Source organism: Novosphingobium mississippiense, from assembly GCF_044029535.1.
GTDB lineage: Bacteria > Pseudomonadota > Alphaproteobacteria > Sphingomonadales > Sphingomonadaceae > Novosphingobium.
This window is the reverse complement of sequence record NZ_CP147003.1, coordinates 1737228-1794898: the sequence shown is the minus strand read 5'-3', so window position 1 is coordinate 1794898 and position 57671 is coordinate 1737228. Positions and strand designations below refer to the sequence as shown.

46 protein-coding genes (2 of these 46 cut by a window edge) are annotated in these 57671 nt (G+C 65.8%); 24 read left to right on the top strand and 22 right to left on the bottom strand.

Features of this window, described 5'->3' with window-relative positions:
* From WBP06_RS26340 to WBP06_RS26330, 3 genes are all read left to right on the top strand, one after another.
* On the top strand, positions 1–171 hold the final stretch of the coding sequence (locus WBP06_RS26340) for an LLM class flavin-dependent oxidoreductase (RefSeq protein WP_395335511.1). The gene continues 900 nt to the left of window position 1, outside the view; 171 of the gene's 1071 nt are visible here — the last part of the coding sequence; its start codon lies beyond the left edge, outside the window; its stop codon occupies positions 169–171.
* A gap of 248 nt (positions 172–419) precedes the next feature.
* On the top strand, positions 420–1655 hold the full coding sequence (locus WBP06_RS26335) for an MFS transporter (RefSeq protein WP_395335509.1): 1236 nt from the start codon (positions 420–422) through the stop codon (positions 1653–1655).
* Between the two features lie 73 nt (positions 1656–1728).
* Positions 1729–4026, top strand: a complete 2298-nt coding sequence (locus WBP06_RS26330; RefSeq protein WP_395335506.1) for a TonB-dependent receptor — start codon at positions 1729–1731, stop codon at positions 4024–4026.
* Positions 4027–4155: 129 nt separating this feature from the next.
* Here WBP06_RS26330 and WBP06_RS26325 read toward each other — a convergent pair whose 3' ends face one another.
* Complete coding sequence (locus WBP06_RS26325; protein WP_395335503.1) at positions 4156–5559, bottom strand: FAD/NAD(P)-binding protein; 1404 nt, start codon at positions 5557–5559, stop codon at positions 4156–4158.
* 250 nt (positions 5560–5809) lie between these two features.
* Between WBP06_RS26325 and WBP06_RS26320 the strand changes: the two genes are divergently transcribed.
* Genes WBP06_RS26320 through WBP06_RS26310 form a run of 3 tightly spaced genes read left to right on the top strand, consistent with a single transcriptional unit; the run spans position 5810 to position 10088 of the window.
* Positions 5810–8110, top strand: a complete 2301-nt coding sequence (locus tag WBP06_RS26320; RefSeq protein WP_395335501.1) for a TonB-dependent receptor — start codon at positions 5810–5812, stop codon at positions 8108–8110.
* Complete coding sequence (locus WBP06_RS26315; RefSeq protein ID WP_395335498.1) at positions 8107–8694, top strand: hypothetical protein; 588 nt, start codon at positions 8107–8109, stop codon at positions 8692–8694. Before WBP06_RS26320 ends, WBP06_RS26315 begins: the two co-directional genes overlap by 4 nt.
* Positions 8691–10088, top strand: coding sequence for a PepSY-associated TM helix domain-containing protein (locus WBP06_RS26310; protein ID WP_395335495.1), 1398 nt, complete (start codon positions 8691–8693; stop codon positions 10086–10088). The genes WBP06_RS26315 and WBP06_RS26310 overlap by 4 nt, the downstream gene beginning before the upstream one ends.
* A 40-nt stretch (positions 10089–10128) precedes the next feature.
* Here the strand turns inward: WBP06_RS26310 and WBP06_RS26305 are convergent, their stop codons facing one another.
* Positions 10129–11814, bottom strand: a complete 1686-nt coding sequence (locus WBP06_RS26305; RefSeq protein WP_395335492.1) for a diguanylate cyclase — start codon at positions 11812–11814, stop codon at positions 10129–10131.
* 237 nt (positions 11815–12051) lie between these two features.
* The gene (locus WBP06_RS26300) at positions 12052–12462 is read right to left on the bottom strand and encodes a low affinity iron permease family protein (RefSeq protein WP_395335488.1); all 411 of its coding nucleotides are present in this window, start codon (positions 12460–12462) and stop codon (positions 12052–12054) included.
* Between the two features lie 184 nt (positions 12463–12646).
* Here WBP06_RS26300 and WBP06_RS26295 point away from each other — a divergent pair, with 184 nt between their 5' ends.
* The 4 genes from WBP06_RS26295 to WBP06_RS26280 all read left to right on the top strand — a co-directional run bounded on the left by WBP06_RS26295 (position 12647) and on the right by WBP06_RS26280 (position 15766).
* A complete protein-coding gene (locus tag WBP06_RS26295) occupies positions 12647–13063 on the top strand; it encodes a DUF1622 domain-containing protein (protein ID WP_395335485.1) in 417 nt (138 codons plus the stop codon).
* A gap of 40 nt (positions 13064–13103) precedes the next feature.
* Positions 13104–13499 (top strand): YidH family protein, encoded by a 396-nt coding sequence (locus WBP06_RS26290; RefSeq protein WP_395335482.1) that lies wholly within the window; start codon positions 13104–13106, stop codon positions 13497–13499.
* A gap of 129 nt (positions 13500–13628) precedes the next feature.
* Complete coding sequence (locus WBP06_RS26285; RefSeq protein ID WP_395335479.1) at positions 13629–14486, top strand: hypothetical protein; 858 nt, start codon at positions 13629–13631, stop codon at positions 14484–14486.
* Between the two features lie 374 nt (positions 14487–14860).
* Positions 14861–15766 carry a hypothetical protein gene (locus WBP06_RS26280; protein WP_395335476.1) on the top strand — a complete coding sequence of 302 codons (906 nt, stop codon included), beginning with the start codon at positions 14861–14863 and terminating at the stop codon, positions 15764–15766.
* A gap of 134 nt (positions 15767–15900) precedes the next feature.
* Here the strand turns inward: WBP06_RS26280 and WBP06_RS26275 are convergent, their stop codons facing one another.
* The 4 genes from WBP06_RS26275 to WBP06_RS26260 all read right to left on the bottom strand — a co-directional run bounded on the left by WBP06_RS26275 (position 15901) and on the right by WBP06_RS26260 (position 18657).
* Complete coding sequence (locus WBP06_RS26275) at positions 15901–16761, bottom strand: hypothetical protein (protein ID WP_395335473.1); 861 nt, start codon at positions 16759–16761, stop codon at positions 15901–15903.
* Positions 16762–16904: 143 nt separating this feature from the next.
* Positions 16905–17519 carry a hypothetical protein gene (locus tag WBP06_RS26270; RefSeq protein WP_395335471.1) on the bottom strand — a complete coding sequence of 205 codons (615 nt, stop codon included), beginning with the start codon at positions 17517–17519 and terminating at the stop codon, positions 16905–16907.
* Positions 17516–17767 carry a DUF2092 domain-containing protein gene (locus WBP06_RS26265; RefSeq protein ID WP_395335468.1) on the bottom strand — a complete coding sequence of 84 codons (252 nt, stop codon included), beginning with the start codon at positions 17765–17767 and terminating at the stop codon, positions 17516–17518. The genes WBP06_RS26270 and WBP06_RS26265 overlap by 4 nt, the downstream gene beginning before the upstream one ends.
* A gap of 32 nt (positions 17768–17799) precedes the next feature.
* A complete protein-coding gene (locus WBP06_RS26260; protein ID WP_395335465.1) occupies positions 17800–18657 on the bottom strand; it encodes a DUF2092 domain-containing protein in 858 nt (285 codons plus the stop codon).
* Between the two features lie 300 nt (positions 18658–18957).
* Between WBP06_RS26260 and WBP06_RS26255 the strand changes: the two genes are divergently transcribed.
* The 4 genes from WBP06_RS26255 (at position 18958) to WBP06_RS26240 (ending at position 22308) form a co-directional block, all read left to right on the top strand.
* A complete protein-coding gene (locus WBP06_RS26255; protein WP_395335463.1) occupies positions 18958–19494 on the top strand; it encodes a DUF4136 domain-containing protein in 537 nt (178 codons plus the stop codon).
* Positions 19494–20207, top strand: coding sequence for a YidH family protein (locus WBP06_RS26250; protein ID WP_395335461.1), 714 nt, complete (start codon positions 19494–19496; stop codon positions 20205–20207). The genes WBP06_RS26255 and WBP06_RS26250 overlap by 1 nt, the downstream gene beginning before the upstream one ends.
* A gap of 86 nt (positions 20208–20293) precedes the next feature.
* Entirely contained in the window at positions 20294–21202 is a 909-nt protein-coding gene (locus tag WBP06_RS26245; protein WP_395337588.1) for a formylglycine-generating enzyme family protein, read from the top strand.
* An 11-nt stretch (positions 21203–21213) separates the two neighbouring features.
* The gene (locus tag WBP06_RS26240) at positions 21214–22308 is read left to right on the top strand and encodes an AI-2E family transporter (protein ID WP_395335459.1); all 1095 of its coding nucleotides are present in this window, start codon (positions 21214–21216) and stop codon (positions 22306–22308) included.
* Here the strand turns inward: WBP06_RS26240 and WBP06_RS26235 are convergent.
* A complete protein-coding gene (locus tag WBP06_RS26235) occupies positions 22281–23543 on the bottom strand; it encodes a BamA/TamA family outer membrane protein (RefSeq protein ID WP_395335457.1) in 1263 nt (420 codons plus the stop codon). The two genes, WBP06_RS26240 and WBP06_RS26235, sit on opposite strands and share 28 nt — an antisense overlap.
* A gap of 22 nt (positions 23544–23565) precedes the next feature.
* Complete coding sequence (locus WBP06_RS26230) at positions 23566–24582, bottom strand: transporter (RefSeq protein ID WP_395335455.1); 1017 nt, start codon at positions 24580–24582, stop codon at positions 23566–23568.
* A gap of 194 nt (positions 24583–24776) precedes the next feature.
* Here WBP06_RS26230 and WBP06_RS26225 point away from each other — a divergent pair, with 194 nt between their 5' ends.
* The 3 genes from WBP06_RS26225 to WBP06_RS26215 all read left to right on the top strand — a co-directional run bounded on the left by WBP06_RS26225 (position 24777) and on the right by WBP06_RS26215 (position 28043).
* The gene (locus WBP06_RS26225) at positions 24777–25469 is read left to right on the top strand and encodes a DUF3313 family protein (protein WP_395335453.1); all 693 of its coding nucleotides are present in this window, start codon (positions 24777–24779) and stop codon (positions 25467–25469) included.
* A 145-nt stretch (positions 25470–25614) separates the two neighbouring features.
* A complete protein-coding gene (locus WBP06_RS26220) occupies positions 25615–27147 on the top strand; it encodes an arylsulfatase (RefSeq protein ID WP_395335451.1) in 1533 nt (510 codons plus the stop codon).
* Between the two features lie 17 nt (positions 27148–27164).
* Positions 27165–28043: a phosphatase PAP2 family protein gene (locus tag WBP06_RS26215; protein WP_395335449.1), complete on the top strand. Its 879-nt coding sequence runs from the start codon at positions 27165–27167 to the stop codon at positions 28041–28043.
* Between the two features lie 59 nt (positions 28044–28102).
* Here the strand turns inward: WBP06_RS26215 and WBP06_RS26210 are convergent, their stop codons facing one another.
* Genes WBP06_RS26210 through WBP06_RS26200 form a run of 3 tightly spaced genes read right to left on the bottom strand, consistent with a single transcriptional unit; the run spans position 28103 to position 32932 of the window.
* Positions 28103–30619 (bottom strand): Hsp70 family protein, encoded by a 2517-nt coding sequence (locus WBP06_RS26210; protein WP_395335446.1) that lies wholly within the window; start codon positions 30617–30619, stop codon positions 28103–28105.
* Position 30620: 1 nt separating this feature from the next.
* Positions 30621–30989, bottom strand: coding sequence for a hypothetical protein (locus tag WBP06_RS26205; protein WP_395335443.1), 369 nt, complete (start codon positions 30987–30989; stop codon positions 30621–30623).
* Entirely contained in the window at positions 30986–32932 is a 1947-nt protein-coding gene (locus tag WBP06_RS26200; RefSeq protein ID WP_395335441.1) for a hypothetical protein, read from the bottom strand. Before WBP06_RS26200 ends, WBP06_RS26205 begins: the two co-directional genes overlap by 4 nt.
* Before the next feature lie 394 nt (positions 32933–33326).
* On the opposite strand from WBP06_RS26200, the gene WBP06_RS26195 reads away from it, so the two are divergent.
* Together WBP06_RS26195 and WBP06_RS26190 are read left to right on the top strand one after the other, a co-directional pair.
* The gene (locus WBP06_RS26195; RefSeq protein ID WP_395335438.1) at positions 33327–34607 is read left to right on the top strand and encodes an amidohydrolase family protein; all 1281 of its coding nucleotides are present in this window, start codon (positions 33327–33329) and stop codon (positions 34605–34607) included.
* Positions 34608–34713: 106 nt separating this feature from the next.
* Positions 34714–36168, top strand: coding sequence for a CHAD domain-containing protein (locus tag WBP06_RS26190; protein WP_395335436.1), 1455 nt, complete (start codon positions 34714–34716; stop codon positions 36166–36168).
* Between the two features lie 60 nt (positions 36169–36228).
* On the opposite strand, the gene WBP06_RS26185 is transcribed toward WBP06_RS26190, so the two are convergent.
* Entirely contained in the window at positions 36229–37449 is a 1221-nt protein-coding gene (locus tag WBP06_RS26185) for an MFS transporter (protein WP_395335434.1), read from the bottom strand.
* A gap of 139 nt (positions 37450–37588) precedes the next feature.
* Between WBP06_RS26185 and WBP06_RS26180 the strand changes: the two genes are divergently transcribed.
* The 5 genes from WBP06_RS26180 (at position 37589) to WBP06_RS26160 (ending at position 45353) form a co-directional block, all read left to right on the top strand.
* Entirely contained in the window at positions 37589–38809 is a 1221-nt protein-coding gene (locus WBP06_RS26180) for a TetR family transcriptional regulator (protein ID WP_395335432.1), read from the top strand.
* 104 nt (positions 38810–38913) lie between these two features.
* A complete protein-coding gene (locus WBP06_RS26175; RefSeq protein ID WP_395335430.1) occupies positions 38914–41220 on the top strand; it encodes a TonB-dependent receptor in 2307 nt (768 codons plus the stop codon).
* Between the two features lie 17 nt (positions 41221–41237).
* Positions 41238–42443 (top strand): Ca2+-dependent phosphoinositide-specific phospholipase C, encoded by a 1206-nt coding sequence (locus tag WBP06_RS26170; RefSeq protein ID WP_395335428.1) that lies wholly within the window; start codon positions 41238–41240, stop codon positions 42441–42443.
* 114 nt (positions 42444–42557) lie between these two features.
* A complete protein-coding gene (locus WBP06_RS26165) occupies positions 42558–43220 on the top strand; it encodes a hypothetical protein (protein ID WP_395335426.1) in 663 nt (220 codons plus the stop codon).
* A 117-nt stretch (positions 43221–43337) separates the two neighbouring features.
* A complete protein-coding gene (locus WBP06_RS26160; protein ID WP_395335424.1) occupies positions 43338–45353 on the top strand; it encodes an SPFH domain-containing protein in 2016 nt (671 codons plus the stop codon).
* A 219-nt stretch (positions 45354–45572) separates the two neighbouring features.
* On the opposite strand, the gene WBP06_RS26155 is transcribed toward WBP06_RS26160, so the two are convergent.
* From WBP06_RS26155 to WBP06_RS26115, 9 genes are all read right to left on the bottom strand, one after another.
* Positions 45573–46826, bottom strand: coding sequence for a VacJ family lipoprotein (locus WBP06_RS26155; protein WP_395335422.1), 1254 nt, complete (start codon positions 46824–46826; stop codon positions 45573–45575).
* A 224-nt stretch (positions 46827–47050) separates the two neighbouring features.
* On the bottom strand, positions 47051–47875 hold the full coding sequence (locus tag WBP06_RS26150) for a 3-deoxy-manno-octulosonate cytidylyltransferase (protein WP_395337586.1): 825 nt from the start codon (positions 47873–47875) through the stop codon (positions 47051–47053).
* A gap of 11 nt (positions 47876–47886) precedes the next feature.
* Complete coding sequence (locus WBP06_RS26145; RefSeq protein WP_395335420.1) at positions 47887–48858, bottom strand: SIS domain-containing protein; 972 nt, start codon at positions 48856–48858, stop codon at positions 47887–47889.
* A gap of 1914 nt (positions 48859–50772) precedes the next feature.
* The gene (locus WBP06_RS26140) at positions 50773–52092 is read right to left on the bottom strand and encodes a replication initiator protein A (RefSeq protein ID WP_395335418.1); all 1320 of its coding nucleotides are present in this window, start codon (positions 52090–52092) and stop codon (positions 50773–50775) included.
* Positions 52093–52686: 594 nt separating this feature from the next.
* On the bottom strand, positions 52687–53751 hold the full coding sequence (locus WBP06_RS26135; RefSeq protein ID WP_395335416.1) for a ParB/RepB/Spo0J family partition protein: 1065 nt from the start codon (positions 53749–53751) through the stop codon (positions 52687–52689).
* A 133-nt stretch (positions 53752–53884) separates the two neighbouring features.
* Positions 53885–55030 carry an AAA family ATPase gene (locus tag WBP06_RS26130; RefSeq protein WP_395337585.1) on the bottom strand — a complete coding sequence of 382 codons (1146 nt, stop codon included), beginning with the start codon at positions 55028–55030 and terminating at the stop codon, positions 53885–53887.
* Between the two features lie 468 nt (positions 55031–55498).
* On the bottom strand, positions 55499–56179 hold the full coding sequence (locus WBP06_RS26125) for a GntR family transcriptional regulator (RefSeq protein ID WP_395335414.1): 681 nt from the start codon (positions 56177–56179) through the stop codon (positions 55499–55501).
* A complete protein-coding gene (locus tag WBP06_RS26120; protein WP_395335412.1) occupies positions 56176–57351 on the bottom strand; it encodes an alpha-hydroxy-acid oxidizing protein in 1176 nt (391 codons plus the stop codon). The genes WBP06_RS26125 and WBP06_RS26120 overlap by 4 nt, the downstream gene beginning before the upstream one ends.
* A protein-coding gene (locus tag WBP06_RS26115; protein ID WP_395335410.1) for an NtaA/DmoA family FMN-dependent monooxygenase crosses the window boundary here: on the bottom strand, positions 57351–57671 show its end. The gene runs 1002 nt beyond the window's last position; only the last 321 of its 1323 coding nucleotides appear in the window; its start codon lies off the right edge, out of view — the gene reads right to left on this strand; it ends in the stop codon at positions 57351–57353. Before WBP06_RS26115 ends, WBP06_RS26120 begins: the two co-directional genes overlap by 1 nt.

Here is a 57671-nt window from a genome sequence, read left to right as displayed (position 1 = left end):
TGCGGTGCTGCCATCGTCGGCGATCCGGATCAGGTGCTGGCGAAGCTTCAGGCCTATCGCGCGGCGGGAATCGATGCCTTCATCCTCTCCGGCTACCCTCATGCGCGCGAGGCCGACCTGTTCGCGCGGCATGTGCTGCCCCGGATCGATCACGGGCCGCTGGTTCTGTGATTTGAGCGGGTTGGGTGCAGGCAGCTCTCAACCCGCCAAGCAAGACTTCGTCGCCCCCGCGAAGGCGGGGGCCCCGCTTTTCCTGAGCCACAGCGCTGTGGATCGAAGAACAAGCGGGATCCCCGCCTACGCGGGGATGACGGGTTGAGCGAGGCGATTTCTCCACCCGCCTGAAGTCACCGCAGCCCACCCGCTCCGCATAGAAGGTCCATGATGCCCAACTCCTCCCAGACCGAAACGAGCCGCGCATGAACCTCTCGCCCCGCCGCCGCTGGCTGCTGTTCACACTGGCGCTGACCGCCGGCGTGCTCAATCTGGTGGACCGCCAGATCATCTCGGTGCTGAAACCGACGATCGCCGCCGATCTGGGCTGGAGCGACGACGATTACGGCACGCTGGCTGCTTGGTTTCAGGCCGGCGCCGCCTTCGGCTTTCTGGCGGCGGGCTGGCTGGTGGACCGGCTGGGCGCGAAGTGGGCCAATGCGGCCGGCGTCGCCGCGTGGTCACTGGCGGCAATGACCCACGGCTGGGCAAGCAGCTTCAGCCAGTTCGTGCTCTGCCGCATCGGTCTGGGCGCAACGGAATCGATGGGCACACCAGCGGGCGTGAAGACGATCGCCACGATCTTCCCGCCCAATCTGCGATCGCTGGGCTTCGGCCTGACCAACATGATGAACTCCATCGGCGCGATCCTGGCCCCACTGGCCATCCCCGTGGTGGCTGCCGTCTGGGGCTGGCGCGCGGCCTTCGTGCTGGCGGGCGTGGTGGGCCTGCTGTGGGTGCTGGCCTGGCTTACCGCATCGCGCGGGGTGGATTTCGACGATCGACAACCCGCCATTCCCGGCAATGTGGTCTCCGGCGACAAGCTGTTCCTGAAGGAAGGCCGCACCTGGACGATCGCGCTGGCCAAGGTCCTGTCGGACGCCACCTGGTGGCTGATGCTGTTCTGGATGCCGGACTATTTCCACCGGCAATTCGGCCTTTCCGGCACCGAACTCGGTCCCCCGCTGGCGCTGGCCTATTGCGGGTCCGCCATCGGTTCGCTGCTCTCCGGCTATGCCGCCAACCGCCTGCTGTCGAAGGGCTGGACCGCCAATCGCACGCGCAAGACGCTGATGCTGATTTCCGCGCTTTGCGTGGTACCCGTGCCGCTGGCGCTCCACGCCCACGAATACTGGGCGGCAGTGGGCCTGATGGCGCTGACCTTGGCCGGGCATCAAGGCTTTTCCACCAATCTGTTCGGCCTGATCGCGGATGTGACGCCGCGTCACAAGGTTGGCCGCGTGACCGGTTTCGGCGCATTCTGCGGCAATCTGGGCGGCACCGCGATCAGCAAGATCGCCGGCCTCGTACTCGCAGCCGGGCTCGGTTATGGCCCCCTCTTCGCCTTCGCCTCCGTCTCGTACCTGCTGGCGCTGGGCTGGATCCAGCTGACGATGCCCCGGATGGTCCCGGCCGAACCGCTCACTTCGGCTTCCGCATAGGGCGACTAAAGGAAAACTATCTTTCTCAACTAAAACGGTTGACTATGGTCCGCCCGGTTCAAGGGAGACCATAATGACCACGACCCCGATCCGCACCGCCCGCGCCCTGCTGCTGGCATCCGCGGTCCTTTTCCCGGCGGCCGCCTTTGCCGATGAGGCACCGGCCGCCGACACCGCGCCGGCGACCGGCGAGATCGTCGTCACCGCGCGATATCGCGATGAATCGCTGCAGCAGGTGCCGATCGCCATCACCGCCGTCAGCGGCCAGTCGCTCAACGACCGCGCGATCCATACGCTGCAGGATCTGAGCAACACCGTCCCCTCGATCGATTTCCGCAACGGCGCATCGAACAAGGATCGCACCGTGTTCATTCGCGGCGTCGGCACGATCAGCACTTCGCCGGGCGTCGAATCCTCAGTCTCCACCGTGCTCGACGGCGTCGTGCTGACCCGTCCGGGCCAGGCCACGCTGGACGTGGGCGAAGTGGAACGCATCGAAGTGCTGCGCGGCCCGCAGGGCACGCTGTTCGGCAAGAACGCCTCTGCCGGCGTCATCAGCGTCGTCACCGCCGCGCCTTCGGAACAGTTCCACGCCTATGCCGAAGGCACCGCGACCACCGATGAGGAATACCGCATCAAGGCGGGCGTCACCGGCGGCATCGCGCCCGACATTTCCGCCCGGATCGACGGCCTCTACGCCAACTATGACGGCAACGTGCACAACGTCTACACCGACAATCAGGTGAACGGCTACGAACGCTATGGCGTGCGCGGCAAGATCCAGGCGCAGCCCACCGATACGCTGAAGCTCACCCTCTCGGGCGACTATCTGCATTCGCACGACACCACGCCCAGCGGCGTCTATGCCCGCACCAGCCAGATCGCCTATCCCACCGGCGCGGTCACGCAGTCGCCGGCGCTCGCCTCGTTCCTGACGAGCCAGGGCATCGTCGCCGGGCCGGAAAACCGCGAAGTCAGCACCAATTTCGACACCGACGTGCGCGACAAGAACTACGGCGGATCGCTCACCGCCGAATGGGGCCTGGGCGACTACACCGTCACCTCGATCACCGCCTATCGCGAGTGGAAGAACGCCCAGCATCAGGACTACGACGCGCTGTCGCAGCTTTCTGCGACATTCCCGCAGGGCGACGACTATGGCACCGTAGACAACCACCAGTTCTCGCAGGAACTGCGCCTCACCTCACCCAAGGGCAAGTTCATCGACTATGTCGTGGGCGCCTACTACCTCCACGCCAAGACGGACGAAGTCTATACCCGCACGCTTACCCGCCTGATCTCGGGCGCGCAGAATGTGGTGACGGGCGTGGCGAACTACGGCGTCACCAGCGACAACTATGCCGTATTCGGTGAGGCGAACATCAACTTCACCTCGTGGCTGCGCGCGATCGCCGGCTATCGTTCCACCTGGGACGACCTCAGCTACTATCACGTCCGCACGTCGACCAACGATCCGACGAACTCGGGTTCCACCGCGCTCGATGTCGCGGGGATCCGCGCCTATCACAATTCGGCGGGCTCCACCTCCACGCGCGGCGATTCCTATCGCGGCGGCATCCAGGCGGATTTCCTGACCAACAACCAGGCCTATTTCACCTATTCGCGCGGCTACAAGGGCCCGGCCTACAACGCATACTTCAACATGCGTTCGCTGAATGCCACGACGCCGCTGGACGAGATCGCGCTGAAGCCGGAAACCTCGGACTCGTTCGAGGGCGGCATCAAGGGATCGGCGCTGAGCCACAAGATCACCTATGCGCTGGCGGTCTACTCCACCAAGTTCCACAACTATCAGGCCAATTACAACGACGTAGTCGGCGGCGCGCAGGTCACTCGCCTGATCAATGCCGGCACGGTGCAGACCAAGGGCGTGGAATTCGACTTCGGCCTGCGCCCGATCCCGGGCCTCTCGCTGGACACCTCGGTCGCCTATACCGATGCCAAGGTGATCCACTTCATCTGCCCGGCCGGCGCACCGGCCAGCTGCGACATCGACGGGCAAGTGCTGCCCTTCGCACCGAAGTGGAAGCTCTACAGCAACGCGGCCTATCGCTTCGCGCTGTCAAATGCGCTGGACCTTGAAGTGCAGTCGGACATCACGCTGAAGAGCCGCACGCAGTACCAGCTGACGGAGACGCCGGGCACGATCCAACCGGGCTATTACATCTGGAACGCCAGCGTGGCGCTGATCGGCACCACTGGCGACTGGCAGCTGCGCGGTTTCGTGAAGAACATCACGAACCAGAGCTATTCCAACTTCCTGGCCAACGGCACGCTGGCTGGCATCGTCCGCTACGTTCCGCGTGACGACAAGCGGTACGCGGGCATCCTGCTGCGCAAGGACTTCTGATGGCCGGGGCTGGTGGGTCATTCACGGCCCGCCAGCCTTGCGTCACTTACGCCTCAATCCGCCACTTCGTCGCCCCCGCGACGGCGAGGGCCCCGCTTTCTTTGCGCCACGCCCGTAACGACGCGGCGCTTAGAGCCCCTCGCCGCCAACCCAGTGCGCATCGGCCAGATAGCGCGCCAGGTTCCAGACCTGCCGTCGGATATCGGGCACGGCCACGATCTCCCACGCCTCTCCCTTGGTCACCGGGCCGACCGCGAACAGGCTATTCTGCGGCCGCCCTTCCGCATCGCGCACGCGGCCGAGGTGCTCGACGTCCAGCCCCAGCCGATGCGTGTCGGGCCGGATGCGCCCCTGGGTTAGCAGGTCCTGCACCAGCGGCACGCCACTGCGCAGCAGATCGCCCTCAGGCCCCGTACAATTGATCACGCGACAAACCTCCAGCCGCGCCACCCCATCCTCGCCACGCGGTCGGTAGTCCACGGCCACGCCGCGCGGCGTCGCCTCGGAACCGGCCAGCTTGCCGGCCACGAACTCCAACCGCCCTTCCGCCTCCAGTTCGGCCAGCCGCTTCGCCACGTCGGGCGCCAGACGATGGCGGTGAACATCCCAATAGGGACGCAGATGCCGCAGAAAACGGCGCTGCGCGGCGGCATTATGGCGGCGCCAGAGGTTCTGGGTATGGGGCCGCTGTTCGTCCACCGCCGCGCGCCAGCCAATCGCCTTCGCGCGCTCTCGAATCTGCCGGACCAATGCCGAGCCCCGCGCATCGGGAGCGGGCACATTCTCCACCGCCGGCCCCGTATCGGCGTGAGCATGCGGCTTCAACCCGCGCCGGGACAGCGCCGTGATCCGCCCCTTGAACCCTGCCTTGTCGAGCGAAAGGATCATGTCCGCCGCCGTCAGCCCGGTGCCGATCAGCAGCACATGGTCGAGCCTGCCCGCATCGGCCACCGCCTGTGGATTCCACGGATCAGCGAAGCAACGGTCCGCCGGCAAATCCGCCAACGCCGGATGCGGCGCCGGCGGGAAGTTGCCGAGCGCGAGGACCAGCGAACGCGCGACGATCTCGCCCCCGTCATCCAATACCACGGTGACCTGCCCATCCGCGAAACGCGCGGACAGCGCCTCCGCGCCGATGATCTGCGCCTTCGGGCCGGCATCGGCCAGCGCCTTGATCAGCAGTTCGCGCAAGTAGAGGCCGTAGCTGAGGCGCGGCACGAAGCGATTGGCCTGTTCCTCCCCGCTCTGGCCGATCCAGCGCAGGAAATTGGCCTGATCGTCGGGAAAGGCGCTCATGTTCGCGGCGCGCACGTTCAGCAGATGCTCGGGCCCCTTGGTGCCGAAGGCAAGGCCCTTGGCCAGCTGGGCCTGGTTACGTTCTATCAGTACCACCGGCACGCCCTGGCGGATCAGGTTGATCGTCAGCAGGGTTCCGCTGAAGCCGGCGCCGACAACGACGACCGGCAATTCCTGGGCCAGCATTTCGTGACGCAGCTGCTTGTCGGGTTCGATCGCGGGGGGGATTTGCTTCATGCCCGCAGCCTATCCGCATCGCCGGTCATTTATCAACCGTTTTAGTTGAGAATATCCGCCGTTCGGGCAACCACGACGACGAGCGGTGTGCCAGATACGACGATCCCCGAGCCCCTCCTCCGCAACTTTAGCGGTTGAGCAGCGCCAAATCACCCGTGCACTTCGCACAATGAATTTGACAAATTGATAATGCGATTGACTCGCATTATAGGCTTGGACATAGGAACGCCCTGAAGTTTCAGGGGGCTCCATGATCCGTTTTTCCGTTTTGCTGTCCGGCGTTGCGACCGCCGCGCTTACCGTTTCCGTACTGGCCATTCCCGCGCAGGCGCAGGACGTCGCGCCTTCCGCCGAGAATGCGCCGGCGCCCGGTGACATCATCGTCACCGGCGAAAAGGCCACCCGCACCCTGCAGGAAACGCCCACCAGCATCGCCGTCACCACGTCCGACCGGATCAGGAAGGAAACCCTGATCTCGATCCAGGACGTCTACAACCGCACCGCAAACCTTTCGGAAACCTACGGCGCATCGGGCTTCACCATTCGCGGCGTGAGCAACACCGGCGTCGGCGCCGGCGGGCAGGCCGACGCGGCCAGCGTCTATGTCGACGGCGCACCGATCCCCAAGTGGGCGCTCTACGGCGGCCCTACCGACATGTGGGACGTGCAGCAGGTGGAAGTGCTGCGCGGTCCCCAGTCCACGATCCAGGGCTTGAATGCGCTGGCGGGCGGCATCGTCATCACCACCAAGGACCCTTCGCTCACCCGCTGGACCGGCGATGCCCGCGTGCTCTGGACCGAGCATGACGACCGCACATTCTCCGCCGCCGTCGGCGGCCCGATCATCGCGGACGAACTGGGCGTGCGCCTCTCGGCAGAGCGCCGGAACGATCGGGGTATCATCAAGAACGTCACGCGCGGCGGCTATGACGATGCGTTGGAATCGCTGAACTTGCGCGGCAAGGTGATGTGGACGCCCCCCGCAATCCCCGGCCTGGAAGCGGTGGCCAGCTACAACCGCGTGCGGCGCGACGGCGGCTACCTCTACGAATATGCGCGGACGGACGTGCCCGACTTCTACGATCACCGCATCTCCACCGGCGACCAGCCCAGCCGCGGCAAGATCGACAGCGACATCGCGGTGTTCAACCTCAGCTATCCGCTGGCGGACAGTCTGAAGCTGTCCAGCGTCACCTCATGGAACCGGTCCAAGGTCCATTCGCAAGTCGATACCGACGGTACCCCGCAGGACATCCAGGCGATCGATAACCGCTACCTCTACAAGACGCTGACGCAGGAACTGCGCCTGAACTACGATGGGCCCACGCTCAGCGGGTTGCTGGGCGCCTGGTATTACCGCCGCACCGGCACCATCGACCAGAACAGCCGCGTCAACATCGCCACCCCCACCTCGACGATCGCGGCGCTGCTGCAGGCCAATGGCGCCTCTGCCGCACAGGCACAGGCGATCAGCACTGCCTATGCCGGGCAATTGCCGGTAATTCCGGTGCTCTACTCCGCTGAACAACCCGAAAAGGTGGAGACCATGGCCCTGTTCGGCGATGGCCGCCTGAAAGTGACCGACCGGCTGACGCTGATCGGCGGCTTCCGTTTCGACCATGAGCGCAACCGCTACGCGGCAGAGACCGTGGCGACCTTCAACGGTACATTGCCGGACCCTAACTTCATGGGCGCGGCCTATGCCGGCATCATCAACGTGATCAATCAGGGCGTGCTGGGTCTGGTGGACGATGCCTCCTCCCCGCTCGCCAGCAACAGCCGCACCTTCAACGCCTTCCTGCCGAAGATGGGCGTGAGCATGGACTGGACGCCGGACCTGACCACCGCCTTCACCGTGCAACGCGCCTATCGCTCCGGCGGGTCCAGCCAGAACCCGGCGCGCGCCGAACTGGTGCCCTACGATCCGGAATTCAGCTGGAACTACGAAGGATCGCTGCGGTCCAAGTGGCTGGACGGCAAGCTGGTGATCAATGCCAACGTCTTCTACATGAAGTGGCGCGACCAGCAGGTTACCGCCTACTTCGGGCTCAACGCCTATGACTACAACACGGTGAACGCGGCCGGTTCGCACCTTTACGGGTTCGAGCTGGACGCCAATGCCACCGTGGCACGCGGCATCAGCCTCTACGCCTCGGTCGGCCACGTGCGCACCAAGTTCGACGATTTCGACCTGCCCACCGGCGCCACCAGCACCGTGGACCTGACCGGCACGCAATTCCCCTATGCCCCGCGCTGGACGCTGGCCGGCGGCGTGAACGCCGATTTCGGCAGCGGCTTCACCGGCAACCTCAACGCCAATTACCGCAGTTCGGTGTTCACCGGCGTCGGCCAGGATCAGGCGCAGTACAAGGTTTCGGCCCGCACCGTGGTCAATGGGCAGGTCGGGTACGACAGCGGCACCTGGTCGGTCTTCGTCTTCGCGCGCAACCTCTTCAACGAGAAGTACAAGCAGTACGAATATGCCGCGATCCATCAGGCGATCCTGGGCGATCCGCAGACCTTCGGCGTCGGCGCCGGAGTGCACTGGTGAGCCTGCTGGCAAGTCCCTTGACCAACTGGCTGGCCGGCGCCCTGTTGCTGGCGGGCGGCGCGCTGGGTGCCGTCCTGCTGCGCCGGTCGTGGCTGCAACGCGCGGGCGCCGCGCCCGCCTATCTGGCGGGCGGCTGGGCCGTTCTGGTGGGCGTGGCGGTGCTGGCCGCCTGGCTGATCGGCCCTATCAAAGGGCTTGCGCTGGCGCTGGTGATGGAAGGGATCGGCGCACTGGGCATGATCTGGCAAGGCCGCGTGCGCCGCCAGGCAGGCCGCCTGCGCGAGATCGACGCCGCGCCGGAACCACTCGATGAACCCGGCCGCATCTGGCGCGGCGTGCTGCGCACCTTGCTGGCCGGCCCGCTGGGCATGACCGCCGCGATGGCGGTCGCCTTCTGCGTGACGGTCTACATGCCCGGCGACCCACGCACGCGCATCGTCGTCGGCGGGTTACTGATGCCGGTACTCTGGGGGCTGGCAATGACCTGGACGCTGGCCGACCGCCGCCTGCTGCGCGCCACCGCCGTTTTGGTTGGCACCAGCCTGATCGGCTTCGGAATCGCCGCTCTGGGAGGGGCAGCATGACCAAGACTGCAAGCGGCAATACCCGCAAGAAACAGTGGCGCTGGCCGATCCCGCCGGAAACCGTGCGCGCGGTGCTCAGCAGCCATTCGGTGCTGGGACTGGCCTTCGCGGCAGTCATCTACCTTGTCTGCCTGACCGGCACGATCGCCGTTTTCGCGCCCGATCTGCAGCGGCTGGAAGTGCCCGCCACGCCGGTCGTGCGGCACCTTTCCGATGTCGCCGCCGCGCGTGCCATCGCCGAAGGCGCGCGGCAGGTGCCGGCCGACGCCTCGCTCTATCTGACGATGCCCACCACCGGGAAGGAAGGCGCCACGCTGGTCGGCTACAAGCCCGATTTCGAGCGGAACTGGGCGATTGCCGAAGACGGCGCGCTGGCCCCGCTGGAGGCGGTCTGGACCGAATTCCTGATCGACCTGCACGTCCGCCTGCACCTGCCGCGCAGCTGGGGCGCCTTCATCGTCGGGCTGACCGGGGTTGCGTTGCTCTCCTCGCTGGTATCGGGCGTGCTCGCCCATCCGCGCGTGGTGCGCGATGCCTTCCACTTGCGGCTGGGCGGTTCGCGCCGGCTTCAGGAGGCTGACCTGCACAACCGGCTGGGCGTCTGGGCCCTGCCCTTCCACTTCACCTTGGCGCTGACCGGCGCCTTGCTGGGATTGAGCACGCTGATCGTCGCGGTCCTTTCCCTGCTGCTCTACCGGGGCGACATGGACCGGGTCTATGCGCTGTTCCTCGATCCGCCGCCGCCGGTCGATGCCCGCGCCGTGCCGATGCCCGACATCGCCGCGCTGATCGCCGAGGCCCGCGCCCGATCGCCGGGTGCGGAGCCGCAGAGCCTGGTGGTGGAACGTCCCGGCCGCGCCGACATGCGCATCACCATCCACGGCGGCCGGCCGAAGCTGCTGGTCCAGCAGGACGAATTGCAATTCGATGCCCACGGCAAGCCGATTCATGAGGAACACCCGCAGGACATGGTGGTGGGCACGCGGATGCTTACCGGCATCGGCCAGTTGCACTTCGGCTGGTACGGCGGGCTGCCGGTGCGGATCGCCTATGGCCTGCTGGGCCTGGCGCTCTGCGTCGTGACGTCAAGCGGGGTGACGATCTGGCTCGCCCGCCGCCGCGACCGGGGACGACCCGCGCCGCAGTGGGAACGGATCTGGGCCGGCGTCTGCTGGGGCCAGCCGGTGGTGCTGACGCTGACGGCGGTGCTTGCGCTGGTGGTGCCCGCCAGCCCGCTCGCCACCGTCTGGCTGGCGCTCACAGTCGTGGCGATTGCCGCATCGGCGCTGGCGCGGAACCTGTCCGGGCAGCGGATTGGCTGGCTATGGCGCCGCGCACTGGTGGCGTCGCTGGTGCTGGCAATCGCGGTCTGCCTGATCCGGCATCTGGGATAAGCAAGGCCACCGCTGGGTCGGGCCTTCTGGGTCGGGCCTTTCAGGCAGCCCGGCGCAGCCGGTTCCGGCCATCCTGCTTGGCGCGGTAAAGCGCGCCGTCGGCGCGGGCCAGAAGCTGGTCGCGGTCCATTTCCGGTGCATGGCAGGCAAGGCCGATGCTGGCGGTGACGCGGTCGATCTCCAGCGCCGTCCAGTCCTCGTTCTCGATCGCGCGGCGCATCCGTTCCGCCACGGCCACGGCCATGTCCGGCCCCATGCCGGACAGTACGATCACGAATTCTTCCCCGCCGATCCGGCCCACGAAGTCGCAAGTGCGGATCATCATCGCGCAGATCTGCGCGATGCGGCGGATGACCTGATCGCCCACGGCATGGCCGAAGCGATCGTTCACCTGCTTGAAGCGGTCGATGTCCAGCACGGCGATGGAAAGTTCGGTGCCTTGCGTTTCCGCGCGCTCCACTTCGGCCTCCAGCACGGAGAAGACCTTGCGCCGGTTGGCGATGCCGGTCAGCGGGTCGGTCTCCGCCAGCGCAATCGCCTCCACCGCGCGCGCTTCGGCATCGGCGCGGGCGCTGCTCAGCTCCATCGCCACCAGCACGCGCGCGGTCACGTCCTGAAAGATACCGAAGATGGCGACCGGGGTGCCGTCGTCCAGCCGTTCCAGCTCGCTGCGGCTGTAGATATGGCGGCATTCGCCGTCCGAGCGCAGGATCCGCGCCTCGAAGCTCATCGGCTCCTTGCGTTCAAGGCAATCCTCCAGCGAATTGCGAACGATCATGCGGTCGTCGGGGTGGTAGAAGTCGATGGCGCTTTCCACCGTCGGCGCGTCCCCGGGGACAAGCCCGTGGATGCGGAATATCTCGCTGGACCAGAACAGCCGCATCGACCCCAGTTCCAGCCGCCAATGACCGACCTTGGAAATGTTTTCGGACATTTCCAGCCAGCGTTTGCCCCGCTCCACTTCGGCAAAGCTGCGGTCGCGCATCGCGATCAGCGCCGCCAGCGGCAGCGACGATGCCAGCAGGACGAAGAGATAGAACTGGAAGAACAGCACCGTGCCGGTGGGATCGGCCGGGCCGGAGGTGATCGCGGCGCTGTTACGCCAGGCGGCATAGGATCCGATCACCGCGATGATCAGCGTGCTGCAGGTCGCCCCCGTCGGGCCCAGGAAATAGGTCGCCACCAGCACGCCCAGCAGCGGCAGGAACAGCAGGGGATAGGTCGTCTGCGCGAAGACGCCCACGGCGGTCACGGCGATCAGCGCCAGAACCACGGCGGTCCGCACCAGTTCGCGCAGGGTCATCCCCTTGTGTTCGCGCCGGGCGGCGGCCTGCATGAAGTTCATGATCAGCGGCACCACGATCATGATCCCCAGCGCGACCGTGAACTGCCATGACAGGAACATCAGCGCGAAACCGCGGCCCGAAAGCAGGCAGGCGATCGTCGCGCTGACGGTGGCGGCCACCACCACGGCCAGACAGAATCGGGCGATGGCGCCGATGGTGAACAGGCTTTCGGCCTGCCGCCCTTCCTGCCGCCCGATTCCGGCCATCAGCCGATAGGCGACCAGCGCCTCCACCACATTGGCGCAAGTAAAGGCGAAGGCGATGCGCAGTTCGCCCCCCCCACAGCATGTTGGCGACGAAGCTGCCCAGCGCGATCGCCAGGACGACCGCGATCCGCTGGCGGCGCGGCGCCAGCAGCAGGCCCGCCACCGCGACGCCACTGCACGGCCAGATCGTCGCCAGTCCATCCGCGCCCTGGGTCAGTTCCAGCGCGACGGCCGCCAGGCCGAAATAGAGAATGCCGACCGCAGGGGCCAAGAGGCCCGATCGACCAAAACCGATGCTACCCACCCTGCGACGTTACCCGCACAAGGCAAAGATTTCGACAGCAATTTGTGGCCACCCCGGCGATGAATGCGGCCCCTTCAGCGCCGCCTTCATCTGCAGCACGCCCGGATTCAATACCGGTCGAGCAACCGCCCCACGCTGGCCCGCGCTGCGCCGTGATCGTCGTCTTCCTGCCCGGTTTCCTTTTCCAACGCGGCGCGCAGCCGGTCGATCTCTTCCGCGCTGCGATGTTCTATGCCGATGAAGCTGTCCCGCGCATTGTCCAGCGCGCGCAGCAGTTCGTCCAGCTTGGCCTGGAAGGCGGCCGCATCGCGATTCTGGCTGTTCTGGATCAGGAACACCATCAGGAAGGTAACGATGGTGGTTCCCGTGTTGATCACCAGTTGCCAGGTGTCCGACCAGTGGAACACCGGGCCCGAAACCGCCCAGATCACGACGACGACCAGCGCGGCGATGAACGTCTGCGCCTTGCCCGCGGCCCCGGCGACGAAGTTGGCGAAGGCGGTGAAACTCTTGTGCATGGCATCTCACTCCGGTGCGAACGCATCGCAGGCGTGAAACGGCCGGCAAGGCGCCTCGTTCCTCCCGCTTCGCAGCCGCCTCCGGAAGCATGGCGGGCCTTTCCCGGGGATTCACCCGATGGGCAAAAGCGCCGCCAGGAACAAGACCTGTTGCGTCGGAACGCGCGCGCGAAGGAGCCGGACGATGAAGGAAATACTGCACGAATTTGCCGAATACGTGGCGCTCGGCGTCAACCTGCTGGCCATCCTGGCGATCGCGATGGGTTCGCTCCAGGGCGCGATCGGGCTCAGCCGCCTGCTGCTGTTCCATGCCAGCGAGGATGAATTGCGGCCCGTGTGGCTGTCGCTGGCGCGCTGGCTGGTCGCCGGCCTGTCCTTCCAGCTGGCGGCGGATATCGTGGAAACCACCATCGCACCGACCTGGGACGATATCGGCAAGCTGGCGACCATCGCCGTGCTGCGCACCTTCTTGAACTATTTCCTGGACAAGGATCTCGACGGGCTGCGCGAACGCGAAGGGCGGGAACGGGAGCAGGCGCTGGCTGCCAACGAGGCTGCCGTGCAGACCTCCGCACCGCCTTCACCCCGGACCGAAGCCTGATCCACCCCCAAGCCATTGGCCCGCTATTGGGAGTTTACCGATGACCGATACCGACCACAGTTCCGCCCGGCCGCCCGAACTGCCTGCCGATCTGGGCGCGGTGCGCACCGTGCTGGCGGCCGATCGCACGCTGATGGCGTGGATCCGCACATCGCTTTCGATGCTCAGCTTCGGCTTCACGATCTACAAGTTCCTGCAGGGACTGGCCGACAACAACCAGATCGCCAAGACCGACAGCCCCCAGCATGTCGGCATGTTCCTGGCGGCGGCCGGCACCGGGGCGATGGTGCTGGGCACGCTCAGCTACTGGGGCACGCTGCGCGACGTTGCCCGCGCCGGGAAATTCCGACTGGGCCGCTCGGTGCTGGCCATTGCGCTGCTGATGTCGCTGGCCGGCGTCGCGCTGTTCTGGGCCATCGCCAAGCGGCTGGTCTAGGTCGTGGACCCGCTTGCCGGGACATTCCTGCCGCACACTCGGGACTAGCCCCGATATCCAGTCCGTCCTTGCCGCGCGAGGACTATGCAAAGCCCCCAGGGGCCCGGACACAGTGAAGGAAACACGCCGATGATGGACCTGCCCCGCCCGCTGTTCGGACTTCCCATTCTACCCCTGGGCATCGCCCTGCTGCTGGTCGTGATCGGATTGACCTGGCTGGGAATGCACGTCGGCCGTCGGGTGGAAAGCCAGAAGGCCGCCAAGACCGACGATACGTCCGGCGACGACGACGTGAACAGCGCGATCGTGCCGGCAGTGCTGGGCCTGCTGGCGCTGCTGCTGGGCTTCACTTTCGCGCTGGCGGTGGACCGGTTCGAAACGCGGCGCGGGCTGGTGCTGGAAGAGGCCAATGCGATCGGCACCGCCTATCTGCAGACGCAAGTCCTGCCGCCGCCCAACCGCGAACGGCTGAGCCTGCTGCTGCTCGACTATACCGATAACCGGATCAGGCTGGCCGGAACCCCCAACCCGTCCGAACTGCGGACGGAACTGGCGAAGAACGATGCCCTTATCAACGATATCTGGGCCGCCTCGCTCGCCGGGTTCGACAGCATCAAGCATCTCGACATGTCGAGCACGTTCCTCTCCTCGATCAATTCGGTGATCGATCTGGACACCTCCCGCAAGACCGGGCGGATGGCGCACGTGCCGGATGAGGTGTTCTGGGTGCTGATCCTCTACGTGATGGTGGCCGCGGTGATCATCGGCTACATCATCCGCAACCGGGCCAGCTTCTACCTCGCCTGCGTGATGAACGTGCTGGTCGTCCTGTCGCTGATGCTGATCATGGACATCGACCGTCCGACCGGCGGCGGAATCCGCGAATCCCAGTTGCCGATGCAAATGCTGAGCAAGTCGCTGCATGAGGAACCGCGCGGAAACTATGACCGCTGGCGCACCCCGCAAGGCATTGCCGGGACCGATTGATCGCGGCCCCGGGCTTCACAGGGTCATCCCGCAGTTTCGCCATCGGGAAGCGGAGTAGGGGTTTCCCCCATCGAATCCGGGGAATGCCCTGATACGCGCCCCAGCCGCTGCGGCTTATCCTTCGATAATCCCATGACTTAGGCGGACTTCCCGGTGCGCAATCAGGCTCTGGAACAATACTGTGCAACGGCGGATCCCGGTTCGGTGGAACGCAGGCGCCGTGTTCCGGGTGATTGTGGGCTCCCGCCTGTTCATGGGTGGCTGACCAGCGATGTGGCGGTTCGTTCCGTAACGGGGCCGCGGCGTTCCCCATCGCATTCTCCCACGCGGCCTGCCGTCGCATCAGACAGACCGTTCCCAACAGGAGGTGACCCATGGAATCGAGAGCTTCTCGCGTGAATGCGATTTTCCGTCCCGGGCAGGACGAGCCGACGGGACGCCGGCGCCTTCCAGTTGCCACGCGTGCCCTGCCGCTGGCCCTGCCGCTGGTCCTGTGCGCAGCGACGATCGCGGGTGGCACCGCCCATGCCCAGTCGCTGGACAACAAGTACTGGATCAACGCCGCCGCCTATTTCCCGAAGATCGACACCAACGTGCGCGTCGCCACCAAGACGCAGACCGAAGTGGCCACGGACATCGACTTCGAAAAGGATCTGGGGCTGGACGATAACAAGGTGCTGCCCTCCGTCTCGGCCGGGGCGCGTTTCGGCAGGGTGATCGTTGGGGTGGACTACTTCAAGTTGAACCGCACCGGCAACGTCAACCTGGGGCGCGACATCAACTTCGATGGCGAGACCTATCCATTGAATGCGGCGGTCCGCAGCACGTTCGACAGCGACATCTACCGCGTGACCGTCGGCTACGCGATCGTGCGCAAGCCCGACCTGCAACTGGGCGCGGCCATCGGTCTGCACGCCACCAAGTTCGACATGGGCATCGCCGCACAGGGCAGAGGCAGCAACCAGGCCACGGCCGTGGCCGCCAGGCGCAAGGACGTGCTGGCACCGCTGCCGACGCTGGGCCTGTTCGGCACCTACCGGATCGCCCCGCGCGTGGACCTCAACGCCCGCGCCGACTATCTTTCGCTGAAGATAGACCAATACGACGGCCGCCTGCTGAACGCACAGGCCGGCGTGAACTATTCGATCGTCAAGAACATCGCCCTGGGCGTGATCTACCGCTACGTCGATTACCGGCTGGGCGTCGACAAGGACAATTGGGACGGCCGCGTCCGCTACAAGCTGCACGGCCCGGCGATCCTGGTGCAGGCCTCTTTCTAATCGGAATACCCGCAAGGGCATTTCCCAGGATTACGTAACGGCCGCGCTTTCCCCGGCATGACCATGGATCAAGGCGGGAAAGGCGCGGCCGCTGGATTCGACTTGCCCGAAGCCCTGCCGGTTCAGACCTCCGTTCAGGCCCCTGTTGCAGGGGCCTGATTCTTCATCATCCGCATGAAGGGAATGGAGATCAGCAGCGATACCAGCAGCGCCAGCACGATCGCGGCCGGGGCAAGCTGGGCATCGGGGAAATTCTGCAGCAGGATGGCCAATGCGATACCGGGATGCCGCGTGGCGGAGGCCAGCGCCAGCGTCGCCTTGTCCCCCCGGTTGCTGCCCGCCAGCAGGTAACCGGCGGCAAGCCCGGCAATGCTCATGGCCAGCAGCGCCACCAGCGTACCCTGCCCGATCACATCGATCATCGCCGGCCCCAGCCTGACCAGCAGCACCAGCGCAACGGCGACCAGCAGCACCGTCCCGATCTTGCTGATCACCTGGCTGGCCTTGTCGACCGCAGAGCCCAGAAAGGCCGCGGCGCCAAAACCGGCCAACAGCGGCAGCAGGATGGTGATGCCCAGCGTGGTGACGACCTTCTTGGCCGAGATGCCGATATCCACCCCGAAAACGTCCCCGGCCAGCATGATGCCCAGCGGCGTGACGATGACCGACAGCAGCGTCGATCCCACCAGCAGCCCGGTCACGTAACAGGCCCGCCCGCCCGCGCGCATCATCTTGCCCGGCAGGATCGGCGGCAGCGGCGAGAGCGAGACCGCCACCATCGCCGCCTTCACCACCGGGTGAAGATCGAGCACCTTGGCCATGGTGATCGCGATCAGCGGCACGACCACGAAGATCGATACGAAGGCCCGCAACCCCAATTGCCAGTGCGTGACAAAATAGAGGGCGTCAGCCGCCTTCGCGCGCAGCGCCAGCCCGAAAACCATCAGCACGACGCTGAGAACGAGCAGCAGCTTGAGAATTATCGCAAGAGTCATCGCGCGCTTCCTCGTAATGTCAGATGTAGTGTCCCGTCGTGCCGGGGCGGATGGCGGCGCCACGGCAGCGAGGGGGCGCCGGACATGGCCCGTCACCCCCCTGCTCCCCATGCGTCATTCGGCCCGTTCGTCGTCCGGGCGCCTCAGCGCGGCGGGTTCACCACCACGTATTGCACCGATGAGCCGGCATATTGCGGCTGGTACCAGGTGCTGCCGCACTGCGAATAGCTGATGCCGTTGACCACCACGGTGGAGCAGCTGGGCGGAATGCTGCGGACAATGGAGCCCACCACCACCGCCGTCGCGGTGACCGCCGCAGCGGTCGCCACCGGATGCCAGTGATCGTCCCAATCGTCATCCCAACCGCCGTGATAGCCGCCGCCATGATAGTCGTTGTGGACATCGACGTTGACGTTGCGGTTCACATTGCGATTGACGTTCCGGTTGACGTTCGCGTTGTGGTTGATGTTGCTCTGCGCCCCGCCGCGCACGGCGGGCCCGCCACCGGGATGGGCGCCACCGCCGGCCCGGGCTCCACCTTGCGGTCTCGCCCCGCCGCCTTGCGGTCTTGCGCCGCCACCACCGCCGCCGCGATGCGGGGGCGCACCATAGGAAAGGTCACCACCGTTCGCACCGGCCACGCTGACAACCCCGTTGGCAACCGGGGCCGCCGTCGTGGTCATCGGCGCCGGAAGCCCGTCGAGCCCCAGCACCAGCCCGGCCAATAACGCCACTGGCGCGCTGACGATTGCGCTCATTGTGCATCTCCCTTGCCCGCGGCGGTCTTGATTTCCGCCATGGTGATACGATGTGCGTCCGCCGGCGGATTGAAGGCCAGGTCGGCCGCGCTGGGCGGGGTCTGCGTGGTCCAGTGCAGCACCGCCGTATATTGCGGCATCGTCGGATCTTCCTTGCTGGTGATCACGATCTTGCAGGGCAACGGCATGGCGCCGTCTTCCACCCACAGCTGCCAATCCACCTTGTCCTGTCGGAAGGCGTAATGCATGCCCGGCGATCTTCAGCATCCTGTCGCGCATGTCACTGCCCTCCCGTCAGGCTGGCCATCTTGATCGCCGTGGACTTCGGATCCGGCGTGAAGGTGAAATCCTTTGCGCTGAACTTGGCCGAGGTGTTCCAGGTCAGTTCGGCGCTGTAGGACGGACGCAGCTTGTCGCTGCGATCGGTGATCACGATCTTCAGCGGCAGCGGCGCCGATCCGCGCGCGATCCACACCTGCCAGTCCAGATCCGGACCGCGATAGATGAACTGGTCGGTATCCTGGCCGTTCACCCGCGCAAAGCCCACCCGGACGGCCGAAGTGATGCCATCGGTCATCGGGCTTTCCGACCAGTAGAACAGGTCCGCCAACGGCAGGCTGATGCCGTAATCGGCATAGATCTTGTCCACCGTCTGCCGGATCGTGGCCGGGGCCGGGGCCGTCGCGTAGAAGTTCTGGCGCGGCACGTTCACGGTCATCGTCTTGCCGTCGTAGAAATATTCGCGGATCGCGCGGTCGGACTTCAGCTGGATGTAGAAGGCATTGGGCCGCTGGACGCGATAAGTGCCCTCGTACCCCAGATGGACCACCAGATCGGTGTCCTGCAGCGCGGCTTCCATCGTCGCCGTGCTGTGCAGTTCAAAGGTTTTCAGCGTCTTGAGATAGTTGCCCATTCCGGTCAGCGCCTGCAGCGCCACCGGATCCAGCGTGCCCGCTGCCGTCGGCTCGCTCGCCTGTCCGCCGGTGGCGGCCGAAGTGACGGGCGCCGCAGGGTCGGAAGTCTGGGCCGCGACCGGACCGGCCGTCACGCACAGCGCAAGCGCCGCAGCTGCCGTTCCGGCCAAGGCGCGGACCTTCCAGATCCGGGCTGTCACAGCCTGGTCCTTCAGAAGATGCATCGTGTCTCTCCTGTGGGGGATATCGGCCAGCACGTTCACAGGTTTGCGCATGGCGGCCCATCGGGAGAATCCCTTTGATGCCGGGGGAATTGTCTGAGCCCCTACCCCCGGGACCGCGCCGGGCGTCGGACCGGCAACCGGCAGGCAAGAGGGCAGGCTGGCCCGCGGTTTCCCCTTGTTCGCGGCCCATCCGCCAGGCGATGCAATCCGGGTTGGCAGGCGCGCCGGATCAGGGAGATTCCCGATAGATGCGCACGCTTTGCCCTCCGATAGTCCGGGTATTCCAGCAAGGAGGCAGCGATGAAAGCGCGCGCGGTAACCCTGGCTTTTTGCACGATGCTGGCCGCATCGTGCACCACGACACCACAGGTCAGCTTCGATGCCGATCCGAATGCCAATTTCTCCCACTTCAGGACGTATAGCTGGGCCTATACGTCGGCGCCGCAGGGCACCAATCCGCTGCTGAGCCAGCGGGTGAAAAGCTCGATCGACAGCGCGCTGGCGGCGCGCGGCTATACCCAGGCCGATCCGGGCGACTTCGCCATCGGCTTCACGCTGGGCGCGCGCAATCGCGTGGAAGTGTCCAGCCTGGGCGCCTATGGCCCCTATTACCGCCCGTGGGGTGGCTGGGGCGGTGGCTTCAACCAGGTCGATGTCCGCAACGTGACCGACGGCACGCTGACGATCGACATCTACGACACCGCCACCAAGGCGGCCGTCTGGAACGGGCAGGCCACCCAGCAGGTGACCACCGATCAGATCCCGCAGGAGAAGGTGGATATCGCCGTCAACGCCGTGCTCGCGAAATTCCCGCCGCCGCCTGCAGGAGCGAAGTAATGAGCAGCAGTCCGCAGACCAAGCCCACGAAACCCGGCCCGGTCAAGACCGTGCGGCCTGAACGCATTGCCCTGCCCGCCGTGCCGGACCTGCCGGATGTGGAGAATCTGGAGGCGGATCAGGCTTCCACCCAGTTCTCGCGCTTTCGCAGCAATCTCTCGCGCTTCCGCACCGGATTGTCGGAGCATCGGACCGATCTTTCGGAATTCCGCACCGATCTTTCCACGCACCGGACCGACCTCTCGGAATACCGGACCGATCTGTCGGTGCATCGCACCGACCTGTCGGACCACCGGACCGAGATGTCGATGCGACGCACCGGCATGTCTTTCCAGCGCACGCGGATGAGTGCCGATCGCACCCTGATGTCGGAAATCCGAACCGCGCTTTCGCTGATCGGCTTCGGCTTCACGATCTACCAGACGTTCAACAAGCTCTATCAGGCCCACGTCATCGAACAGGGGCAGGCCCCGCGCAATTTCGGCATGGCGCTGATCGTGCTGGGCGTGGCCCTGATGGTGGGCGGCATCGTCCGCCATCTGCAGTTCTCCACCGAACTGCGGGCCGAACGCAAGGCGATGACGGAGGAAGGGCTGATCCATGCGGAAAGCAAGTTCCCGGTTTCGGTAACCCTGATCATTGCGATATTCCTGTGCCTGCTGGGCGTGGCCGCATTCGCCGGTATCGCCTTCAACTTATCGGGCATGAACTGACACGGGAGCCGTCGATGGAAATCAGTACCGCGAGCGCCTACTCTGCCTCTGGCCCCACTTCTGGCGCCGCCACTACCGAACGCGACATGGTCTGGCTGCCCGGCGGCCGCTTCACCATGGGATCGAACCGGCATTACCCGGAAGAACGCCCGGAGCGCGGCGTTGAAGTGAAGGGGTTCTGGATCGATCGCACTCCGGTCACCAATGCCGAATTCGCCCGCTTCGTTGCCGCCACCGGCTATCGCACGGTGGCCGAGATCGCACCCGATGCGGCCGACTATCCCGGCGCGCTGCCGGAAATGCTGGTGCCGGCCTCGCTGGTGTTCCAGTCGCCCAGCCACGCCGTCGATCCGCGCGGACCGGCCAGCCAGTGGTGGGATCTGCGTCCCGGCGCCGACTGGTGCCATCCCACCGGCCCCGGCAGTTCGATCGAGGATATTCCGGATCACCCCGTCATCCACGTCGCGCTGACCGATGTGGAGGCCTATCTGGCCTGGGCGGGGCTGGACCTGCCGACCGAGGCGGAGTGGGAATATGCCGCCTGGGGCGGGCGCGAGGGGCAGGAATTCGCCTGGGGCGACGAACTGGAGCCCGATGGCGTGCATCACGCCAATGTCTGGCAGGGGCTGTTCCCTTACGCCAACCTGGCCGAAGATGGCTGGGTGCGGACATCGCCGGTGGGCCTCTACCCCGCCAACGGCTTCGGCCTGTACGACATGATCGGCAATACCTGGGAGTGGACGGCCGACTGGTGGGGGCTGGGCGCTCCTTCCGGCCCAAGCTGCTGCACCGTTGCCCGGCAGCGCGCGCAGGCGGGCAGCGTCGATCCGCAAGACCCCGCCCGCATCGCGCGGCGCGTGCTGAAGGGCGGATCGCACCTCTGCGCGCCGAACTACTGCCGGCGCTACCGCCCGGCCGCGCGGCATCCGCATCCGGTGGATACCTCCACATCGCACGTGGGCTTCCGCTGCGTTCGCCGGTCTCCCCAGGGGTGACCGGCTAGCCCATGACCCACAGCGCCGACGGAGCGGGCAGCCCAAGCCCCCAGCCGGTTGATACGCGCCAGATCATCCTGACCCTGCTGATCGTGGCGCTGGCGTTCTGGGTGGCGTTCACGTTCCTGATGCCGCTGACCTGGGCGGCGGTGCTCGCGATCGCGGAATGGCCGCTCTATCGCCGCGCGGTAGAGCGGTTCCCCAATCGGCCGATCACGCTGGCCACGGCCTTCGCGCTGTGCACCGCCCTGTTCATCCTCATTCCGCTTTCACTGGCCGCCGCCGCGCTAGTGCAGGAAAGCCGGGTGGCGATCGACTGGTTCAATCACGTGCAGCAGACCGGCATCGCCATGCCGCCATGGCTGCCCGACCTGCCGCTGATCGGCCGGAAAGCGGCGGCTTTCTGGCAGGCCCATATTGCCCGCCCCCGCATCGCGGACGACCTGCTGGGCGCGCTCAATACCGGATCCGTGCTGGGCTGGACGCAGGCGATCGGGCTGGAAATCCTGCGCAGGTCGGCAACCGCCATCATTACCGCCGTCGGCATTGCCGGGCTCCTGTGGCACGGGCACGCACTGGCGCATCAGAGCCGGCGGATCGCCGTTCGCATGTTCGGCAGCTTCGCCGGCGATTTCCTGACCCGGCTGGCCGAAGCGACGCGCGCCACGGTAACCGGCACGATCCTGGTCTCCTTCTTCGAAGGCGCGATCATCGGCGTGGGCTATGCAGTGACGGGCGTTCCCCAGCCGACGCTGTTCGCCACTTTCACGATCATGCTGGCGCTCATCCCGTTCGGAGCCTGGGCGGCGTTCGGCCTTGCCAGCCTGATCCTCGTCGCCTCCGGCTCTGCACTGAAGGGCGCGCTGCTCTTCGTGCTGGGCGCCTCGGTCATGACCATCGGCGACAATGTCGTGCAGCCTGCCGTCGTCGGCAGGGCCGTAAAGCTGCCCTTCCTGCTGGCAATGATCGGTGCTTTCGGCGGCCTGGCGCAAATGGGTCTGGTGGGGCTGTTCGTGGGCCCGGTGGTGATGGCGGCGCTGCTGCTGATCTGGCGGCAGTGGCTGCATCACACCCCCGTTCAATCCATCCCGAACGACCAGGCATGACCGAACTGTAGATAGAACACGCCGCCGCCGGGGCCGACCGCAACGTCGATGCCGGCATCGAGGCCCAGCTTGCGGGCGATGCGATAGCGGAAGCCCGCCCCGCCTGCGAAGATCGCCCCGGAATCGTCGAACAGGCGCCGGTCCCCCGCCGAAGCCGTCCCCACGCCGCCGAACGCCAGCAGCGCCCAGCGCGGGCTGAGCTGGCGCGTCAGTTCCACCTCGGTGCTGAACACGCTGCTGCCCTGATAGCGCTGGGCTTCCACGCCACGCAAGTTGATGGCGGGGCCGAAGTAGATCGGAAAGTCGCCCCGGATCGCCGAGTATTCGGCCTTGTAGCCCAGCCGCCACTTGGGGGACAGCGGGCGGAAGGCATAGAGATCCGCATCGTATGTCTGGAACGTGCGATCGCTGCCGAAAGCCTCGGAATTGAACCTGCCCTGGACATAGGCGTTCACGCCCTTGGTCGGCGTCATCTTGTTGTCGCGGCTGTCGAAATGCACGCCGAAACCCATCGCGCCGGTGGTCAGCGTGCGGCCGAAATCGCGGTCGATCGGCAGCGGATTGGCGAAGTCGACCGAGGATTGCAGCTTGCGGAAGTCGATCATCGGCCCCATCGAAAACCGTCGATCGGGTAAGTGCACCAGCATGGATCCCAGGATCCCGTACTTGTATTTGTTGGTGTACGACAGCGGTCCATCCAGGAAGCTGGGATGGGCATCCAGCGTGATCTTTCCGTGGCCGATGCCGAACTTGTAGCTGATCAGCCCGTCGATCGCGTTGCCGGACTGGAAATAGCCGAAACCATAGGATCCGTTGCCCGTCTTCACGCCACCCAGCATCCGCCGGGTCACATTGCGCGGATCGTCCTCAGGCATGGTGATGAACTGCGCGACGACGCCGAAACCGCCCTTCACCGCAGGCTCGGTGACGATGACCGGCATCGGGATGAAGCCGCCCTTGGCCAGGAAATTGGAAAAGTCGAACTTCCCATCCTCGTCATCGAAGAAGCGCTGGTGGAATTTCGATTCCTTCTTCGGCGGGGCAGCGTCGGCAGGGGTGCTGACTTGTCCGGTAACCTGATCGGCAGGCGCGGCCGCGTCCGCGTCAATCGCAGGCGGTTGCGCCTGCTCCTGCGCGCTGGCCGGCAGCGGCGCGGCGAAGAGCATGGTCAGCGCAATCGGCGAGGCACCACGCAACCGGCACGATGGACGTTTCCCTTGGGCAAGTTGGGTCATGGCGTTACCCCGCCTCCTTCCTCTACTGGGCCGGCTGTTCGGCTTGGGGGGGCAGGTTCATCTTGAGCGGCACGGTGACGCTGAACATGGCGACGGTGCCTTCCTGGCGGCGCTTGGCGTCGAATTCCTGCAGCACGCGCAGGCGGAAGGTCGTGGGGCTGCGGCCCAGCACGGTGTTGTAGGCAAGGGTTCCGCCCAGCGCCGCCACTTCGCCCTCGAACGATCCCAGCTTGGCGCCCGCGCCGGTGTCGGCGCTGATCTGCTTGTACCAGTAGCCCTGCACGCCGGCGGAGAACTTGGGCGAGAAGGTCTTCTCCACCGCGCCTTCCAGGTGGAAGTTGTTGCCGCTGTTGTAGTCGGTATAGTCGTTGTTGCCGTTGAACGTCACGCCGGCCTTGGCCGAAACGTCCCAGCCCGACTGGGTATCGTGCCAGCTGGCCGCCAGCGAGGCATCGCCCGCCCAGCGGTGGAACGAGATGTTGGCCAGCTGATCCTCGCGATAGTGGCCGACCGGGATGTTGACGAAGCCGCTGGCGGTCAGGTGCAGCTTGTCCCAGGTCCAGCCGAGCGAGGCGTTCATCAGCGGATCGCCCACCGTCAGCGTGCTGTCGCGCACCGTGCGGGAGATGCTGTTGCCCAACGGCCCGGTTACCGAGATGTCGGCATTGACCATGGGCGCTGCCACCGGCAGCGCCGGCCCCAGTGCCAGGGTGCCGCCCAGGAAATTGGTGGAGGGCACCCACAGCAGGGTGACGAACTGGGCGACGATCGTGCTCTTCAGCCCGGCGGCGACCTTGCCGCCGACCACCAGGTTCTTGTCCGCATCGACGCTGCCGTCATAGACGTAATAAGTGCTGTCGATGTAGACGCCCTCGACCGGCGGCTGCACCGCGGCATCGGCGCCGCCCGAACCCAGAAGATAGATGCTGGCCCCGCCCTCGGTCGCCTGTGCCGGCGTGCCGGCCATGCAGAACCCGGCCAGCGCCGCGACAGTGATGATGGGCGCCGCTGCCCGGCGATGCTTCAAACCCACGGCCATAGCCTGCTCCTGCCCTGATTCCTCACCCCGAATGTGCAGGACAGGACGCGCGGCCTGAATCGGGGTTTACCCCCGATTTCGACAACGCGCTTACGGGGGGGAGGGAATCTCCCGTCCAAAGCCGGGTTTGTACCCGATGGGCGAGCAACGCCGCGGCGCCTAGGTTTCGACCAGACCCTGGAGAGGAGGAACCTATGCAGCAAAGACTTTGCCGGTCACTCATCCTGCCGCTGGCTCTGGCGCTGGCCCTACCGGCGTCCGCCGCCGCGCCGCCGGCCACCTGGGATGGACTGTCCCATGTGAAGTCGAAGAAGGTGCAGGAAGTCTATCTGCTGCCCGGCGCCGACTTTCGCGTCTACACGAAAGTGATCATCGATCCGCCCGAGATCGCCTTCCGCAAGGACTGGCAACGGGAACACGGCCCCGCCAGCGATCCCGCGCAGAGCATATCCAACTCGCAGGTGCGCGACATTCTGGAACAGGCCAAGACCGGCTTTCACACGGTGTTCGTCGATGCCTACCAGAAGGCCGGCTATCAGGTGGTGACGCAGGCAGGGCCGGACGTGCTGCGGATTTCGACGGCGGTCGTCAATCTCGACGTCGTGGCCCCGGATACGATGAGCGCCGGCATGGAATGGACCTTCAGCAAGGACGCCGGCGGCGGCACCTTGGTGGTGGAGGCCCGCGATTCCGCCACGAATGCACTGTTGGGGCGGGCCGTGGACGCGCGCGTCATGGAGGATATGCGCCCCTATCTGCGCAACCGGGCCAGCAATTACGAAGACTTTCGCAACCTGTTCGAACGCTGGGCGAAGCTGAGCGCCGAAGGTCTGAACCAGTTGAAGCAATCGTCCCCGATCAACCCCGGTGCCGCGCCGCGCAAGTGAGTCTTTCCGGCAATCGCGCGCCAACGGACAAAGCGTTTCGCCTGCCTATCGAAGAAATCCCGGGCGAATGGATAGGGTAATCCCCGATAGATAATCGGGGGCCGAACTTCGACCATGCCGCATTCTTTCAGCAAAGGACGATGCCATGCCGAATGGAAAGCCGAACATTCTGGTCATCTGGGGTGACGATATCGGGATCAGCAACCTCAGCTGCTATACGCGCGGGCTGATGGGCTATGAGACGCCGAACATCGATCGCCTTGCCAAGGAAGGCATGATGTTCACCGACAGCTATGGCGAACAGAGCTGCACCGCCGGCCGGTCGTCCTTCATCACCGGGCAGAGCGTGCTGCGCACCGGCCTGTCCAAGGTGGGCATTCCCGCCGCACCGATCGGCATGAACGAGAAGATCGTCACCATCGCGGCGCTGCTGAAGGAACAGGGCTATGCCACCGGGCAGTTCGGCAAGAACCACCTGGGCGACCTGAACCACATGCTGCCCACCAATCACGGTTTCGACGAATTCTTCGGCAACCTCTACCACCTCAATGCCGAGGAGGAGCCGGAGATGGAGGACTATCCCCAGGACCCGAAGTTCAAGCAACGCTTCGGCCCGCGCGGCGTGATCCACAGCTGGGCGACCGACAAGGACGATCCCACCGAGATGGAGCGCTGGGGCCGCGTCGGCAAGCAGAAGATCGAGGATACCGGCCCGCTGACCAAGAAGCGCATGGAAACCTGCGACGATGAATTCGTCGCCGCCGCGCTCGCATTCATGAAAAAGCAGGAGGCCGAGGGGAAGCCCTGGTTCGTGTGGCTGAACACCACGCACATGCACCTGTTCACGCACCCCAAGCCAGAGAGCAAGGGGCAGGCGGGCCGCTGGCAGTCCGACTATCACGACACGATGATCGACCATGACAAGAACGTCGGCCAGATGCTGGACGCTCTCGATGAAATGGGCATCGCAGACGACACTTTCGTCATGTATTCGACCGACAACGGGCCGCACCGCAACACTTGGCCCGATGGCGGCATGACCCCGTTCCGCAGCGAAAAGAACACCAACTGGGAAGGCGCGTTCCGGATTCCGATGATCGTCCGCTGGCCGGGCAAGATCGAGCCGGGCTCCGTCTCCAACGGAATCGTGCAGCATCACGACTGGCTGCCCACCTTCCTGGAAATGGCCGGTGCGCCCGACGTGGTGGACAAGCTGAAGACCGGATATCCGGCGATCGGCAGAACCTACAAGAACCACATCGACGGGATGAGCCTGCTGGGCCACCTTACCGGCAAGGAAGAGAAGAGCCCGCGCAACTTCTTCTTCTACATCAGCGACGATGGCGACATCCTGGCGATGCGCTACGACAACTGGAAGATCACCTTCATGGAGCAGCGCTGCAAGGGCACAATGCAGGTCTGGGCGGAGCCGTTCACTCGCTTGCGAGTTCCCAAAATCTTCAACTTGCGCACCGACCCCTACGAGTTCGCGGACATCACTTCGAACACGTATTACGATTGGTTCCTGCACAACGGTTATTTCATCTACGCGGCACAAGCCGGTGCCGCGATGTTTGCGGACAGCTTCAAGGACTTTCCGCCGGTGCAGCGGCCGAACAGCTTCACCATCGACGACGCGGTCGCCAAGATGGCCGACGCCGCCGCCGGGTCCAGCTGACGGTGCGACGAGGCAGGTTGACGCTGCCGGTTACCCTGGGGGCGGCTGCGATCTTCACGATCGCCGCCGCGTCCGGCGCACCTGGGCAGTCCATTAATGGACAGGCCACCGACGGACAGGCCGCCAACGAGCAGACCAGGTCCACGGCGCCGACGCTGACGCCGTCCATCGCGGCCAAGCTGCCGGCCAACATGCCCAAGGGCTATCTACCGCCGGACCAGTTGCCCGACAGTCTTGCCCTGCTGCCGCCGCCGCCTGCGGCGGGATCGGCCGCCTTTGCGCGGGACGAGGAAGTCAGCAAAGCCACCGCCCGCGCCGCCGGCACGCCGCGCTTCGTCCAGGCGGCCAGCGATGCCGACCTGAAGCCTGCCCACGCACTGCAGACCTTTGCCTGCGCGGCCGGGGTCACGCCGGATCCGAAGCAGACGCCGGTGCTCTATCGCCTGCTGGGCAAGGCGATGATCGACATCGGCCTTTCGACCTACAAGGCCAAGACGCATTACCAGCGCGTCCGCCCCTTCGTGGCGCATGATAACGGCACCTGCCTGCCGGCCGACGAAGCGGCGCTGCGGCAGGATGGATCCTACCCTTCCGGCCATAGTGCCTTGGGCTGGGGCTGGGCGCTGATCCTGGTCGAACTGGTGCCCGATCGGACCGACGCGATCCTCCAGCGCGGTCGCGACTTCGGGGAAAGCCGTCTGGTCTGCAATGCGCACTGGGCCAGCGACGTCGATGCCGGGCGCGTGATCGCGGCGGCAGCCGTGGCGCGCCTTCATGCGGACCGCGCTTTCCAGGCCGATCTGGCGGCGGCGCGCGCCGAGCTGGCGCGGCAGAACCGGCCCGCACCGCCGGCGACCGAAACGTGCGCGACCGAGGCCGCGTCGCTGGCGATGTAGCCGGTGAAGCCGGATGCCGCTGCTGGTCACCCGGCTGCCCTGACGCGATTGGGCTGACCTTAGCGGCGCAGACCGGCCAGGGCCGACACGTCGCCGCTTTCCACGCGGGAGGGCAAAAGGCCGTAAAGCTCGCCAACCACCTGCCGCAAGGCCTGCGCGTCGTTTGCCGCCAGCGCCGCTTCGCCGCGCCGGGCGGTCAGTTCGAAGCGGGCCTGGTCCACCGCCGCGTGGCGCTGACCGCAGAGCCAGCGAAACTGACCGACGACGAATTCAGGCTGCGCAACCAGCGCACGCGCGCGCAGCTTTTCAATCGCTTCGATCGCGCGGCGCGCGATCTGGAAGCGGGCATCGGCGATCGCCTGAAGCGCGGTGGCGCGATGGCCGGCCACTTCCGCCATGTCCCCCGGCGAGAGGATGGCGGAAAGGGTGCGGACTGACCGATCCGCCTCATCCAGTTCGTGCCGCAGCACGGCCGCGCGCAGTTCGGGGCGGTGCAGCAGACGTGACAGATCCTGCCCGATCAGCCGCGCCTCTTCCGCGATGGAGCGGAAGCCATCGGCATCGGCAGTGATCTCCAGCCGATCGAACTGTTCGTGAATCCGGCCATAGAGGTCTTGCAGGGAATCCGGCGCATGGCGCGCCAACACGTCGCGCGCGCCGTCTATCCGCAGATTGACCGCGCCCATCGCCTCGGTGGCATAGCCCCGCCCGCGTGCGGCGAAATCGACCCGGCCAAGGTCTTCGATATAGAAGCTGTGATCGCGCAAGTGCAGCCCATGATCGGGCAATTCGATGGAGCAGCGGATCAGCTGGCTGTCGTCCACCGACCAGTGCAGCACCACTTGCTCGCCTGGTGCCAGAGCGCGGCTGTAGGCGGGCAGATCCTCGCCCGAAAGGCGGAAGGAGCCGACCAGCAGATTGGCCTCCGGCTCGGGCACGCCCTCTGCCTGTTCGAACAGTTCGATATCGATCCACTCGGCCGCGCCCGGATCGATCTTGCGCGCGGCGCGCAGGACTTTGGTGCCCTGGCGCGGCAGAGTCTCGCCCTTGGTCACCAGCGGTTCCAGCACGTTGATCGTGCGCACCCCGTCGCTGTCCTCCACTTTCACCGCGATGGTGCTGGTACACGGCGCGCCGGCTGCCACGGCCACCACGCGGGTGATCGTCAGTTCGCGGCAGGCATCGGCCACCGGCCGGCCGCCGGCATCGGTCACCGTCATGCGCACGCGGGTTTCGCCTTCACCCAGCTGGATCGAGAAGACCGGGCTTTCGCTCACCAGCCGCTCGCCATAGTCGCGCCCGTCGCTGGCCAGGGCGGAGACGCGCAGGCCCTCTGCCCCATCGGCTTGCGCGGTGACGCGGATGCGCCCGCGATCGCGCAAGGTGCGCGCTTCGTAGTCGTAGGAAACGCCGATGCCCGCCGCCTCCTGAAGGCGGCCCTGCTTCCCGGCGGAACCGCCGCCTTCGCTGCCCGACCAGTCGCGCCCTTCGGCATAGATCGCCGCGCCGCGCGCCACGGCGGTCATCGGATCGATCTCCAGATCGGCGGCAATGCCCAGCCCGGTCGGAACCAGCCGGCGCACGATCGGCATCCGCGACGGCCCGCCGATCAGCACCACGCGATCGATGTCCGAAGGCGCATAGCCATTGTCCGCCACGACCTTGCGGCAAAGCTCGACCGATCGCTCGATCCGTTCTGCCACCAGCGCTTCCAGTTCGGCGCGGGAAACCACGATCTCCAGATAGATCGGCCGCCCGTCCAGATCGTTGGTGCGCGCATCATGGTCGGACACGAAGACGATCGCCTGCTCGGCGAAGGACAGTTCGATCTTGGCAAGTTCCGCATTGGCGGTCGCCAGTGCCAGCAGGCGGCGGAATTCGGGGCGGCGGTGGAAATCTTCGGGCAGGGTGAAATTGGCCAAGAGCCACGGGCGCACCATGCGATCGATCAGCATCCGGTCGAAATCGCTACCGCCCAGCATGTTGATGCCCTCATGCGCCTCGATGGAAACAGAGCCCTCCACCGCGCGCACCAGCGCCACGTCGAAGGTGCCGCCGCCAAGATCGTAGATCAGGAACAGCCCGCTGCGCGTGCCCGGACGCTCCAGACAGGCAAGCGCGGCGGCGATCGGTTCCTGCAGCAGCCCTACCCGGTCCAGCCCGGCAGCCTGCGCAGCGCGAATCGTCGCTTCGGACTGCATCTGGTTGAACGCGGCGGGCACGGTGATCACGGTGCCCTCCACCGCCGCATCGCCCACGCGCATCCGCGCCTGTTTCAGCAGCTGGCGCAGGACTTCGGCGCTGGCATCCTCCGGCGTGATCGTCTCGTCTTCGGTGCCGAACGGCAGCGCGGTATCGGTACCCAGCAGGCGTTTGAAGCGCGCGGCGATCCCTTGCGGCGACACCTGAAGCTGATCGTAGGCGCGCTTGCCCACATAGCGGCTGCCGGTGCGATCGCGCATCACCACCGAAGGCAGCACATCCTCCCCGCTGACCGCCTTGAACAGCGTCAGTCGTCCCTCCTGATGGCCGACGATGGCCGAATTGGACGTGCCGAGATCGATACCCAGATACATGTCAGGCTTTCCTCAGGAGTATCCGGCCGGGCAACACGACGTCGGTCCCGCACAGGATGGTAGGTTCGACGGTGCGGTCCACGGCCACGGTTTCGCAGCCTTCCACTTCGTCGGGATTGATCGGATTGGCCGGGATCTGGGCACCCCAGTCCTGGCCGTCGAACGTCACCAGTCGCAGATCACCCTGCGCCAGCAGCGTATCCAGCCGACGCCCGGCGAAGCGCAGCATCGCCTGCCCGGCCTGCGTGCGCGAGGGCGGGGCCTGTTCCAGCTCCCCCGCCAGCGCATCGGCCAGTTTCCAGGCGAGGCTGGCCACCTCCGCCAGCGTACGGCGGCTATCCTGCGGCCGTTCGGCTGCCGCTTCGGTCATGGCTTTCCTCCCTGAGCGGTGCTGCTCGTCGAGATGGTACTTGTGGTGCTGGTCGCGCCGTTGGGCGGTCCGTAACCGCCGTCGCCGTAGCCATATCCCCTGCTCCATGTGGGCCGGGGCCGTGGCTCCTCCCACTCGCGGCGCATCCCTTTCGCGCGCGCCGCATCGTTGGCGGCGCGGACACGTTCGGCCTCCGCATTCGACTGGCGGATCTGCTCGCGCACGCGGGCAAGCTCCTCCGCCCGCGCATTCGCCTGCGCCTCCGCCGCGGAGCCCGATGCATCCGACGCCTGCTCGCGCGCCGAGCCGCCGGATGGCGCACCCCCCGTTGACGCAGCCCCGGTTGCCGCGCCCCCAAATGCCGCGCCAGACGAGGTTGGCGCCGCCGGTACCGTGCGCAGCGGCACATTGCGGTGTTCGCTGCAGCGCATCAGCAGCAGAACAATGCTGGCAATGCCGACTGCCCAGCCTGTCACCCCGGCAGTCAACCGATTCAGATCCTGCTTCAACAGGTCGCGGACCGTTTCAGGCGGATCCTGGTCCAGCAGCCATCTGAACAAGATCGTCGCGCACTGCCGGTCCCGCGTCGCGTTGTACGTCGCGATGATGATCGCACGGGCCAGTTGGAAAGGGGCTACCCGCTTCCCTTCGGCGGCCTCGAGCGTCGCGTCGAAGCATTCGACAAGCTCGGCCGCAAGGCCCTTGGCCTTTGGCCCCATCCGGCCGCTCTTCACTTGCGCAACGAAACGGCTGCGCTGCCGGGCAATGCGCTCACCCAGTTCGGTCAGGCGCTGGACTGCCACATTGCCCAGCAGCACGGGCATCTGCTGCTCCAGCCGCTTGCGCTGCTGCGGCAGGTGCGCAAACGCATCCAGCAACGCTTCCGCCAATCGCAGCGCCACCGCCTGCTGATCGTGGGTATTGGCGATCTTGATCGTCAGCCCCAGCAGGGAATCGAAGATCCGCGCCGACTCCCCATCATCCAGCGCGCGCGCCGCTTCCATCACCTGGATCGGCCGGCGATAGGCGGACCATTGGTTCAGCGCGGCGATCAGGCTGTTGATCTGCATCGCATTGGCGGGATCGGCATCGATCAGCGCGACGCTGGTCTGGATGCGCATCTCCAGCCGGCCCAGCGGTTCCTGGATCGCGGCGGCATAGGCGCTCTGCAATGCTTCCAGGAACGAGGCCAGCGTCGATCCCGGCTGCGCGGAACGGTGCACGGTGCCCGTCAGGCGCGCGCGGCCTTCGGGAGACGCGGCAATCAGCGGCCCCAGCCGCGCCGCCGCATCGCCCAGCCGCGCGGTCACGGCCCGTTCCCACTGATCGAGATCGATCGGCCGATAGCCACCCCGCCCGCGCGCCTCGTCCAGCACGTTCAGCGTGGTTTCCGGCTCCCACCGGGCAATCGTCTCGATAAGATCGAAGGCCGGCTGCACGTCGATGGAGCGCAAGTCCGCACCGGCTTCGAACAGGTTGATCGCGGCCAGGCCCGTGGTCCGGCCGGCCACGTGCAGCAGCGCCGCCGCATCCCCCCGGCCAAGCGCCGCGATCGCGGCCTGTTGTTGGTTCGCCGTGCATTCCGGCAGCCAGCCGATTTCCTGCCCCAGCCGGTCGCGCGCCGAAAACAGGCTGGCCCGCGCCGCCTGCAATGCTGCTTCGTCCTGCCCTTCCTCGAATGCCAGATCGTCCACCCGCTGCGTGATGCGATCCTGGTTGGCATCCAGCGGCAGCCCCAGCACCGCGAACGCATTGCCCGATAGCGGCCGGAACGCGGCATCGACGGTCGGGACCATGACGCGGCCTTGCGTGGCCGAAGCCGGTCCGCTGCTGCCGGCCGGACGGACCGCCTGCCGTTCCGACACGCCTGCCGGTTCGGGAACCGCCCCGGAAACCGGCGGCAGCCCCACCGTTCCAGGCAATCGCCTGCCAAATGTACGCATCCCTGCTTGCCCACCGCCAAATGTCGCCCCGGATGGTATGCGCAACAATTGGTAAATAAGGGCTTTCATCTCGCGCAATAGCGCCGGCCAAGGCGGAAACGATCACTTGCCCGCATCGCTTCGTACCGCGCAAACGATTGACGGCATCCGGTGGAATTACTGCCAAATCGGGCGCACGACTTGGACCGTATCTTGCCCTTCGCTTTGCAGATCCCCTCCCCGCAAACGCCCGACAAAGGGTCCGCACCGCGCGGGTCCGCAGCGACGATCGGCGCGCCTCTTGCCGGGGGCCGACGGTCTGTGCTCTATCGGCGGCGGGGGTATTGTTTCGGGGCGCAGGTCGCGCGCGCCGGGCGCTTCCATCCTTTGTGTTTTTCCCATTCTTCGGAGAACGATGATGCGCTTGCGTTTGTCTGTGGCTGCCCTGCTGGCCTCGGTTGCGATGTCCACGGCGGTTCATGCGGAAACGGTCGTGCTCACCGCCGCGCGCATGGTCGACGTGCTGGCCGGCAAGTCGGTGGACAAGCCGCAAGTCGTTGTCACCGATGGCCGCATCGTCAGCGTCGGCCGTCAGGGCGATACCGTTCCCCAGGATGCCAAGCGCATCGATCTGGGTGACCGCACCTTGGTGCCGGGCCTGATCGACATGCACGTCCACCTCACCTCCGACCCGACGATCTCCGGCTACAACGGCCTTGAATATACCGACAATTTCTGGACGGTGATCGGCGTCGCCAATGCCAAGCGCACGCTGGACGCGGGCTTCACCACCGTTCGCAACGTCGGTTCTTCCAACTATGACGACGTCGCGCTGAAGCAGGGCATCGAAAAGGGCTATGTCCCCGGCCCGCGCATCGTGCCCGCCACGTATGCCCTGGGCGTGACCGGCGGCCATTGCGACAGCACCGAATTCCCGCCCTCGGTCCAAGTCCCCTCCCCCCAGATCGCCAACACACCGGACGGTTTCCGCGCCGCCGTGCGCCGCAATCGCAAGTATGGCGCCGAAGTCATCAAGGTCTGCATGACCGGCGGCGTGCTGTCGAAGACGGACTCGGTGGGCGCGCAGCAGCTGAGCTATGAGGAGATCAAGGCGATCGTGGATGAGGCGCACATGCTGGGCATGCGCGTGGCCGTCCACGCCCACGGAACCGATGGCATCAACACCGCCCTGCGCGCCGGGGTGGATACCATCGAACATGCCAGCCTGGCGGACGATGCCAGCTTCAAGCTGGCCAAGGAGCACGGCGCCTGGTTCGACATGGACATCTATGACGATGACTACATCCTGGCCGAGGGCGCGAAGAACGGCGTCTTCGCCGAAAGCCTGGCCAAGGAAAAGGCCATCGGCCTGAAGCAGCGCCAGACCTTCCGCGCCGCCCACGCAGCCGGGGTGAAGATGCTGTTCGGCACCGATGGCGGCGTCTACCCGAACGGCGACAACGCGTTGCAATTCGCCAAGATGGTGGAATGGGGCATGACGCCGATGGAGGCGATTCAGGCCGCCACCCGCAACGCCGCCGAAGCGCTGGACCGTACCGCCGACCTCGGCGCGATCGCACCGGGCCGCTATGGAGACATCATCGCGGTAGACGGCGATCCGCTGCAGGACGTGCGCGTGCTGCAGCACGTGGCCTTCGTGATGAAGGCGGGCAAAGTGGAAAAGCCCGCCTCCTGACCGAGGGCATCCGGCCGTGACGAAGGGGTGGAGGCGCCTTCGTCACGGGACTGTCAACAAGCGACGGTTTCCCCTATGATTTCTGTCAAGAGGGCGGAGATCCAACATGGCTACGAACGCGGTCGACGAAGAGGAACTCAAGCTTGAGCTGACGCCGGACGGTGCCGATGCGCTGGAAGGCGCCGGGCTGTTCGCCTCCACACCCACGGCAGTGCGGCAGGAATCGGTCTATTTCGACACGCCGGGGCATGATCTTTCGCAGGCCGGGCTGGCCTTGCGCATCCGCCGCAGCGGCAAGCGCCGCGTGCAGACGGTGAAAGCCGATCGCTCGGCGGCGGGAATGCTGGTCCGCTCCGAATGGGAGCAGGAGGTTTCCGGCGATCGTCCGGTGATCGATGGCGATACGCCGGTCGCGGCCCTGCTGGGCGATCGGGCGGCCCTGCTCGCCCCCGTATTCACGGTGGAGAACGCCAGGCGCGTCTGGATGCAGGACGGCGTGGAAGTGGCGCTGGATCGCGGGCGGATCATCGCCGGGGATCGGTCCACGCCGATCTGCGAAGTGGAACTGGAACGCAAGGGTGGCGATCTGGCCGGGCTCTACGATCTGGCCCGCCGGATCGACGCGGTCACGCCGGTGCGGATCAACGTGCTGAGCAAGGGCGAACGCGGCTATCGGCTGCTGGGGCCGGTACCGCGCGCGGTGAAGGCGCCGCGGGTCGAACTCGGCGCGGAGATGACGGCGGGGCAGGCCTTCCAGGCGATCGCCGGCGCCTGCATCGACCAGTTCCATCGCAACCTGCCGGTCATCCTGGACCACGACGATGCGGCCGCGTTGCATCAGGCACGGGTGGCTATCCGGCGGCTGCGCTCGGCCCTGTCGATCTACAAGTCCATGCTGGCGCAGGATCGCACCGGGGCCCGAATCGGCCGCGAACTGCGCTGGCTGGCCACCAAGCTGGCCCCCGCCCGCGAGGTGGACGTGCTGATCGGCGAGGCGAAGGACGCGGCGCTGCTGGACCGTCTGATCGCCGCCAGAAGCCGCGCCTATGCCGGGGCGGGCATCACCCTGCGGTCGAAACGCTGCCGCGCGCTGATGATCGACCTGGCCGAATGGATCGCCGTGGGCGACTGGACAGCGCGGCCCGGCAATGCCGAGGCGCGCGACCAGCCGGTAGGCGAATTCGCCGCCGAGGCGCTGCGCCATCGCCGCAAAGTGTTGAAAAAGCGCGGCCACAATCTGGCGGAGCTGGATGACGAGGCGCGGCACAAGGCGCGCAAGGCGGCCAAGAAGATGCGCTATGCGGCGGATTTCTTCGCCACGCTCTACACCCGCAAGCAGGCCCGGCACCGCCGCGAACGCTTCGTGGACGCGCTGGAAAGCCTGCAGGATCGACTGGGCGCCCTGAACGACCTTGCCACCGCGCCCGCCGTGGTGGAACGACTGGACCTGTCGGACCTGCCGGAAGCCGCTGCCCTGATCGACGGCGGAGGCAAGCGCCGCCTCGTCAAATCCGCCGCCCGCGCGCTGGACGATTTCGAAGGAGCGAAGTGCTACTGGTAGGATTGTTTGAAAATGCGCTGAAGGCGAATTTGGCGGCGCCGATTCGCTCCCAAAGAATTTTCAACCAAGCGCTGTCGCAGACTGCCCCCCGATCTTCCGCACCGGCCTGCCCGCAACCAGCGAACAGGCCGCGCACAGCGCCGCCGTCGCCAGCGCCAGCGGCCAGAGCGCGGAACCGTCCGGCGCGATCCCATCGGACTGCGATTCCAGCCAGTTTCCGGCAATGCAGGCAGAAGCGCCCAGCCCGATCTTGGACGTCGCGGTGAACAGGCCATAGGCAAGGCTGGAATCGCCCGGCCCGCGAATGGCCGGCTCATGCGCGACCAGTTGCGAAAAGCCGGACCAGGCCAGCAGCGCGATGCCGCTGACCAGCGCACCGAACACGGCGAAGGCGATCAGTGCACCCACCGGTCCGCCCCCCACCGCCACCGGCAGCAGCAGGATCACCGCACCGATGCAGAAATAGGCGATCGACAGCCCCTGCGCGATGCCGCGCCGCCGGGCGATGGCGTTCCACGCCGGGATCGCCGCCAGCCGGGCCATGCCGATCGCCAGAGGCGCCGCCGCCAGCACCCATTGCGTGCGTATCTTCAGATGCAGCAGCCCCTTGCCGATGGCCCCCAGTGCCCCCGCCCCCAGCATCTGCGCCAGACAGAACGGCAGCACGCACAGCGCCACGCGCGCGATATCGGCAAATTGCGGGCGCACATGGAACGATGGCGACGCCCCACGCCAGAACCGCGCCAGCATCCACGGGATCGGCAGCAAGCCCACGAACGCCACCACCGCCATGCCCGCGAACAGCGCGGTCGGCAGCCACGGGGCGGTCACCAGCATCAGCGGCAGGGCCAGCGCCGCCACCACCAGCGCACCGGCTGCCGCCGCGATCGAGCGCAGGCGCATCAGCGTCAGGTGCCCGTACCGCTCCGCCAGCGGCATGTTCAGCGCATTGTGCGGCACGTCGAACAGCGCGAAACTGGTCCGGAACACCAGGATCAGCGCCATCGCCACGCCCACGCTGCCGCTAATCGGCAGCAGCGCGAAGCTGACGCAGGCGACGGGCACGGCGATGCCAGTGACGATCGGCAGCCAACGCCCCAGTTGCGGACGATGCGCCAGCACCGCCCCCCAGGCGAAATCGACCACCGCATTCCACGCCGAACCGGCCAGGAACAGCCCCCCGGCCAGCACCGGATCGAGCCGCAGCACCACCACCAGAATGTAGAAGGCGAAGGCATCCTCCCCCGACCACAGCAGGTTCTTGGCCAGATGCGATGCCATGAAGACTCGCAAGGACGCCTTGGGTAGGACATCGGTCACGAGTGCGCGCATAGGCACCGCGTATGACTCTTTCGCGTCGCTCAAGAGCGCGGACAGCAAGACTGGACGAGGGCCGAAACGCGCCTATGACTTCGCGGTGATGAGTACCAACCGATCCGCCGCCGGACGCCAGCCCACCGTCGATGCCGAGGCCATCGTCGATGCGGCGCGTGAACTCGTGGCCGAACGCGGCCTTGCCGAACTGAGCCTGCGCGCGCTTGCCGAACGTGCGGGGATATCGGTGGGCAGCATCAGCTATCGCATCGGCGACCGCGCCGCGCTGGTGGAGGCCATCGCCGCGCGCGAGGTGGCACTGGCGGAGCAGGAACGCAGCGTCTGGGAACGCAGCATGGCCGGGGTCGACGCGCTGGCCGCCGGATGCCTTGCCGATCTGGTGACGGCCTGGCTGGACGACTGTGCGCTGGGCGGGCGGACATCGGCGGTGGTCCGGGCTGAGCTGCTGCTGAAAGTACAGCGCGAACCGGCCGGCCATCCGCATGTCGACCGGCTTCACGCGCTGCTGCGCGAGCGTTGGCGCACAATCTTGGCCGAGCATCCGCAGGCCGATCAACTCGCCACCCGGATCGCCGGCTATTGCCTGGATGAACGGCCCTTCTCGATCCTGCTGGCGGACGAGACCGACTATCGCCTGCTCCGCCAATCGACGCTGCGCGCGCTTTTGCGAGACCTCCACGAGGCGCCGGCCAGCGGGGCAAGCTCATGGCACATGGCGCTGGTGGACCGTCTGGCCACGCCTGCCCGCGCCGCCATCGAGACCGGTGAACCGCCGCAAGGCAACAAGGCGGCGATTGCCGAGAAGATCGCTGACCTGATCCTGGCGCAAGGGATCGAGGGCCTGTCCCACCGCGCCGTCGCGCGGGAGGCGGCAACCGCGAACTCCAGCGTGGCGCACCATTTCCCGGCCCAGCGCGACCTGCTGCTGGGCGGCGTGGAAGCGCTCTACCGGCGGATGCGGCGCGAGATTGGAACGGACGAGGATGCCGAGGCCGGCTACGCAGTGATTGTGCTGACGCATGAAATGGCGCTGGCCGCGCTGCGCGACGAGCGCTTCCGCCCCTTCGCGATCGACATGCGCCGCCGCCGGGCGGAGAACGTGCACGCCGTCATTTCCGAACAGCTGATCGGCCGCCCGGACGGCGATCGGGCAATGAGCCAGGCCTATACCATGGCCATGATCGGCCACGGTTTTGCCATCGCGGCCGAGCCGACGACGACCCTGCGCAATGCCCCGCGCGGGTGGCGCGCCAAGGAAATCCTGACTGATCTCGCGAACCCTCCGAATGCGGTACATCCGTCTTGAAATGACTTTTTTTCCATAAATATATCCAGTACGTTTGTCTTAAATCTGCAATTGGACGCTCCTAGTCCCCCGCCCAGCATCAAGCTGGATTGGGGTAACGAGTCATGCATCAGGAATTTAGCAGGCGCGCCGCGCGCCGTCGGATCGCCATGCTGCTGGCGACGACCGCCGCCGCATCCCTGCTCGCTGCCGGCGCGCACGCCGAAGAGGCGGACACCGCCGCCGAGGCTGGCAGCGACCAGCTTTCGACCATCGTCGTCACCGCCCAGCGCCGCCAGGAAAGCAGCCAGGACGTGCCGATCTCCATCGCCAGCGTTTCCGGCGAGGCACTGAAGCAAAGCGGCTATACCGACGTTACCGACCTGCAGTACGTCGTGCCCGGCGTGCAGTACGATCCCACCCAGGGCGCGGCGTTCCAGATCCGCGGCGTGGGTTCGACCTCCTTCGACTTTTCCAATGCCAAGTCGGTGAACGTGATCGTCGACGGCGTGGTGATGGACGGCCAGCGCGCCAACGGCCTGATCGGCCTGAACGACATCGACCGGATCGACGTGCTGAAGGGCCCGCAGGGCACGCTGTTCGGCAAGAATTCCACCTCCGGCGTGATCTCCGTCTCCACCCATCGCCCCGAATTGGGCCAGTTCACCGGCCGCGCCAGCGCCAGCTATGGCGAGCATGACGAGCGCATCCTGAACGCCACGATCAACGTGCCGCTCACCTCCATCGCCGCGCTGCGCGTGTCGGGCTTCGATCAGGCGCAGGACGGTTTCGGCCGCAACGTCACGCTGGATCGCAAGGTGGGCTCCACCCACGATTACGGCGGTCGCGCCCGCCTGCTGATCGAGCCCAGCGACCGCTTCAACATGGTACTGTCCGCCGACTACGGCCATCACTGGGACAGCAGCGTGCGCACCCCGGTCTCGGGCCAGCCGGCCAACGTCACCGCCATGCTGAACGCGCTGGGCGTCTATCCCGGCCAGAACAGCGCCGACACGGCAGACGGCACCTTCGGCGAGATCCACACCCGCGAATGGGGCGCATCGCTGGACATGACCGCCAAGGTGGGTGACCACGAGTTGAAGTCGATCACCGCCTATCGTCGCACCGGCTATTGGAACTCCACCCCGGCCAACCTGCTGCCGCTGGACCAGTACGCCTATATCCCGGTGAACGTCGGCGATCTGAAGACCGACAAGTTCAGCGAAGAAGTGCATCTGGCCTCGCCCACCGGCGGCTTCGTCGAATATGTCGTGGGCGCGTTCTACAACCAGCTTCACGCCCGCCAGACGCAGGTGCAGTGGGCCACGCTGGGCGCCCCGCTCTATGACGCGAACGGCAAGGGCAAGGCGTTCCTCTACGCGCTGACCGGCGCCAGCGACGAGCCCGATGCCAATGCCTCGCTGTTCACCGCCAACAACGAGACGGCGGCGATGTTCGGCCAGCTGAAGTTCAACATCTCCCCCCGCCTCTCAGTCACCTTCGGCGGCCGCCAGACCTGGGACTGGAACGACCAGCGGCTCGATTTCATCTACGTCGATCCGCGCAAGTATCTGGATTACACGCCGCTGTTCTTCGGCACCAGCGCCTCGCCCATCTATTCCTACGGCAAGGTCAACGGCAGCAACTTCTCCTACCGCATCGCGCCGGAATGGCACTTTGCCGACAATGCGATGGTCTATGCCTCCTACTCCACCGGCTACAAGCCGGGCGGCGTCGCCTTCGTGGGCAACAAGTACGATCCCTATCGCAAGGAAACCGTGAAGGCCTGGGAAGCCGGCGTGAAGACCGAATGGTTCGACCATCGCCTGCGCCTGAACCTGGACGTGTTCCGTTCGGACTTCACCGATTTCCAGACCACCATCCTCACCGAAATCCCCGACGGCGCCGGCGGCACGCTGCAGGCCACCGCCATCGGCAACGCCGGCGGCCTGCGTTCGCAGGGCGTGGAAGGCACGATCGCGGTGATCCCGGTGCACGGCCTGACGCTGGGCGGCAGCTTCGGCTATACCGACGCCTGGTTCACCGACTACGTCTACAACGCGACGACCGACTATACTGGCAGCCGCCTCACCAACTCGCCCGACTGGATGGCCAGCGTCAGCGCCGATTACGCGCATGAGTTCGCCGGCGGCCTGGGTGCCCGCGCCCACGTGGAATACAATTACCGCAGCGAGGCATGGACCGTGGTGGGCCAGCCCGACTACTCGCACGTGCCGGCCTACGGCCTCACCAACGCGCGGCTTACGTTCACGCTGCCGAACCGCAACATCGAATTCGGCGTCTATGCCCGCAACCTGTTCGATGTGCATTTCTCGACCGGATACCAGGTCTACGGCGCGCTTGGCCTGCTCCACTACACCTCGCCCGCCGCGCGCCGCACCGCCGGCGGCTTCGTCAACGTCAACTTCTGAGCCGGACGAGCAGAACCATGAACCGCACCAACCGCAAGCTGGCCCTCTCGCTGGCCCTCTCCCTCGCCGTGCCCGTTTCGGGTGCGCTGGCACAACCGGACGACCGCGACGCCCCTGCCCTGCCGGACGATCTGCCGATCAACCGCATTCAGGTGCTGGGCACCCACAACAGCTATTCCCAACCGATCGATCCGCGCCTGCGAGAGATGGCGGCGCCGGTCTTCTCCAAGCTGTCTTCGATGATGGCCGCCATGCCCGCCGAAAAGCGCGCGCTGTTTCAGGAAGAACACCCCAATCCGATCTCGATCGACGAGGGCTTCAACTATGCCCACGGCGATCTGGTCAGCCAGCTGGACCTGGGCCTGCGCAGCCTGGAACTGGACATCAATCCCGATCCGGACGGCGGCCACTACCTCGATCCCGCCGGCTATCGCGCGCTGGTGAAACAGGGCGTGCAGCACCTGCTGCCGTTCGACCGGGAATCGCTGGCCAAGCCGGGCTTCAAGGTATTCCACGTCGCCGATTTCGATTTCCGCAGCCACTGCGCCTTGTTCACCCAGTGCCTGCACGAAATCCGCGACTGGTCGGACGCGCATCCCGGACATGTGCCGCTGTTCATCCTGGTGGAAGCCAAGAGCCAGGCCCTGCCCCTGTTCGCCGACGGCACCCCGCCGGTGCCCTTCACTGCCCAGCGCTTCGACGAGATCGATCAGGAGATTCTCTCGGTCTTCCCGCGAGACCGCATCGTCACGCCGGATGACGTGCGCGGCCAATACCCGACGCTCAATGCGGCAGTTCTGGCCGGAAACTGGCCGAAGCTGGGCGCGGCGCGCGGCAAGGTGATGTTCCTGATGCTCACCGCCAACGGCCCCGAAGGCGCCGCCGGTTACCTGGCCGGGCACCCCTCGCTCAAGGGCCGGGTCGCCTTCCTGCGCGCCGAACCGGGCGAGGATCACGCCGCTTTCCTGATGTACGACAACGCCCTCGTCCGCGCGGCGGAAATCCGCAAGTATACGGCGCAGGGCTATCTGGTCCGCACCCGGTCGGACATCGAGACGTACGAGGCGAAGAGCAACGACAGCACCCGCGCCACCGCCGCCCTCGCCAGCGGCGCGCAAATCGTCTCGACCGATTTCGAGCAGGCCGGCAATATCTACGTCACGCCCTACAAGGTCAGCCTGCCCGGCGGCGGCGCGGCCCGTCTGGCGCCGACCAAGCCTTGATGCGAGCACCACCCCGGTCCAGCGCATGGGCGCGGGCCGGGGTGGTCCCCTTCCTTCCTCATCCTGCGCCTCTGCCCCCTGTCCTGTCCTCTAGGTCCGTGGCACAATAGACGGGTGCACAAGGATCGCGCCTCAGCCTCTGACCGGCCTTCCGCCCCCATCCTGCCCTGGCGGCTGATCGGCGGCGCGTTTCTCCATTTCGTGCTGCCGTTCTATCTTCTGGCCATGCTTGCCGCGATCGTTCGGGAGAGGCCTGCGGACGCCGAGGCGCTGCTGCATCTGGCGCTACGCGTCAGCCCGGCGCTGCTGGGCGGCTATGTGGCCACCGCGATTGCCGCCACCGGCCTTGCCGCGCTGATCGATCCGCTCCTGCGCCGCCGCCGCGCCGGCCGCGAAGCGCGCGATCCCCGTGCGGCGGCCATCCGGTCCGAACGCGACTTGCAGCAGGCCGTGATCGCCGCCCGCGCCCTGCCCAACCCGTGCATGGAGGCAGCACTCGGCCAAATCGCGGCAGCGCGCTGGAACCACGACGATCCCCGCCATCAGGCCCTCGCTCGCGATCTGGCCGAGGCGGTAGAGTCGTCCACCCGCGCCCTTGCCACCGCCGCGCCCGATCGCCGCCCTGCCCTGACCGAGATGATCGCCGCCACGATCGCGCACATCGCATCGGCGCAGGCGGAACTGGCCGCCGCAGACGCCCGCGCGGACGAGACGCAAGCAAGGATAGTCGCCGGCTATGTCGAGGCACGCTACGGCCCCTCCCACTTGCACAGCTAGCGCAATTCCCCGGTTAACAAATTTTATTCCTCTGGTGGACGCTTGAGAACAGGCGTAAATATCGGCGCGAGCGCAACTTCGTGCGCTTGTATCAGGTCCCAAGGACACCATTCCCAGATGACAAATATGTTTGTGCTCGGCGCCTCGGCTGTCGTGGCTCTCGTCGTCGTCTTTCTTTTCGTTCTCTCGCGCTGCGTGCGCTATGTCGGCAACAACCGCGTCGCCGTGGTCGAGAAGCTGTGGAGCCGCAACGGCTCCCTCTCCGGCGGGTTGATCGCGCTCAGCCGCGAAGCCGGCTACCAGCCGGACGTGCTGCGCGGCGGCTATCACTTCTTCGTGCCGTTCCAGTACCGCGTCCACAGCCAGCCGCTGGTGACGATCCCGCAGGGCCAGATCGGCTACGTCTTCGCGCGCGACGGCGCGCCGCTGGGCCCCACCCAGACGCTGGCGAGCAATGCCGCCACGGCAGACTTCCTGGATGTGCGCAACTTCCTCTCCAGCGGCGGCCAGAAGGGCCCGCAGCGCACCATCCTGCGCGAGGGTACCTATGCCATCAACCTCGCCCAGTTCGTGATCGTCACGCGGGAGCACATCTACGGCCTGATGCTGGAACGCAACGATCCGGCCCTGTTCGCGCAGATGCAGGCCGTGATCGAGGAACGCCGCGGGTTCGAGGCAGTGGTGATCAAGGATTCGTCCGACCAGATCGGCATCGTCACCGTGCATGACGGCCCGGCACTCACTGCCGACCAAATCATCGCGCCCGAAGTGGGCACCAGCCAGGCCGATGCCGCCACCTTCCACAACAGCTTCCAGGATCCGGAAAAGTTCATCGCCGCCGGTGGCCGTCGCGGCCGCCAGTTGCAGGTGCTTGTCGAGGGCAGCTACTTCATCAACCGCCTGTTCGCGACCGTGGAAATGGTCGCCAAGACGGTGATCGAGGTGGGCCACGTTGGCGTCGTCATCAGCTATACCGGCGTCAGCGGGCAGGACACCTCGGGCGAGGACTACCGCCACGGCGAGCTGGTCGCGCGCGGCACGCGCGGCGTCTGGAGCGAGCCGCTGCTGCCCGGCAAATATGCGTTCAATACTTATGCCGGCAAGATCGTGATCGTGCCGACCACCAACTTCATTCTGAAGTGGGATCAGGACACCACCGGCCAGCACAAGCTGGACGAGAATCTGTCCGAAGTTTCGCTGATCACCAAGGATGCCTTCGAACCGACGCTGCCGCTCTCGGTCGTGGTCCATATCGACTATCGCAAGGCGCCGCTGGTGATCCAGCGCTTCGGCGACATCAAGAAACTGGTCGAACAGACGCTGGACCCGATGGTTTCGGCCTATTTCAAGAACGTCGCCCAGAGGAAGACGCTGATCGAACTGCTGCAGGAACGCTCCGACATTCAGGAGCAGGCGGGTGACGAGATGCGCGCCAAGTTCAGCGGCTATAACCTGGAATTGCAGGAAGTGCTGATCGGCACCCCGCGCGCGACCGCCGGCAACGACCAGATCGAGAAGGTGCTGCAGCAGCTGCGCGAACGCCAGGTGGCCGAAGAACGCGTGACCACGTACGAAAAGCAGCGCATCGCCGCCGAAAGCGAAAAGGCGCTGCGCGAGGCGGAGGCGCGCGCGCATCAGCAGACCTCGATCACCGAGTCCGAACTGTCGATCACGGTGCAGGAAAACCAGGGCAAGGCGGCGCTGAAGCGCGCCACGCAGGAAGCCGAACAGACCCGCACGCTGGCCAAGGCAGAGGCCGACCGCATCCGCATCGTCGGCGAGGGTGAGGCTGCCAAGACCGTGGCACTCGCCGGCGCCGAAGCGGAAAAGATCACCCGCACCGGCCTTGCGACTGCCGAAACCATCGAGAAACAGGCGGCCGCATCGGGCGGTGCGCAGTTCCAGCTGACCCGTCAGGTGATCGAACGCCTTGCCGAAGCGCTGGAAAAGTCCGGCGTGGACATCGTGCCCCGGGTGCAGATCAACACCGGCGGCGCAGCGGGCGCCGAAGGCGGCGGCGCGCTGCAGGCGCTGATCGGCATGTTGCTCTCCGAAAAGGGCATGAACATGCTGGGCACGCCGGGCACGGCCGCCAATGACGAAAAGGAACCGCCCGCTATCGCGGCGGAATAAGGCAATCGGTAGCGAGGGCGGCGCTTCGGCCGCCCTCGTACTGCAGCGCCGTCAGGCTCACGCATCTGGCGGCCTGTGAACGGCGCCTTGGTGGCGTCATTCACGCAGCCAGCATGGAAATCGACGACAGCGGATCGGAAGCGAATGCGCAGGCGCCGCCATGTACCAGCGCCTGCGCATTCCACGCCGGCAAGCCGTTTTTGTTTGCCTTGCGTGGCCTCAGGGGTGCGTTTCGGGCTGGGTCGTGGCTTGCGGCGTTGCGGCCGGGATCGCAACGGGTGCGGCGCCCTGCCCTGCCGCTTCGGGTGCGGTTGGTGCCGGCGTCGCCGTGGGCACGGCGACTGAACCGGAATCGGCCCCACTCTCAGGCACAGCAGAAGCCGGCGCAGGCTGCTGCGTTTCCGGTGCCGCCTCCGGCTCCACGTCGTGCTTCTTCTTTTTGCCGGGGGTTTTCATTCCCGGACCGTAGACCGGCACGACATTCGGCGTCACGCGGCCATGCAGCGCGTCGATTTCCGCCTGGCGTTGCCGCAAGTAGAGTTCGCGATAGGTCGCGTAGGGATCGTCCGTCTTGCGGATCCGGTTGATCTCTTCATCGAACGCGCCGCGCTCGCCCAGCTGCCGCACCACGCTCATCGGGATCGCCACTTCGGGCTTGTTGAACGGCTTGCCGATCAGCGTGGGCGCCAGCACCAGATTGTCGAGCGTATCGCCGATCAGGTCGCGCACCGTCGTCGGTCCGACAAGCGGCAGGTACATGTAGGGCCCCGGGCCGACGCCGTAGTAGCCGAGCACGTTGGCAACGCCGTTGGGGCGATAGGGCAAGTTGAACGGCTTGCGCTTGGCCACGTCGATGAAGCCGGCCACGCCAACCGTCGTGTTGATCACGAAACGCCCGGCGGTTTCCATCGCCTTGCCCGGTTTCAACTCAAGCATGTAGGCAAGGAACACCACAGGCTCGTTGAAATTATTGAAGAAATTGCGCAAGCCCTGCCGGATCGGGCGCGGAATTCCCTTGTTGTAGACTTTGGCGACGGGTTCGATCACCGCCTGGTCCACCGCCTGCACAACCTTGAACGATTCGGCGTTGATGTGTTCCAGCGGGTCACCCGGCGAAGGCCTGCGGTGGCGGACAACGATCTCCGAACCCGGAAGCGTGGAATCGGCATTGTCGTTGGCCGCGTCCGCGTCCGCGTCCGCGTCTGCGGGTTGCGCAGGGGCAAGCGTCGGCAAGGATGCCGCCGGATCGAAGGTAACCGGCGGTTCCGCGCTCTGGGTGCTGCCGAATGTCGGCAGCACGATCGGCGTCGGAGCAGGCGTCGCCGGTGCGCCGGCTTGAGGGTCGGCCGGCACCTGCGGCGCCGTGGCGCTTTCAACGGAAGCCTGGGTCGGATTCACGCCCAAAGTCGCGTTCGCGGCTTCGGGAACCGGGGAACCCATCATCAACACGACAGCGGCAACCGTCACGCTCATTCGATCATCCTTGTCGGGCGGCGCGCATCATAAGCACGCCGGCCATCCACGCCTGTCCGTGGACGCGGCTCCTTTGGCGGGGGAACTTGGAGCGCACCTCATCGCGGCTAAGCGGGATTATCGCTTTCGTCAATTGCACGCCCCGCGAATGACTTGCAGGTGCGGTGGCCGGAGCAGCGCCGGCGATGCCGGCGCCCCGGCCTTCAAGGGCGCGCGCAAGCCGCTCAGGCAATGCCCCTTTCCTTGAGGATGGCCTCGATCACCGGCTTGTCGCCCGGATTGTTCAGCTCGATCGCGTCCCACGCCAGCGGATCGAGCTGGACGACCGCGATCGGCAGGCCAAGGTCCAGGAACCGCAGCTGCTCCAGCCCTTCCAGCTGTTCCAGCGCGCAAGCCGGCTCGGCCGCGTAGCGCTCCAGCGCCGCCGGGCGATAGGCATAGAGGCCGAGGTGGAGGTGGACCGGCGGCGATTCCAGCGTGGCAGCTTCCGGCGGCAGATGCGGCACCACCCGCTTGGAGAAATAGAGCGCGCGCCCGCGCCCGTCGACGACCACGGTGGTGCCGCCGACCCGGCCCTCGGCCTGGTCCTTGGTCAGATGGGCATAGACCGTGCGCGATGCCCGCACCGCAGGCGTTGCCATCACCGCGCCGGCATCCTGCGCCAGCTGGCGGACCAGCTGCGGGATCACGCGGGCCGGGGAAAGCGGTGCATCGCCCTGCAGATTGACAATAACGTCGGCGATCGGGCCAAGCTTCGCGACTGCTTCGGCACAGCGTTCGGTGCCGTTGGCGCAATCGGGCGAGGTCATGACCACCTGCCCGCCGAAGCTTTCCACTTCCTGGGCGATGCGGGCATCGTCGGTGGCGACCCAGACGCCCACAGAGCCCTCCACCGCCATCGCGCAATCCCAGCTGCGGCGGATCAGGCTGCGTTCCTCGCCAGTCGCGCCGGTCAGCCTGACCAGCGGCTTTCCGGGATAACGGGTGGATGCATAGCGGGCGGGTATGATGATGGCGAAACGGGGAACGGCATTGGCGGAATCGGTCATCGTGTCGGTCTTCACGCCAGCCCCATGCGCAGGAAATCATGCAGGTGAATGATCCCCACCGGCAACTGGTTCCCGTTCACCATCGCTTCGTCATTGACGGCCACGCAGCAATCCTCGTCATCGGCGATGACGAAAGCGCAGGTGATCTTGGTGTCGTTGAGGAAGCGCAGCGCATCCTCGGCCATCATGCCGGTGCGCACGACCTTCGGCCGCCGCGTCATCACATCGCGGGCGCGGAGCTGGTCCAGCGCGCGGAAATGGCGGCGCAAGTCGCCGTCGGTGATGATGCCCACCAGCCGACCGGCCAGATCGACCACCCCGGCAATGCCGAAGCCCATGGAGGTCATCTGCGAGATGACTTCCTCCATCGGCAGGTCCAGATCGACCAGCGGCAGTTTGTCCCGCCCGTGCATCAGCTGGCCCACCGAAGCGAGGCGCAGCCCGATCGCACCGCCGGGATGCAGTTCCTTGAAACCGTCGCGGGAAAAGCCATTGGCGTCCATCAGCACCATGGCCAGCGCGTCACCCAGTGCCAGTTGCTGCGTGGTCGAACTGGTCGGCGCGATGTTCGAACTGCAAGCCTCCCGGGCCTGGGGAATCAGGATGCAGACGGTCGACCGGCGCTGCATCAGCGAACCGGCGCCGGACGTGACGCCCACCACGGGAATGCCACGCTTTTCGGCGTGATCGAACAGCACCTGGAATTCGGCGGTATTGCCCGAATTGGAAAAGGCCAGAATGACATCGCCCTCGACGACCATGCCCAGATCGCCATGCGCGGCCTCGCCGGGGTGGAGATAGATCGCCGGCGATCCCGTCGCCGCGAAAGTGGCTGCGATCTTGCGACCGATATGGCCGGACTTGCCAATACCGGCGACAACGATGCGGCCGGCGGCCAGGCCCAGAAGTTCGCAGGCGGCCACAAAGTTCCTGTCCAGCGATGCCGCCAGTTGATCGAGCGTTCGCGCCTCGATCCCGATCACTTCGCGTGCCCTTGTCAGAACTCCTTCGCTTGCCCCAACCGCCTTCAATACCACTGACGATGCCAAAACGAGTTCCCCTTGCCCGCGACCGAAGATTCGATCCGCCGCAACTTCTCGCACCGAAGCTGCACCGGACCTGACCGAAACCTCGGGTCGGTATAATTTTCAACGGGCTATGCGTTATATCTCGCAATGCAGCATGTAAATGCCGCAGTCAGTCATCGCAGCGAAAACGCCGGGCAAAATCGGCTGAACGGCCAGCAACCTTTCGTCTATTTCGCAAGATCAACGATTTACGCTGCGCGCGAATATACCGATGTCAGAATTTTCATAGTAGCGGCAAGGTCTTCATCATCACGACGGTGCGATTGAAGACGTACCGGGCAACGTCGCGAAGCGGGTTATCGGCAATGCCTTCGCGCCGCCCATTCCATGTTTTTGCCGGCAGATGCTATTCTCTGTGCCATTTTGCCGATTACACATTTTGCTGTGTCCATCGCCCAGGGATGACAGCTGGTATCACACGCGCCCTGTTCGGATGACAGGGAGCGGCTGCCACGATGTCGCTCGATCGCTCGCGGCATGAAACTTGCGCCGGTGATCGTAAAAACCGCTCATTTTTGCCCAAATATTAGGCAGGCTCAGGGCCTCGTACAGAGCAATTTGGCGAGTGGTTCGACCCGATGTTCATCCGGCGTCGATGCGCGCTCTACGGGGCCTTAAAACGCAAATTTGGAAATTTCACGTTTTGTTCTAGGTCGAGGAACGGCATCGTCGGCAAATTCCGGCGAATTTGCGCAGGCGCAGCCGCGAATCTGGTTCGCGGTTCGCTCTTACCCGAAATGGCGAGCGAAGACACCCTCGCCGTGCGTGGTGACGAGCGCGTTTATCAGAAAGCGCTCATGGCATTGTTGATGCGGTTCGCTTTCCACGGACCTGCCGGAGCGTCATCAGCAATGCCCTGCTGTCGTGCTGCCAAGCGATCGCCGTTCAGGTCTGCTCCCGACGCGATGAAACTGGATCGGCGTTTGCCACGCTCGGCACCACCTCTGTGCAGCAAACAGAGGACCCCTGCCCTGCCGCTCGCAGGTCTCGTGTCGGGCGTCAGGATTTGAAACGAGAGCGGCCGCCAGGAACCGAGTGCAAGCGGCACGCGATGTCCGCGGCGGACTTGATCGTCACTGACCGGGGTTCATCGAGAATGGTTGAACCCTACAGCACGTCGCGACCGGCAGGACGGTTCGGACCGGCCGTTGCCGCGTTGTCGAGGAAAGGCATTTAGAGAGACGCTGGCGGCACAACGCCGGGCTCTGCTTATGGTCGAGGGACAATGGTGGGCGATGTAGCCGGGGTAGTTCCACACCGGTGATATGCAGCCACAAATGCCGCCGGCAGTTGCTGAAACGATGCCACTACTCCCAGGACATCGCGTCGATGGAGATGCCGCGATCTGCGGCATTCTCGTCGTTGGATAAGCTGCGCAAGGGCGGCGATTTATGCCCTCTCCAAAATCCTCCAAAACCTAGAGCTTCCGGAGAGTTAGAATCTCTATTTATAGATTCTGTTACAAGGTTAGGCGCCCGCCCCGGCGCGAATAGCGGCGTATTCCCGCTGAGTCGCGAAATCGGCGCGTTCCCGAAATGCCGTGTATCCGTTCCCGGAGTGTCGATGCAGGCGTTCCCGGAGTGTCGAACGGGTGTTCCCGAAGGGTCGAAGATGTCGGTATGGCGGTTCCCGTTGTGTCGAAGGGCCACGAAAACCGCCATATTTGTGGGCAATGTTGAATCACTTTGTTGGATTGCCCGGCGAACAAGGTTCAAATTCCGACAGGACATTCGAGACGGGCTGTTCGGCGAACTTGCAAATCCTCTCCGACGCGACACTTCGGGAACGGCCCCTGCCCTTCCCGATTTTTTACCCACGCAGCATGCGGCGGTTCTTTTCGTGATGGCGCCGCACCCAGCCGACGAAGGCGCGCTGCCAGTCGGCCGGCGTGCGCTCCGGGCTGGCGGCTACCCAGCGTTCGAAGTCGGCGTGAAGCGCGTGAAGGTCCCAGCCGGGGCATTCGCGGCGCAGCAGCGTCATCGTCTCGTCGGTCATGAAGCCGCGCGTGGCCGCGTCGGACAGGCCGACGATGGTTGAGCGGATCAGCTTGCGGGCATCGACGACCTCTTGCTCGTCGGCCTCCTCGTCCTCGCCGGCGGGTTGGGGTGCGGCCCGCCGTGGGGTGGCCCCGCGCGGGGGGATTTCGGCCTTGGGAGCGGCCGCCCGTTTCCCTGGGGAAACGCGCTTGGCGGCAGGCGCTGGCGCAGCCTCGGCTTCATCCCCTTCGGTGTGGGCCTGGACTTGGGTTTGCGTTTGGGCGGCAGCCTCGGGCAGGACGGCCCCTGCCCCGCCCTTGCCGTCCACCCGGCGCATGCGTAGCAGCGGCTCGCCATCCTTGGCGGTTTCGACCGCGAGGGCATAGCCGGGCAGTTCGTCCTTCTCGGCCAGCTTGAGCATTTCGAACTTGAAGCGGCGATACTGCCCTTCGGCGCCGGACTTCTCGAAGAGGACCGGCATGGAGATCGCAAAGCCCGTCTCCCCTGCCCCGCCGGCGTGCTTGCGGGCCACCCGGTAGAGCCAGCGTTCGCGGCCGCCGGTAATGTCGAAATAGGCGCGGTCGATCGACAGTACGCCGCCCTTCATCATGACGCCTTCCCAGAACCAGTTGGACAGTTCCAGCGTCATCCCGCGTGAGCGCTCGGTCCTCTCGTCCACCAGCTGGGTCCAGCCATCGAGCCAGGAGAACGTCGCTTCGCGCCGGTTCTCGGCCCGGATGTTGGTCTTGATCGTCGTGGAGACCAGACGGTCGAGCGCCTGGCCCAGCAGTTCATAGGCGCGGCCCGTGGTGGGGCGGCCGATCGCGCGCAGCAGATCGTAGGGCATGATGTGCAGCTTGCGCGGAACATCGTTGGCGCCGCGCCGCGACATGTCGGCCAACATGCTGGCGCAATAGATCAGGATGTCGGCATCCCAGATCGTGGCCATGCCGTAATCGGGATTGGCGCTGACATGGACCCAGAGCTTGCCGTCCGGGCTGGTATAATCGATCGGCTTCACCCGTTTCGACTTCGCCAGGCTGAAGAAGGGGCGCTCCATCATCTCGCGCTGGTCGCGCAGCGGCAGTTCCGCGATATAGGGCAGGAACATGTCAAATTGTTCGGAGGCCGTCTCCGGTTTCTGGCGGCTCATGTGCGGGTTCCGACTGGCAAGGGCTTTGGACGTTTCGAAGTGCCACGCATGGCCGCAATCCTGTTTCCCCGGGGAAACGCGGGCCACGGCAATGCAGGTGATTCCCGCCATCATGGCAGGCTGGGGGAGGGGAGAGCAAATCACCACCCGCCGCGCCTGTGAAGAACTCATCGCGCGCACGTAGGGCAGGGGCGAAGGTCGGCACGGACGATGGGGCGGGACGGCGGTGAGGGGAGGGGGGACGGTACGTCGGCTTGGGCGCCGGGACGATGGCGCACGGAGAAACGGAGGCGAGGCCAATGGCGTGTTTCCCCGGGGAAACAGCATCTTCCGTCATCTGGAAAGGGACAAATGGGGAAGGGCGCTTACGGTCGACAGGGGCCGCCGCGTTGCTACGCCGCGCTGAATGGCGGGCGCTATTGAGATGCCGCGCTGATTTAGAAACGTGATGTCTTCGAGTGGCTGGCTCGTTTCACGCCGAAGCCGTTTCCCCGGGGAAACACGAAGCCCTCTCCCCGCCGCACAGATGGCAATAAAAAAGGGCAGGGACTTTCATCCCCGCCCTTACGGCAATTCAATTGGATCGTTGCATCATCAGGGACGAAGGCCACGACCTTCATCGTCCAGCAGATCGAGCAGATTGCGGACCGCTTCCAGCACTTCATCGCGCCTTGCACCAGAACCGGCATGAAGACGCATCGTCACGCCCTGGCGATTGCTGGACTGCACTGATGCGACCGGACGTCCATGGCTGGACAGCACCGATTTCGGTTCCGGACGCACGCGGCCGGCTTCAGGTGCGGCAAGCAACGCCTTGATCACGTCTGCTGCGACCACGCCGGGGCGACCGCCTGAACGCCGACTGGCTTGTTCCTTCGCCAGTCGTTGCGCCTCCTTGCGGATCGCCGGCGCCTTGCCACCATCGTCCAGTGCCTGGGCCAGCGGGTAGGCGGGTTTCAACTGCACATCGGCGGGAGAGGCGAATGCGTCCAGCACGCTGTCGGGGATCGCCGCAACCTTCAGCATCTTCGACAGCCAGCCCTTGGAGAGCTTCAGCCGCTCCGCCATGCGCGTCATGTGATTGCCGTAGTGCTGCTTCAACGCTTCGGCATAGTTGCGCGCACGTTCCAGGTCGGAAACGTCCTTGCGTGCGCGGTTCTCCAGATCGGCCAGGCGGAAGGCGGCTTCGTCATCCAGTTGGACGACTTGCGCCACGAAATGCATGTCCGGATAGGAATGCGCGCGCAGCCAGGCTACGGACCAGTGGCGGCGGGTGCCGGCGATCACTTCGAAATCGTGATCGGGATCGCCTTCGATGCGGCGGACCACCGCGGGGACCTTCTGGCCACCCTCGGCAATCATCGAATCGATCAGTTCTCGGCAGGATTCTTCCGAAAGGTGCGCATAGCTGCGCGCATTGCCGGGCCATGGGCGCACCCGGGCCGGGTCCAGCAGCAATTGGGTTACCTGCCGCACTTCGCCACTGGCAACGCGGGCAAGCGCGCTTTCGCGGCCGAGCAAGGTGGTGCCGCGCGATCGTTCAGGCCGGGGCGCAGGCGGGGGAGGGGGGCTGGCCGCCTCGACCCCGGTGGCTGCCTCGGTCTCGATCTCGTCGTCGGAAAGCAGCGCGGCGAGATAGTCTGATTGCTTGCGGGCCATGGCTTACCTCGGAGAACGCACGGAGAAAGAAGGAAATTCGGCTTGGAACATATCACGAACAGTAGAAATCGGCCGCGTTCCCGAAAGAACGATGCATGAAGCAGCGCCGGTCAGGCGGCCGGGACGGCGGCGGTCATCCATTGACCAGCAGCTCCTCGTCCACCTTCTGCGTGCTGCGGCCCCAGCCAGTGCGGACCAGCTGTTCGATCTGGCCCAGCGCCTCGTCGAGATTGGCGCGGCAGCGCTTGTGCGTGCGCGCCGTGCCGATCGGCTTTTCCAGTTCGTAGACGGTCATCATGCGCAGCGCTGCGTGGCTGATTTCCGCGCTTTCCAGGATGGGAACCGGCAAGAGCGCCGGGCCGAAAGTCTGCTCCATGATCGTGCGGACCATGTCGTGGCTGGGATCGTTGCCGTCGAACTTCGAACAGATCAGGCGCACGAAGGAATAGTCGACCTCGATGCCGGCGCCGGTCAGCTGGTCGAGCACCTGATCCATCATCGACAGGAACTGCACGGTGGAGCAGAAGTCGGGCGTGGTCGCCGCCAGCGGCACCAGCAGGGCATTGGCCGCCTGCATCACGGCCAGGCTGATCGTGCCCAGCGCCGGCGGGGGATCGAGGATCACCACGTCGTAATTGCGGGCAAGGTCCATCAGGCCCTTCTTGAGCTTGCGGAATCGCGCCGCGAGCACCGATTGCCCGTCGGAACCGGCTGCGGCCAGTTCGTATTCCACGTCGAAAAGTTCGAGGTTGGACGGGATCAGGTCGACATTCGGCCAGGGCGTACGCTTCACGGCATAGAGCAGGTCCGCCTGGGTCGGATCGATCGAGAGATAGGGGTAAAGCGTCTCTTCGCGGGTGATGTTGAAGTGCGGATTGAAGCCGAACAGCGTCGTCGTGGTCGCCTGGCTGTCGCAATCGACCACCAGCACCTTGTAGCCGTGCACCGCGAAATAATGCGCCAGATGGGTGGTCACGGTCGACTTGCCGACGCCGCCCTTGAAGTTCTGCACCGCGATCATCGCCGGAATATCCAGCGGCGCGCGCGCGGGCGATGCGCCCAGCACTTCGCGCATGTGCAGCATATCCTCGATGGAATAGCCAAGGCGGCGGCCGTTTTCGCCCGCCGGGGGAGGGGGCAGGCGGCCGTCGTCCTCCGCCATGCGGATGCGATTGGTGGAACAGCCGAGCAACTGGGCCGCTTCGGCAATTCCGGTGCGGACGTTGAGGCCCTTGCGGCTTTCGGGCAGAAAGGCCTTGCGGCGCAGACGCTCGATCATTTTCTCGCCAGCGTCGGCAAGATCACCGATCTGCGAAAAGACGGCATTCGATTCAGCCACGCGGAACTCCATTGAAGCACTTTTGCGGCAACAATAGCCAATTTCATTCAATCTGGCAATGATTTGAACTGTATTGCTACTTGTAGGGCCATCCGGGGCAGGTGAGCGCAATATCTTGCGTCTCACCCGAACTGGAACTCTTCCAAACAGGGTCCGGCGCGACGGCTTCGACGGGGCTGGAAGCGGCTATCCCCGGCGAATCTCTTCGGCTGCGCGAGGCAATACCGGCAAGGGAGAATCACCCGAAGGCACCTGCACGATGCTGGGAGATAAAACCGGCCGTCAAAGTGGCTGCTCAAAGGTATCGGATCGTGAGACTTGCGGAGCGCAGCGGGGTTAGTCGCAGCGGGGTGGACCAGCGCACCGTCCGCTCCCCGCCACCATTCCTGCCGAAACCGCCGCAGCGTCCTAGCGCGTCGCGGTCTGGGCGGCCTGTCCCAGCCGCTGGGCGTGGCGTTGCAACCCGATCCGCGTGCGGCGGATATGCAGCACCAGCGCAGCCTGCGCGGTCTCGATCTCTCCCCGCACCACGGCGTCGTAGAGCAATTGGTGTTCCACATCGTGCGTGCGGCTGCCGCTGGCGAAGGCGAGTTTCAGGTAGGCGCGGCGGTAGCTCTGCGTCGTGTCCCACACGCGTTCGACGATCTGGGCAAGCAGCGGGGTCTCATGCCGGCGATAGGTGATCCAGTGGAATTCGCGGCCGAGTGCAATGGCCTCGTCGATATCGGTAACCTGTTCGTTGCGCTCCATCACGGCCTTGAGGTCGGCAAAATCGCTTTCCGTCAGGCGCGGCATGGATTCGGCGAGCAGCAGCGGCTCGATCCGCTCGCGGATTTCGTAGGAAATCTCCAGATCGCGCATGGTCAGGCTGGCCACGCGGGCGCCAGCATTGGGGCGCATGACCACCAGCCCGCGCGCCTCCAGCATCCGCAGCGCATCGCGTACGGGAATGCGGCTCGTATCCAGTTCGGCGGCCAGTTCGTCCTGCTTGATCCGCGATCCCGGAGCGAGATCGCCGGCCAGGATGCGCTCGGCCAGAATGTCGGCAATGCGCTGGCTGGCGGCAGAAGAGGAGGGCGGCGTAGTCATGTCCGCACCTGCATAGTCTCCGCTACGGGCTGGAGGAAAGTGCGGTCCAGTTCTTCCAGCCGGGTGATCCCCAGCATGGCCATCGCCACATCGATCTCCTGCGCGAGGAGTGAGAGGGCATGGGCAGCGCCTTCCTCTCCGCCCGCAGCGCAGCCATAGAGCGTGGCGCGGCCGATCATTACCGCATCGGCGCCCAGCGCGATCGCCTTCAGCACGTCCGCGCCGCGCCGAACGCCGCTGTCGAACAGCACGGTCGCGCGGCCCGCCACGGCATCGACGATGGCGGCAAGCGCATGGATGGCGGGCGGCGCGGAATCGAAATTACGCCCGCCATGGTTGGAAACGGCAATGCCGTCCACCCCATGATCGACGGCGCGGCGCGCGTCTTCCGGGTGGAGCAGGCCTTTCACCACCAGCTTGCCTGGCCAGCGGCGGCGAAGTTCGTCCACATCCTTCCAGTCGACCGAGGCCGAATTGGCCACGCGCGCGACCTTGCCGGTGACTTTCCCGCCTACTTCGGCGGGGTAGTTGGCGAATTGCGGCAAGCCGCCCGCCAGCATGTAACGCCCCATCACGCCGGCCAGCCAGCGCGGGCGGCGCAGGAAATCGCCGACCAGGCGGGCATTGGGTCGGATCGGGTTGGACATGCCGGCACGGCGGTTGAATTCGCGCAAGGGCCAGACGGGCGTGTCGACCGTCAGCACCAGCACATCGGCGCCGTTTGCGCGCGCAGCATCGACCACCTGCCAGGACAGGTCGCGCCGTTCCCACAAGTACATCTGCATCCAGTGCCCGGCGGTCGCGACTTTGGCGATATCGGCGAAGCTGGTGGTGGAACTGGTGGTCTGGGTGAAGGGAATCCCGGCAGCGGCGGCGGCAGAGGCGATGGCGCGTTCGCCGTGATGCCACATCAGGTCGGCAATGCCGGTAGGCGCGATCACCAGCGGCAGGGGCTGGCGGCGGCCGAACAGCGTGACCTCTGCAGAGCGCGTGGAAACGTCGCGCAAGGCGCGCGGCGTCATGTGGAGCGATTGCAGGGCGGCAACGTTGCGCCCGATCAGCAGGTCATCCTCGGTCCCGCGCTCCATGAATTCCCAGATCGCGCGCGGCAGCCGCCGATGGGCAAGGGCGCGCAACTGGGCGATATTGTGGGCCTTGCCGGCGATCGCCATCAGGCAAGGCCAAGGTTGGCGGCGAACGTGGTGCCTTCGTACTCGGTCCTGAACACGCCGCGCTTTTGCAGGATCGGCACCACTTCATCGACGAAGTTGGTGACGGAGGACGCCATGACCGTGGGCGTCAGATTGTAGCCATGGCAGCCGGTTTCGCGCCAGATCTGCTCCAGCTTGTCCGCCACTTGCTCCGGCGTGCCGACGATCTGCGGCATGCCAACCGACAGGCCCCACTTGATCGCCACTTCGCGCAAGGTGAAGGGCCGGTCGCCCAGCACCGAGGTGAAGGCCTTCATCAGCCCCTGCGAGGCCTGCGTCGC

What these genes read in the sequence shown, in the direction of transcription:
- WBP06_RS26335 (WP_395335509.1), top strand. Translation starts at nt 420, where the DNA reads ATGAACCTCTCGCCCCGCCGCCGCTGGCTGCTGTTCACACTGGCGCTG.
- WBP06_RS26330 (WP_395335506.1), top strand. Translation starts at nt 1,729, where the DNA reads ATGACCACGACCCCGATCCGCACCGCCCGCGCCCTGCTGCTGGCATCC.
- WBP06_RS26325 (WP_395335503.1), bottom strand. Translation starts at nt 5,559, where the DNA reads ATGAAGCAAATCCCCCCCGCGATCGAACCCGACAAGCAGCTGCGTCAC.
- WBP06_RS26320 (WP_395335501.1), top strand. Translation starts at nt 5,810, where the DNA reads ATGATCCGTTTTTCCGTTTTGCTGTCCGGCGTTGCGACCGCCGCGCTT.
- WBP06_RS26310 (WP_395335495.1), top strand. Translation starts at nt 8,691, where the DNA reads ATGACCAAGACTGCAAGCGGCAATACCCGCAAGAAACAGTGGCGCTGG.
- WBP06_RS26300 (WP_395335488.1), bottom strand. Translation starts at nt 12,462, where the DNA reads ATGCACAAGAGTTTCACCGCCTTCGCCAACTTCGTCGCCGGGGCCGCG.
- WBP06_RS26295 (WP_395335485.1), top strand. Translation starts at nt 12,647, where the DNA reads ATGAAGGAAATACTGCACGAATTTGCCGAATACGTGGCGCTCGGCGTC.
- WBP06_RS26290 (WP_395335482.1), top strand. Translation starts at nt 13,104, where the DNA reads ATGACCGATACCGACCACAGTTCCGCCCGGCCGCCCGAACTGCCTGCC.
- WBP06_RS26285 (WP_395335479.1), top strand. Translation starts at nt 13,629, where the DNA reads ATGATGGACCTGCCCCGCCCGCTGTTCGGACTTCCCATTCTACCCCTG.
- WBP06_RS26280 (WP_395335476.1), top strand. Translation starts at nt 14,861, where the DNA reads ATGGAATCGAGAGCTTCTCGCGTGAATGCGATTTTCCGTCCCGGGCAG.
- WBP06_RS26275 (WP_395335473.1), bottom strand. Translation starts at nt 16,761, where the DNA reads ATGACTCTTGCGATAATTCTCAAGCTGCTGCTCGTTCTCAGCGTCGTG.
- WBP06_RS26270 (WP_395335471.1), bottom strand. Translation starts at nt 17,519, where the DNA reads ATGAGCGCAATCGTCAGCGCGCCAGTGGCGTTATTGGCCGGGCTGGTG.
- WBP06_RS26265 (WP_395335468.1), bottom strand. Translation starts at nt 17,767, where the DNA reads ATGCATTACGCCTTCCGACAGGACAAGGTGGATTGGCAGCTGTGGGTG.
- WBP06_RS26260 (WP_395335465.1), bottom strand. Translation starts at nt 18,657, where the DNA reads ATGCATCTTCTGAAGGACCAGGCTGTGACAGCCCGGATCTGGAAGGTC.
- WBP06_RS26255 (WP_395335463.1), top strand. Translation starts at nt 18,958, where the DNA reads ATGAAAGCGCGCGCGGTAACCCTGGCTTTTTGCACGATGCTGGCCGCA.
- WBP06_RS26250 (WP_395335461.1), top strand. Translation starts at nt 19,494, where the DNA reads ATGAGCAGCAGTCCGCAGACCAAGCCCACGAAACCCGGCCCGGTCAAG.
- WBP06_RS26245 (WP_395337588.1), top strand. Translation starts at nt 20,294, where the DNA reads ATGGTCTGGCTGCCCGGCGGCCGCTTCACCATGGGATCGAACCGGCAT.
- WBP06_RS26240 (WP_395335459.1), top strand. Translation starts at nt 21,214, where the DNA reads ATGACCCACAGCGCCGACGGAGCGGGCAGCCCAAGCCCCCAGCCGGTT.
- WBP06_RS26235 (WP_395335457.1), bottom strand. Translation starts at nt 23,543, where the DNA reads ATGACCCAACTTGCCCAAGGGAAACGTCCATCGTGCCGGTTGCGTGGT.
- WBP06_RS26230 (WP_395335455.1), bottom strand. Translation starts at nt 24,582, where the DNA reads ATGGCCGTGGGTTTGAAGCATCGCCGGGCAGCGGCGCCCATCATCACT.
- WBP06_RS26225 (WP_395335453.1), top strand. Translation starts at nt 24,777, where the DNA reads ATGCAGCAAAGACTTTGCCGGTCACTCATCCTGCCGCTGGCTCTGGCG.
- WBP06_RS26220 (WP_395335451.1), top strand. Translation starts at nt 25,615, where the DNA reads ATGCCGAATGGAAAGCCGAACATTCTGGTCATCTGGGGTGACGATATC.
- WBP06_RS26210 (WP_395335446.1), bottom strand. Translation starts at nt 30,619, where the DNA reads ATGTATCTGGGTATCGATCTCGGCACGTCCAATTCGGCCATCGTCGGC.
- WBP06_RS26205 (WP_395335443.1), bottom strand. Translation starts at nt 30,989, where the DNA reads ATGACCGAAGCGGCAGCCGAACGGCCGCAGGATAGCCGCCGTACGCTG.
- WBP06_RS26200 (WP_395335441.1), bottom strand. Translation starts at nt 32,932, where the DNA reads ATGCGTACATTTGGCAGGCGATTGCCTGGAACGGTGGGGCTGCCGCCG.
- WBP06_RS26195 (WP_395335438.1), top strand. Translation starts at nt 33,327, where the DNA reads ATGATGCGCTTGCGTTTGTCTGTGGCTGCCCTGCTGGCCTCGGTTGCG.
- WBP06_RS26190 (WP_395335436.1), top strand. Translation starts at nt 34,714, where the DNA reads ATGGCTACGAACGCGGTCGACGAAGAGGAACTCAAGCTTGAGCTGACG.
- WBP06_RS26185 (WP_395335434.1), bottom strand. Translation starts at nt 37,449, where the DNA reads ATGGCATCGCATCTGGCCAAGAACCTGCTGTGGTCGGGGGAGGATGCC.
- WBP06_RS26180 (WP_395335432.1), top strand. Translation starts at nt 37,589, where the DNA reads ATGAGTACCAACCGATCCGCCGCCGGACGCCAGCCCACCGTCGATGCC.
- WBP06_RS26175 (WP_395335430.1), top strand. Translation starts at nt 38,914, where the DNA reads ATGCATCAGGAATTTAGCAGGCGCGCCGCGCGCCGTCGGATCGCCATG.
- WBP06_RS26170 (WP_395335428.1), top strand. Translation starts at nt 41,238, where the DNA reads ATGAACCGCACCAACCGCAAGCTGGCCCTCTCGCTGGCCCTCTCCCTC.
- WBP06_RS26160 (WP_395335424.1), top strand. Translation starts at nt 43,338, where the DNA reads ATGACAAATATGTTTGTGCTCGGCGCCTCGGCTGTCGTGGCTCTCGTC.
- WBP06_RS26155 (WP_395335422.1), bottom strand. Translation starts at nt 46,826, where the DNA reads ATGAGCGTGACGGTTGCCGCTGTCGTGTTGATGATGGGTTCCCCGGTT.
- WBP06_RS26150 (WP_395337586.1), bottom strand. Translation starts at nt 47,875, where the DNA reads ATGACCGATTCCGCCAATGCCGTTCCCCGTTTCGCCATCATCATACCC.
- WBP06_RS26140 (WP_395335418.1), bottom strand. Translation starts at nt 52,092, where the DNA reads ATGAGCCGCCAGAAACCGGAGACGGCCTCCGAACAATTTGACATGTTC.
- WBP06_RS26135 (WP_395335416.1), bottom strand. Translation starts at nt 53,751, where the DNA reads ATGGCCCGCAAGCAATCAGACTATCTCGCCGCGCTGCTTTCCGACGAC.
- WBP06_RS26130 (WP_395337585.1), bottom strand. Translation starts at nt 55,030, where the DNA reads ATGATCGAGCGTCTGCGCCGCAAGGCCTTTCTGCCCGAAAGCCGCAAG.
- WBP06_RS26125 (WP_395335414.1), bottom strand. Translation starts at nt 56,179, where the DNA reads ATGACTACGCCGCCCTCCTCTTCTGCCGCCAGCCAGCGCATTGCCGAC.
- WBP06_RS26120 (WP_395335412.1), bottom strand. Translation starts at nt 57,351, where the DNA reads ATGGCGATCGCCGGCAAGGCCCACAATATCGCCCAGTTGCGCGCCCTT.